The sequence below is a fragment of the Streptomyces sp. NPDC004539 genome (assembly GCF_040610055.1).
Lineage (GTDB): Bacteria > Actinomycetota > Actinomycetes > Streptomycetales > Streptomycetaceae > Streptomyces.
The window spans coordinates 1-55,673 of sequence record NZ_JBEXLS010000032.1 but is presented as its reverse complement, the minus strand read 5'-3'; the positions used below and the strand labels follow the sequence as shown (position 1 = coordinate 55,673).

Sequence of the window (55,673 nt, the reverse complement as noted above, 5' to 3'; positions counted from 1 at the left end):
CGGCTTGACCTCACCGAGGAAGTACGGCTTGAAGGGGACCATGCCGGCCGGGACGAGGAGCAGAGTCGGGTCGTCCGCGATGAGCGACGCCGAAGGGACGACGGTGTGTCCGCGCTCCTCGTAGAAGCTCAGCCAGCGGCGGCGAATCTCGGCCGACTCCATCAGTGGTCCTCATTCCGGTTGTACGTGTACGTCGTCGGGGGGTACGTCGTGTTCTCGATGGCGGCGATGCGCCGGGGTGCGGGGAGTTCGGGGGCCGACTCGATGCCGAGCGCGTCCTCCAGCTCGGCCTCCCGCCGGGCCATGTTGTCGCGGACGTCGACCGCGAAGTCGACCGCGCGGTCCTTGAGGCGGGCGCCCGTCTCCAGCGCCTTGTTCGCCGCGGTCGCGGCGAGGCTCTCCGGGGTGAGCTGCTTCAGCTTGCGGTTGACCTTGGTGGTGGCCCAGACGCCGGCGGCGACGCCGGTCGTGAACCAGAAAGTACGGCGGAACATCGCTGCTCTCAGTCCCTCTTCCCACGCCGCCGGGACACTGTCCGGCCCACGATCACGGTACGTCGGAGTGCCTTCGCGGGCGCGTCCTCTTTACGGCCGCCCAGCGCACGGCGGACGCCGTACCCGAACGCGGCGACCTTCACGAGAGGTCCGCCGAACGTCGAGGCCACGGTCGTCGACAGCGCGGAGGCGTTGGAGGTGACCTCCTGGACGTCCGTCGCGATCGCGTCGACCCGGTCGATCTGCGTCTGCGCGGAGCGGACGGCCGCGGAGGCGTCCGCGAGCAGCGGGACGGCCTGGTCGGTCACGTCCGCCACCAGCTTGGTGGTCGCCCTCAGCGTCTGGGCCAGCCTCACCAGCGCGACGGCGAGGAAGGAGACCAGGATCGCCCAGAAGACGGCCACGATGATCCCGGCTACCTCGCCTCCGGACACCGCACACCCGCTCTCTTTGACCCTTATGACTTGCAGGATGCGAGCCTATCGCGCCCGGCACCACACCTCGCACCGCATTACGGGCACGCGAAAGCCCGCCGCCCCCAAGGGGGCAGCGGGCTCCAAGTGGTACTACGACCGCCGGAAAATCAGCGGGCGTAGTACTCGACGACCAGCTGCTCGTCGCAGATGACCGGAACTTCCTTGCGGTTCGGCTCGCGGTCCAGGCGGAACGCCAGGGCCTTGAGGTTGACCTGAAGGTAGCGGGGGGTCTCGCCGTCGGCGGCGAAGCCACCCTCACGGGCCACGGTGAAGAGCGTCTTCTCGCGGCTGCGCTCGCGGACCATCACGACGTCGTCGGGACGGACACGGAACGAGGGCTTGTCGGTCTTCTGGCCGTTGACCTCGATGTGGCCGTGGACGACCATCTGACGGGCCTGGTAGATCGTGCGGGCGATGCCCGAACGCAGGACCAGGGCGTCGAGACGGCGCTCCAGCTCCACGATCAGGGCCTCACCGGTCTTGCCCTGGACCTTGGAGGCGCGCTCGTAGGCGCGGACGAGCTGACGCTCGGAGATGTCGTACTGCGCGCGCAGACGCTGCTTCTCCAGCAGACGGACCTTGTAGTCCGAGTTCTGCTTGCGGCCACGGCCGTGCTCGCCCGGCGGGTAGGGGCGGGCCTCGAAGTACTTGACGGCCTTCGGGGTGAGCGCGATGCCGAGGGCACGCGACTTCTTGACCTTGGGGCGGGACTGGTTCGCCACTGTGTTTCTCTCCGTATGTCTCTTCGGCTTGTCAGCATCACGAGAGGTCGCAATCCGCAGCCGGGGAAACCCTCGTCGCCTCGTCGGAACAAGGCGGTTCGGGCAGCCGCTCCCCTGATCTGGGCACATACGTGCAGCACGCGAGTGGCCCACCGACCGGTCTCGCCTCGCGGCGGATGGTGGTGGGCTGCCCGCGACACCGTTCGACGGTGCGCGACGCTCCTGGGACCCCCTCGCGGGGGTTCCGGCCGGTCGTCCCGCTCTGACAGCGCGGGACACGGCACTTCGGGCGAGTTTACAGGGTGCTCAGGACCGCTTGCGACCGAGGTGCTTCCTGGTCCACTCGACGGCGTCCGCGTACCGCGCCTCCGCGCCGTGTCTCGTCGGGGTGTAGTACTCGCGGTCCTTGATCTGGTCCGGGGCGTACTGCTGCTCGGCGATGCCCTCCGGGATGTCGTGCGGGTACACGTATCCCTGGGCGTGGCCCAGCTTGGCGGCGCCCTTGTAGTGGCCGTCGCGCAGGTGCGCCGGGACCGGTCCGGCCAGCCCCTTGCGGACGTCCTCCAGGGCGGCGCCGATCGCGGTCGTCGCCGCGTTGGACTTGGGGGCGAGGGCCAGCGCGATCGTCGCGTGGCTGAGGGTGAGGGCGGCCTCGGGGAAGCCGATCATCGCGACGGCCTGGGCGGCGGCGACGGCCGTGGGGAGGGCGGTCGGGTCCGCGAGGCCGATGTCCTCGCTGGCGGAGATCATCAGGCGGCGGGCGATGAAGCGGGGGTCCTCGCCGGCCTCGATCATGCGGGCGAGGTAGTGCAGGGCGGCGTCGACGTCGGAGCCGCGGATGGACTTGATGAGGGCGCTGGCGACGTCGTAGTGCTGGTCGCCGTCGCGGTCGTACTTGACGGCCGCGCGGTCGACGGTCTGTTCCAGCGTCGCGAGGGTGATCTCGGTCGCGCGCTGGTCGAGGGCGGCGCCGGCCGCCGCCTCCAGGGCGGTGAGGGCGCGGCGGGCGTCTCCGCCGGCGATGCGCAGGAGGTGGTCCTCGGTGTCCTCGGGGAGGGTGACGGCGGCTTTGAGGCCCCGGTCGTCGGTGACGGCTCTGCGCAGGAGGCCGCGGAGGTCGTCGTCCGTGAGGGGTTCGAGGGTGAGGAGGAGGGAGCGGGACAGGAGGGGGGAGATGACCGAGAAGTAGGGGTTCTCGGTGGTCGCCGCGATGAGGGTGACCCAGCGGTTCTCGACGGCGGGGAGGAGGGAGTCCTGCTGGGCCTTGCTGAAGCGGTGGATCTCGTCGAGGAAGAGGACGGTCTCCTTGCCGTAGCCGCCGCTGGCCCGGCGCGCGCCGTCGATGACCGCGCGGACCTCCTTGACGCCGGCGGTGATCGCCGACAGCTCCACGAACCGCTTGTCGGTGGCCTTGGAGACGACGTACGCCAGGGTCGTCTTGCCCGTGCCCGGCGGGCCCCAGAGGATCACGGAGGAGACGCCGGCCGGGCCGCCCGCGCCCTCGTCGACCAGGCGGCGCAGTGGGGAGCCGGGCTTCAGCAGATGCTGCTGGCCCGCGACCTCGTCGAGGGAGCGCGGGCGCATCCGGACCGCCAAGGGGCTTCCGGTCGGGTCCTTCTCCTGGCGGTCTTCGGCGGCTGCGGTGAACAGATCGGGCTCCACACGGAAACCCTAATTCACGGCACCGACAACGCGGACCGGGCCTCGGAAGGCCCAGGTCAGCTCGTCCAGAAGTCCCACCAGCGGGTCAGGATCAGCATCCCGATGATCCCGATGTGCACGGCGGGCAGGACCCACGTGAACTCGCCGAAGAAGCTCTTCAGCCAGCCCGGCCCCGGCAGGAAGCCGTTCCTGACGTTGAAGGACGTCACGTACCAGAACATGATGATCGTCGCGACCCAGGCCAGCGAGCACCACAGGCACAGCGCGTTGATCCGGTACAGCGACTGGAACTGGAGCCAGGTGCAGAACCCGACCCCGAAGAGCGTGCCGAAGTTGAAGGTCAGCCAGTACCAGCGCGGGAAGCGGGCGCGGCCCAGCAGGCTCATGCCGACGGCGATGACGATGCCGTAGCAGACCAGCCCGAGCATCGGGTTCGGGAAGCCGAAGGCGGCGGCCTGCTTGGACTCCATGACGCTGCCGCAGGAGACGACCGGGTTGAGGCTGCACCCGGGGACGAAGGTCTTGCCCTCGACCTTCGCTTCGAGGAGCTTGAACTTGTCGATCGTGATGACCCAGGCGGCGAGGAGCCCCGCGGCGCCCGTGATCACCAGCATCAGCGCGAACGCCTTGCTCCCGCCCACCGCACCGGGCGCGTCGGCGGTGGCGCGCTCCGGCTCGTGGCCCGTGGAGACCTCTTTGACTGTCGTCTTGCTCATCACGCCGATCCGTCAGATGGAGAGGGGACCTTCTTCTGGCAGCGCTCATTGTGCCGCACCCGCCCCCTCGTCCACCGTTCGATGGACATAAGAACCAGCTGTCGGAAGCCTGTTCAGGACAGGTGAGCGGCCCGGAAACAGCAAGGCCGGAACCGCCCGTGAGGACGATCCCGGCCTTGCCGCGTTGACGGTAGGAGGACGGTATGACTTACGGCTGGAGGCGGGCCTTCAGCTCCGTCACGATCGCGTCCACGGCGATCGCCGTCTGCTCCCCGGACTCCATGTCCTTGAGCTGGACGACGCCCTCCGCGAGGTCCCGCTCCCCCGCGACCAGCGTGTAGCGGGCGCCGGAGCGGTTGGCGTTCTTCATGGCGCCCTTGAGGCCCTTGTTGCCGTAGGCGAAGTCGGCGGCGACACCGGCCCTGCGCAACTCGCTGACCTTGGAGAAGAGCACGCGGCGGGCCTCCTCGCCGAGCGGGACCGCGTAGACCGAGGTCGGCGCCGGGAGGTCGAGGACGACGCCCTCCGCCTCCAGCGCGAGGACCGTGCGGTCGACGCCGAGGGCCCAGCCGACGGAGGGCAGCGCGGGGCCGCCGATCATCTCGGAGAGCCCGTCGTAGCGTCCGCCGCCGCCGACGGCGGACTGGGAGCCGAGGCCGTCGTGGACGAACTCGAAGGTCGTGCGGGTGTAGTAGTCGAGGCCGCGGACCAGCTTCGGGTCGTCCTCGAAGGCGACGCCCTCGGCGGTCAGCAGGGCGCGGACCTCCTCGTGGTACGCCTTGCAGGCGTCGCACAGGTAGTCCTGGAGGAGCGGGGCGTCCGTGAGCTGCTTCTGGACGTCGGGGCGCTTGTCGTCGAGGACCCGCAGGGGGTTGATCTCGGCGCGGCGCAGGGTCTCCTCGTCGAGGTCGAGGCCGCGCAGGAACGTCTGGAGGGCCTCCCGGTAGACGGGACGGCACTCCTTGTCGCCCAGGGAGTTCAGCAGGATGCGGAAGTCGCGCAGGCCGAGCGAGCGGTACGCCTGGTCGGCGAGGACGATCAGCTCGGCGTCGAGCGCCGGGTCCTCCGCGCCGATCGCCTCGGCGCCGACCTGGGAGAAGTGGCGGTAACGGCCCTTCTGGGGGCGCTCGTAGCGGTAGTACGAGCCGGAGTACCAGAGCTTGACGGGGAGGTTGCCCAGCTTGTGCAGGTTGGCTTCGAGCGCGGCGCGCAGCACGGAGGCGGTGCCCTCGGGGCGCAGGGCGAGCTTGGTGCCGCCCTTCGTCTCGAAGGCGTACATCTCCTTGGTGACGATGTCGGTGGACTCGCCGACGCCGCGTGCGAAGAGTTCGACGTTCTCGAAGCCGGGGGTCTCGGCGTAGCCGTACCCGGAGGCGCGCAGGGGCGCGGAGAGGGCGTCCCGGACGGCGAGGTAGGTCGCGGAGTCGGGCGGCAGGAGGTCGTACGTGCCCTTGGGGGCCTGGAAGGTACTCACGGGAGCAGTCGTCACATTCCTCGTCGGGGAGCGGCGTCGGGGCCGGTTCCCTGGCCGGCGGCCACCTGCCTGAGGTAGGCGTTGGTGGCGCGTTCGCGGCCGATGGTGGTCTGGGGGCCGTGGCCGGAGAGGACCACGGTGGAGTCGTCGAGCGGCAGGCACACCCGGGCCAGTGAGGCGAGCATGGCGTCCATGGAGCCGCCGGGCAGGTCGGTGCGTCCGATGGAGCCGGCGAAGAGCAGGTCCCCGGAGAAGAACACCGACGGGATGTCGGCGCTCTCGGGGAGCCTGAACGTCACCGACCCCTCGGTATGGCCCGGCGCGTGCGCGACGGTGAGTTCCAGACCCGCCAGCTCCAGCCGCGCTCCGTCGGTGAGTTCGCGGACGTCGTCCGGCTCCCCGATGGTCAGCTCGCCGAGCAGCGGCATCCCGATGGACCGGCCGAGGGCCTTCTCGGGGTCGCTCATCATGTAGCGGTCGTCGGGGTGAATCCAGGCGGGCACGTCGTGCGCGCCGCACACCGGGACGACCGAGGCCACGTGGTCGAGATGACCGTGGGTGAGGACGACGGCGACGGGCTTGAGCCGATGCTTCGCGAGTGCTTCCTCGACTCCGGGGGCCGCTTCGTGGCCCGGGTCGATGATCACGCACTCCTCGCCGGCGGCCGGGGCGACGAGATAACAGTTCGTCCCCCAGGCTCCGGCGGGAAACCCGGCAATGAGCACGATCGTCCTTCGTTCGTCTCGGTGTTTGTGTCGATAAGGGGGGCTTGCGCACGGCGCCGCCCACGTCAGAGCCTACCGGCGCTGCCGATTCCTCAGCGAACCCATATACGGTACGGGGCACACGCAGCGCGAACCGACGTACGAGACACGAAGCCCTCAAGGAGAAGACCGGTGGTCACCCAGGAACAGCGGAAGCGGCAGCTCGCGCGGGAGAAGTTCTTGCGGCAGCAGCAACGGCGCACCGCCGCCCGGCGCAAGGCCCGTGTGCGCAACTCGGTGATCGCGTCGGTGCTCGGCGTGGTCGTCGTCGGCAGCGTCGCGATCTACACGACGGGTGTCCTGAAGGACGACGACAAGAAGAAGTCGGACGACGTCGCCGCCTCCCCGACGCCCACCCCGAGCAAGGGCCCGGACCCGTGCGGGAAGCCGGCGGCGGGCTCGATCAAGACGGAGACGTGGAAGACCGAGCCGAAGCTCGCGATCGACAAGTCCGCGAAGTACACGATGACGCTCGACACCACCTGCGGTGAGATCGGCATCGCGCTGAAGGCGTCGGCCGCCCCGCAGACCGTCAACTCCTTCGACTTCCTGGCGGGCAAGGGCTACTTCGACCACACGAAGTGCCACCGGCTCACCACCGAGGGCATCTACGTCCTCCAGTGCGGCGACCCGACCGGTCAGGGCAGCGGCGGTCCGGGCTACACGATCCCGGACGAGAACCTGAAGGACGCCTCGCTGAAGAACAACATCTACCCGGCGGGCACGGTCGCGATGGCCAACACCGGCCAGGCGCACACCGGCGGCAGCCAGTTCTTCCTGGTCTACCAGGACAGCCAGCTCCCGCCGCAGTACACCCCGTTCGGAACGGTGTCGGCGGACGGCATGAAGGTGCTGAAGAAGATCGCCGCCGCGGGTGCGCAGGCCGCGGACCCGACGACCGGCAACACGGCGCCGAACGCGACGGTCGTGATCGACAAGGCGACGGTCGCGAAGTCCTGACGAATCCCGGGCGGCGGGCAGCGGAATTTCGGTCGCGCTGGATGCGGACAGGCACGCTGCCGGTCGCCTATGTTGGCCAAGACGAAATTGTGGACGATGCCCGGGGGCGCGTAAGCCTTGCGCAGGCATCATGTGGAGGAGGCGCTGTGAGCAGCGACCCGTGGGGCCGCGTCGACGAGACGGGGACCGTGTACGTGCGTACGGCCGACGGCGAGCAGGTCGTCGGTTCCTGGCAGGCCGGCTCTCCCGAGGAGGCGCTGGCCTACTTCGAGCGCAAGTACGAGGGCCTGGTGGTCGAGATCGGCCTCCTGGAGAAGCGCGTGCGCACCACCGACCTGTCGGCCAAGGACGCGCAGGTGGCGATCGACCACCTGCGCGAGCAGGTCGACGCGCATCACGCGGTCGGTGACCTGGCGTCGCTGAAGGAGCGGCTGGACGCGCTGGTGTCCTCGGTCGAGTCGCGGCGCGAGGAGCGCAAGCAGCAGCGCGCCAAGCAGTCCGAGGAGGCCCGCAAGTCCAAGGAGGACCTGGTCGCCGAGGCGGAGCAGCTGGCGCAGTCGGACCAGTGGCGGGCGGCCGGCGAGCGGCTGCGGGCCCTGGTGGACACGTGGAAGGGCCTCCCCCGGCTCGACCGCAAGTCGGACGACGAACTGTGGCACCGCTTCTCGCACGCCCGCTCGGCGTTCTCCAAGCGGCGCAAAGCGCACTTCGCGCAGCTCGACGCGCAGCGCGAGGACGCCCGCCGGCTCAAGGAGCGGCTGGTCGCGGAGGCCGAGTCGCTGTCGTCGTCCCAGGACTGGGGTCCGACGGCGGCCCGCTACCGCGAGCTGATGTCGGACTGGAAGGCCGCGGGCCGCGCCCAGCGCGAGCACGAGGACGATCTGTGGAACCGCTTCCGCGGCGCCCAGGACGTGTTCTTCGCGGCCCGCAGCGGGGTCTTCGCGGAGCGGGACGCGGAGCAGACGGAGAACCTGAAGCTGAAGGAGGAGCTGGCCGGTGAGGCCGAGAAGCTCCTGCCGATCGGCGAGCTGAAGGCGGCGCGTGCGGCGTTCCGCTCGATCAACGAGCGCTGGGAGGCCATCGGGCACGTCCCGCGCGACTCCCGGCCGAAGGTCGAGGGCCGGATGCACGCGGTGGAGCGCGCGCTCCAGGACGCCGAGGAGACCGAGTGGCGCCGGACGAACCCGGAGGCGCGTGCGCGTGCCGCGGGTCTCACCGGCCAGCTCCAGGCCGCCGTCGACAAGCTGCGCGGGCAGATCGACACGGCTCGCGCGCAGGGGAACGCGTCGCGCGCGGACAAGCTGGAGCGGGAGCTTGAGGGCCGTCAGGCGCTGCTGGACCAGGCGCTGAAGGGGCTGCACGAGTTCGGCGGCTGATACGCGGTGCACGAAAGAAGGGGCCGGGCTGACTGCCCGGCCCCTTCTCGTTGTCACGGTCTGCGCGCCGATGTCACCCGGTACACGTCGTACACGCCCTCCACGCCCCGTACGGCCTTCAGGACGTGCCCGAGGTGTTTCGGGTCGCCCATCTCGAAGGTGAAGCGGGAGGTGGCGACGCGGTCGCGGGAGGTCTGGACGGCCGCGGAGAGGATGTTGACGTGCTGGTCGGACAGGACGCGCGTGACGTCGGAGAGGAGCCGGGAGCGGTCGAGGGCCTCGACCTGGATGGCGACCAGGAAGACCGACGACTGCGTGGGCGCCCACTCGACGTCGAGGATGCGCTCGGGCTCACGGGACAGTGACTCCACGTTGACGCAGTCGCTGCGGTGAACCGATACGCCACTACCCCGGGTGACGAACCCGATGATCGGGTCGCCCGGCACGGGCGTGCAGCAGCGGGCCAGCTTGACCCACACGTCGTCGACGCCCTTGACGACCACACCGGGGTCGTTGTTGCTGCGCCGCTTACGGCCCCGGGTACGGGACGGCGGAACCGCCTCGTCGATCTCCTCGGTGGCCGCCTCCTCGCCGCCGAGCGCCTGGACGAGCTTCTGGACGACGCCCTGGGCCGCGACATGGCCCTCGCCGATCGCGGCGTACAGGGAGGAGATGTCGGGGTAGCGCATCTCGTGCGCCAGGGTGACCAGGGAGTCGCCGGTGAGGATGCGCTGGATCGGCAGGTTCTGCTTGCGCATCGCGCGGGCGATGGAGTCCTTGCCCTGTTCGATCGCCTCGTCGCGGCGCTCCTTGGAGAACCAGGCGCGGATCTTGTTGCGGGCGCGGGGCGACTTGACGAAGTTCAGCCAGTCCCGGGAGGGTCCGGCGCCGGCCGCCTTGGAGGTGAAGACCTCGACGAGGTCGCCGTTGTCGAGGGTCGACTCCAGCGGGACGAGCCGGCCGTTGACGCGGGCTCCTATCGTGCGGTGGCCGACCTCGGTGTGGACCGCGTAGGAGAAGTCGACGGGGGTGGCGCCGGCCGGGAGCGCGATGACGTCGCCCTTGGGCGTGAAGACGAAGACCTCGTTGCGGGACAGGTCGAAGCGCAGGGACTCCAGGAACTCGCTGGGGTCCTCGGTCTCCTTCTGCCAGTCGAGGAGCTGGCGCAGCCACGCCATGTCGTTGAGGTGGTCGTCCTTACCCTTGCCCGCCTTGGGGACGTCGGTGCGGACCTTGGAGGCGCCGGCGACGGCCTCCTGCTTGTACTTCCAGTGCGCGGCGATGCCGTACTCGGCGCGGCGGTGCATGTCGAACGTGCGGATCTGGAGTTCGACGGGCTTGCCGTTGGGGCCGATGACCGTCGTGTGGAGCGACTGGTACATGTTGAACTTGGGCATCGCGATGTAGTCCTTGAACCGGCCGGGGACCGGGTTCCATCGCGCGTGGACGGTGCCGAGGGCGGCGTAGCAGTCGCGGACGGTGTCGACGAGGACGCGGATGCCCACCAGGTCGTAGATCTCCGCGAAGTCGCGGCCTCGTACGATCATCTTCTGGTAGACGGAGTAGTAGTGCTTGGGGCGGCCGGTGACGGTCGCCTTGATGCGGGCGGCGCGCAGGTCGGACTGGACCTCGTCGGTCACTATGGCGAGGTACTCGTCGCGCTTGGGGGCGCGCTCGGCGACCAGGCGGACGATCTCGTCGTACATCTTGGGGTAGAGGATCGCGAAGGCGAGGTCCTCCAGCTCCCATTTGATGGTGTTCATGCCCAGGCGGTGGGCGAGCGGCGCGTAGATCTCCAGGGTCTCGCGCGCCTTCTTCTCCTGCTTCTCGCGCTTGAGGTAGCGCATGGTGCGCATGTTGTGCAGGCGGTCGGCGAGCTTGATGACCAGGACGCGCGGGTCCTTGGCCATGGCGACGACCATCTTGCGGACGGTCTCGGCCTGGGCCGCCTCGCCGAACTTGACCTTGTCGAGCTTGGTGACGCCGTCGACGAGGAGGGCGACGACGTCCCCGAAGTCGCGGCGCAGGTCGTCGAGGCCGTACTCGGTGTCCTCGACCGTGTCGTGCAGGAGGCCCGCCATCAGGGTCGCGGGGTCCATGCCGAGTTCGGCGAGGATCGTGGTGACCGCGAGGGGGTGGGTGATGTACGGGTCGCCGCTCTTGCGCTTCTGGCCTCTGTGCCAGCGTTCGGCGACCTGGTAGGCGTTCTCGATCTGGCGCAGCGTCGCCGTCTCGATCTTCGGGTCGTTGCTGCGGACTATCCGCAGGAGCGGTTCGAGGACCGGGTTGTAGGGGTTCGTGCGCTGGACGCCGAGGCGGGCCAGGCGGGCGCGGACCCGGTTCGAGGAGCCGGTGCGGGCGGGCTGCGGGGCGGGGGCCGGACGGGCCGCGCCGGACGACGCGGGCACGGGCGCGGGCTGCGCGGCGGGTGCGGACGCGGGGTGCTCGGGCGGGGCCGGCTTGGGGCGCGGCTGCTCGGTCTGGCGGTCGGCGGGAGCGGTGCGGTCGTGCTCCACCTTCCCGCCGTCGGTGCTGCGGCCACGCGACGCGGGCTGGGCCGCCGGTGCCGAGGCGGGCTCGGGCTTGGCGGCGGTCAGGTGCTGGGCCTCGTCTGGCAAGAGGACTCCTCGTGCGCGATCCGGGTCCCCGGTCAGGCTCCGGAGCCCCCATCGTAGCGATCCCACGCCGTCGCATCGCCTCCAGCCGTCTGGGGAACCCGTACACGGGAGGAACACGAGGGATGGACAGGGGATTCCCCGCGGGGGTACGCGGGAGAAACGCGGGCCCGGAGGGGGCGGGGCGGCTTTTCGGCCACCCGCCGGACCGGACGGCCGGAAAATCCCCGCCGGACGGCGAGAAGGCGGGCCCGGAGATCTCCGGGCCCGCCTTCTCGCGTACGAGGGTGCTCAGACCGTCAGCAGTGCCTCCACCGGAGCCCCGCGCAGGGCGGCCTCCAGGCGGGGACGGCCGGCGAGGAACGCCAGTTCCATCAGGACCGCGACGCCCGAGACCTCGGCGCCCGCCCGGTGGATGAGCTGGATCGCCGCCTCGGCGGTGCCGCCGGTCGCGAGGACGTCGTCGACGATGAGGACGCGGTCCTCGGACGACAGGTCCTCGGCGTGGATCTCGATCTCCGCCGAGCCGTACTCCAGGTCGTACGACTGGGCGAGGGTGGCGCCGGGGAGCTTGCCGGCCTTGCGGACCGGGATGAACCCGAGGCCCGCGCGGACGGAGACGGGGGCGCCGAGGATGAACCCGCGGGCCTCCAGGCCGACGATCTTCGTGGCGCCGGTGCGCTCGGCGATCGCGGCGAACGCGTCGGTGAGCGCCGTGAACGCCGCCGGGTCCGCGAGCAGCGGGGTGATGTCCTTGAACATCACCCCGGGCTCGGGGTAGTCCGCGACGTCACGGATACGGCTGAGCAGCAGCTCCTGAATGTCCGTCACCGGCGCTTCCCCGAGGGTCGGCCACGGCCCCGGCCACGGGACGCGGGCTGGTTGCGGGGACCGACGACGGCCGCGGCGGAGTCGTCGTCCTCGTACTCCTCGGTGACCGTCTCCGGGTGGAGCTCGGCCTCCGTGGCGGCCTGGGCGCGCTTGGCGAGGACCCGCTTGCGCAGCGCCTTGATCTGCGGCTCGCGCTCCTTGAGGTCGGCGACCAGCGGGGTGGCGATGAAGATCGACGAGTAGGCACCGGCCGCGAGGCCGACGAACAGCGACAGGGAGATGTCGTTGAGCGTGCCCGCGCCGAGGAAGCCGCCGCCGATGAACAGCAGACCGGCGACCGGCAGCAGCGCCACGACGGTCGTGTTGACCGAGCGGACCAGGGTCCCGTTGATGGAGTGGTTCGCGATGTCGCTGTACGTCGACTTCGTCTGCTTGGTGATGTCCTTCGTCTGCTCCTTGAGCGAGTCGAAGACGACGACCGTGTCGTACAGCGAGTACCCGAGGATCGTCAGCAGACCGATGACCGTACCGGGCGTGACCTCGAAGCCGACGAGGGCGTACACACCGACGGTGATCGTGATGTCGTGGATCAGGGCGATCAGGGCGGCGATGGCCATCCGCCACTCGAAGGCGATCGCCAGGTAGATCACGACGAGCACCATGAAGATCGCGAGACCCTGCCACGCCTTGTTGGCGATCTGGTCACCCCAGCTGGGGCCGACGAGGTCGGCGGCGATCTTCTCGGTGTCGACCTTGAAGTCCTCGGCGAGCTTCGACTTGATCTGGTCGGACTGCTGGGTGTCCATACCGGCGATCTGGATGCGCATCGAGCCGTTGCCGAGCTTCTGCACGACCGCTTCGTGGCCGGAGGCTTCCTTGGCGTACTCCTCCGCCTGGGAGACGGAGACGCTGGTCTTCGGGGTGGTGAAGACGGCGCCGCCCTGGAAGTCGATGCCCATGTTGAGCCCGCGCACCGCGAGGCCGACGATCGCCACGACGGTGATCAGGATCGAGACGCCGTACCAGATCTTGCGGTGGCCGATGAAGTCGTAGGAGATCTCACCGCGGTGCAGCCGGGCGCCGATGTTCCCGAGTTTCGACATCTCACGCCTCCTTCGGGTCTACGGGGCCGGCGAGCGGGCCGGCGGGACGGCGGGTGCGGCGCAGCGGCGGGTGGGCGCCCAGGCCCTTCGGGTCGAGGCCGGACCACTTGTGGCCGCCGCCGAAGAACTTGGTGCGGGCGACGAGCGTCATCAGCGGCTTGGTGAAGAAGAAGACCACGACGACGTCGAGGACGGTGGTCAGACCGAGCGTGAACGCGAAGCCCTGGACCTTGCCGACGGTGACGACGAACAGCACCGCGGCGGCGAGGAACGACACGAAGTCGGAGACCAGGATGGTGCGCCGGGCGCGCGGCCATGCCCGCTCGACGGCGGGGCGCAGCGAACGGCCCTCGCGGACCTCGTCCCGGATGCGCTCGAAGTACACGATGAACGAGTCGGCGGTGATACCGATCGCGACGATCGCGCCGCAGACCGCCGGCAGGTTCAGCGCGAAGCCGATGGCCGGGCCGAGCAGCGACATCAGCAGGTACGTCAGCGCGGCCGAGCACAGCAGCGAGGCGAGCGCGATGAGCGACAGCCCCCGGTAGAAGGCGACCAGGTACAGCACGACCAGCAGCAGGCCGATGGCGCCGGCCAGCAGACCGGCGTGCAGCTGCTCACCGCCGAGCGCGGCGGTCACGGTCGTGACGCTCTGCTCCTTGAAGGAGAGCGGGAGAGCGCCGTACGACAGCATGTTGGCGAGGCTCTGGGCCTCTTCCTGCGTGAAGGAGCCGGAGATCTGCGCCTGGCCGCCGGTGATCGCGGACTGGACGTAGGGGCTGGAGACGACCTCGCCGTCGAGGACGATGCCGAACTCGTTCTGCGGCTGCTGGTTCTGCGCGAGCTTGCCGGTGATGTCCGCGAACTTCTTGGCGCCGCCGTTGGTGAAGTTCATCGTGACCTGCCAGCCGGCGGCGGTCTGGGTGTCGAAGACCGCGTCGGCCTTCTTCACCTCGGTGCCGTCGACGGCGGCCGGGCCGAGCAGGTACTTGTACCAGACCTTGCTGATCTCGCCGCAGGCCACGATCGAGTCGGTGGGCTTGGCGCCCTCGCCGGCCTTGGCGCGCTGCTCGGGCTTCGAGCAGTCCAGGGCGGTGTACGCGGCCTGGAGCTTGGCGGTGTCACCGGCGGCGGTGTCCGTGCCGGTGGAGGCGCTGGCCGACGGGGCCGGGGACTCGCTCGCGGAGGCGGACGGCGACGGGGTGCCGTCGGCGCGCAGGGAGTCGGTGACCGCGCGGCCCTGGGTCGTCGAGGACGCCGAGGGGGAGGCCGAGGAGCCGGCCTTCTCGCCGGAGCCGGTGGACCCCGTGGACTCGGAGGGGGACGCCGACGGGCTCGGGCTGCCGCTGGAGGACGTCGAGGGGGACGGGGACGGGCTGGCCGCCGCGACCCCGGTGGCCTCCTGGGCGAGGACCGGACGGAAGTACAGCTTGGCGGTCGTACCGACCTGGGCTCGGGCTTCCTCGGAGTTCGTCCCCTTGGGGATGTTCACGATGATGTTGGAGTCGCCCTGGGTCTGCACCTCCGCCTCGGACACGCCCAGACCGTTGACACGGCGGTTCATGATCTCGACCGCGGTGTCCATGTTCGCCTTGTTGATCGCCGAGCCCTGGTCGGCCTTGGCCTGGAGCGTGATGCTCGTGCCGCCGGCCAGGTCGATGCCGAGGCGCGGCGTGGTGTCCCCGGTGGCGAACATGCCGCCCGTGAGCCCCACGATGGCGATCAGGATCAGGGCCAGCGAGCGCCCCGGCTTGCTCTGGGCGCTCGCGCTCCTGCCCTTTTTAGGTGCTGCCACCTTCTCGTACTCCCTCTCGGGCCGCCGCACGCCCTGGTCGGCGTGGCGCGGCTGGCCATGACTGGTGTCGGGAATCCCCCGCGAGATGCGCACACCCCGGGACGCGCGAGAGCTGGTCCGCGCGCCCCGGGGGCGTGACTACTTCTTCGCGTCGGACTCGCCGTCGGTCTTCTTCGGCTCCTCGTCGGTCGCGGTCTCGTCCTTCTTGCCGAGGTCGACGGGCTTGTCGTCGGAGGCGGCGGCAGCGTCGGAAGGCTCGTCGGCGTCGGCGGTCTCGGCGGTTTCGGTGAGGGAGGAGGCGTCGTCCGGAACGATGTCGGAGTCGGACTTCAGGTCGGCCTCGATGCCGTGGACGATGCGGTTGTACTCGTCGTCCGTCAGCACCGCGCCGATGGCGTTCTTCGCGAAGAGCAGTTCCACGCCCGGGCCCGCGTCCAGCAGGATCGTCTCGTCGTTGACTTCCTTGACCGTCGCGTACATCCCCCCGATCGTGCGGACGCCGCTGCCGGGCTGCATCTGGTTCCGCATGTCAGCCGCTTGCTGCTGCTTCTTCTTGGCCGACCGGGTCATCAGGAACATGGCCCCGATGAGCACGATGAACGGGAGGAGGGTCACGAGACTCACGGGTTCGGAACTTCCTTCACACGACCGCGGTTGGTGAGCGGCCTGATGGATGGGGATTTTGGATGCTGCCGACAAGGGCGGCATCGGCGGAGTCTAAGCGAGTCCGCGTACAGGGAACAACGTTCAGCATGGCACCTGGGTTCCTTACCCGGCCAATACCTCCGCCGGTGACCGAGCCGTGTCTTGGCTGTGATGTGGCGGTGAGGAGGGGCTGGGGCCGGGGGATCAGCTTGTCATGCCCCGAACAGGCCCGGCTGGGCGCCTCCCGCCGTCTGCCGGGGCGGGGTGAGGCCCAGGTGGGACCAGGCGGCCGGGGTGGCGACCCGGCCCCTCGGGGTACGGGCGAGCAGGCCCTCGCGGACGAGGAACGGCTCGGCGACCTCCTCGACCGTCTCCCGCTCCTCCCCCACCGCGACCGCCAGCGTCGACAAGCCGACCGGGCCGCCGCCGAACAGCTTCAGCAGCGCCTCCAGGACCGCGCGGTCGAGCCGGTCGAGGCCCCGGCCGTCCACCTCGTACACCTTCAGGGCCGCCCCCGCGATGTCCCGGGTGATCACGCCGTCGGCCTTGACCTGCGCGTAGTCACGGACGCGGCGCAGGAGGCGGTTGGCGATACGCGGGGTGCCCCGGGAGCGGCCGGCGATCTCGGCGGCGCCGGCCGGGTCGATCTCCACGTCCAGCAGGTCGGCCGAGCGGTGGACCACCCGCTGGAGTTCGGCCGGTTCGTAGAACTCCATGTGCGCGGTGAAGCCGAAACGGTCCCTCAGCGGGGGCGGGAGCAGGCCGGCCCGGGTCGTCGCGCCGACCAGGGTGAACGGGGGGAGTTCGAGGGGGATCGCGGTGGCGCCGGGGCCCTTGCCGACGATCACGTCGACCCGGAAGTCCTCCATCGCCATGTACAGCATCTCCTCCGCCGGCCTCGACATGCGGTGGATCTCGTCGAGGAAGAGGACTTCGCCCTCCTGGAGCGAGGAGAGGATCGCGGCGAGGTCGCCCGCGTGCTGGATCGCCGGGCCGCTGGTGATGCGGATCGGGGCGGCCATCTCGGCGGCGATGATCATCGAGAGGGTGGTCTTGCCGAGGCCGGGGGCGCCGGAGAGGAGGACGTGGTCGGCGGTCGCGCCGCGGGCGCGGGCCGCTCTGAGGACGAGGTCGAGCTGTTCCCTGACCTTCTCCTGGCCGATGAACTCGCCGAGGTCCTTGGGGCGGAGGGCGGCTTCGACCGCTTGGTCCTCGCGGTCCGCTGACGCGGCGACGAGGCGGTCTTCGTCGGTCGTGTCGTCCCAGTTCATTTGGTGCGCCTCAGGGGTTGGGGGGTTGGTGTGTGGTGGCGGGTGCGGGTTTCGTCGTGGTTGCTCGCGCAGTTCCCCGCGCCCCTGAAAGACCTCACCTGGCCCTGTTCAGGGATTGCAGCGCCAGCTTCAGCAGCTGTCCTACCTGCGGCGTTCCCTCCGTCGCCTCCGCCTGCGGGGTCACCGCCGCGACCGCTTCGTCCGCCTCCCGCGTCGCGTACCCCAACCCCAAGAGCGCCGCGTGGAGTTGGTCGCGCCACCCCAGCGAAATCGGCGCTCCGATCGCCGCAGTACCGACCGGCTCGCCCAGCCGGTCCTTCAGCTCGATCAGCAGCTTCTGGGCGCCCTTCTTGCCGATGCCGGGGACGGCGATGAGGGCCTTCTCGTCGGCTGTGGCGACCGCTCTGCGCAGTGCGTCGGGCGTGTGGACGGCCAGCATCGCCTGCGCGAGCCTCGGGCCGACGCCGCTCGCTGTCTGGAGGAGTTCGAAGACCTGGCGTTCGTCGTCGTCGGCGAAGCCGTAGAGGGTGAGGGAGTCCTCGCGGACCACGAGGGACGTCGCGAGTTTGGCCTGTTGTCCCATGCGGAGGCCGGCGAGGGTGTTCGGGGTGCACTGGACGGCCATGCCGACACCGCCGACCTCGACCACGGCCGCGTCGGGAGCGAGGGCGGCCACCGTGCCGCTGACGAAGGCGATCATGTCGTACGGCCTTTCGAGGCGTGCAGGGCGACGGCTTGCTGGAGACGGTTCTGGGCGACGGCCTGCTGGAGCCGGTTCTGCGCGGGGGCGCGCCAGATGTGGCAGATGGCGAGGGCGAGGGCGTCGGCCGCGTCGGCGGGTTTCGGGGGTGCGGCGAGCCGGAGGATTCGGGTCACCATCGCGCCGACCTGCGCCTTGTCCGCGCGCCCGCTGCCGGTGACGGCCGCCTTGACCTCGCTCGGCGTGTGCAGGGCGACGGGGATTCCCCGGCGGGCCGCGCACAGCATCGCGACGGCGCTGGCCTGGGCCGTGCCCATCACCGTACGGACGTTGTGCTGGCTGAACACGCGTTCCACGGCGACGAATTCGGGGCGGTGTTCGTCGAGCCACTGCTCGATGCCCTGCTCGACGGCGAGGAGACGCAGGCTCAGCTCGGCGTCGGCGGGGGTACGGACGACACCGACGCCGACCATGGTGAGCGGCCTCCCGGCAACGCCCTCGACGACTCCGACACCACACCGGGTCAGTCCGGGGTCGACCCCAAGTACCCTCACGTACCCCTCCCTTCGCTCACCTGTTTGTGCAGGCTATCCGCTGCCACTGACAACGGCCGACATGACGACGGGCCGACGGGGTGTGTCCCGTCGGCCCGTTCGTGTACCGAAGTCGGATCAGGCGTCCACCTTTTCCATGACCTCGTCGCTCACGTCGAAGTTCGCGAAGACGTTCTGCACGTCGTCGCTGTCCTCCAGCGCGTCGATCAGCTTGAAGATCTTGCGGGCGCCCTCTTCGTCGAGTTCGACCTGCATGGTCGGGACGAAGTTGGAGTCGGCGGAGTCGTAGTCGATGCCGGCGTCCTGGAGGGCGGTGCGGACGGCGACGAGGTCGGTGGCCTCGCTGAGGACCTCGAAGGACTCGCCGAGGTCGTTGACCTCTTCCGCGCCGGCGTCGAGGACCGCGTCGAGGACGTCGTCCTCGGACAGCTCGCCCTTGGGGACGATGATGACGCCCTTGCGGTTGAAGAGGTACGAGACGGAACCGGGGTCGGCCATGTTGCCGCCGTTGCGGGTCATCGCGACGCGGACGTCGGAGGCGGCGCGGTTGCGGTTGTCGGTGAGGCACTCGATGAGCACCGCGACGCCGTTGGGGCCGTAGCCCTCGTACATGATCGTCTCGTAGTCGGCGCCGCCGGCTTCGAGACCGGCGCCGCGCTTGACCGCGGAGTCGATGTTCTTGTTGGGGACCGAGCTCTTCTTGGCCTTCTGGATGGCGTCGAACAGCGTCGGGTTGCCGGACGGGTCAGCGCCGCCGGTACGGGCCGCGACCTCGATGTTCTTGATCATCTTCGCGAAGAGCTTGCCGCGCTTGGCGTCGATCACGGCCTTCTTGTGCTTCGTCGTAGCCCATTTAGAGTGGCCGGACATCTGCCTGTCTCCTTCGCGTAACCCATCTACCTACCAACGCAGAGATCCTACAAGGACTCCGCCGCCCGGTTCGCGCGCACCATGTCGACAAAGAGGGCGTGCACGCGGTGGTCGCCGGTCAGTTCCGGGTGGAAGGACGTGGCGAGGGCGTTGCCCTGGCGGACGGCGACGACATGGCCGTCGTACTCGGCGAGGACCTCCACGCTCGCGCCGACGGACTCGACCCAGGGGGCGCGGATGAAGACGCCGTCCACGGGGTCGCCGTCGACGCCCCGCACGGCGATCGCGGCCTCGAAGGACTCGTTCTGGCGGCCGAAGGCGTTGCGGCGGACGATCATGTCGATGCCGCCGACCGTCTCCTGGCCGGAGCGCGGGTCGAGGATCTTGTCGGCGAGGAGGATGAGGCCGGCGCAGGTGCCGTAGACCGGCATCCCCGCGCGTACGCGCGCGCGGAGGGGGTCCAGCACGCCGAACAGGACGGCCAGTTTCGAGATGGTGGTGGACTCGCCGCCGGGCAGGACGAGGCCGTCGACCTCGGCGAGCTCCTCGGGGCGGCGGACCGGGCGGGCGACGGCGTCGGCCGCGGCCAGGGCGACGAGGTGTTCCCGTACGTCGCCCTGGAGCGCGAGGACCCCGATCACGGGGGTGGTCATCGGTGGTTACCAGCCGCGGTTGGCGTAGCGCTCGGCCTCGGGGAGGGTGTCGCAGTTGATGCCGACCATGGCCTCGCCGAGGTTGCGGGACGCGTCCGCGATGATCTTCGGGTCGTCGTAGAAGGTGGTGGCCTTGACGATGGCGGCGGCGCGCTTGGCGGGGTCGCCGGACTTGAAGATGCCGGAGCCGACGAAGACGCCCTCGGCGCCGAGCTGGCGCATGAGCGCGGCGTCGGCGGGGGTGGCGACGCCGCCGGCGGAGAACAGGACGACCGGGAGCTTGCCGAGTTCGGCGACCTCCTTGACCAGCTCGTACGGGGCGCGGAGGTCCTTGGCGGCGGCGTACAGCTCGTTGTTGTCGTAGCCGCGCAGGCGGGCGATCTCGTTCTTGATCTGGCGCAGGTGGCGGACGGCCTCGACGACGTTGCCGGTGCCGGCCTCGCCCTTGGAGCGGATCATCGCGGCGCCCTCGGCGATGCGGCGCAGGGCCTCGCCGAGGTTGGTGGCGCCGCAGACGAAGGGGGTGGTGAAGGCGAACTTGTCGCTGTGGTTGACCTCGTCCGCCGGGGTCAGCACCTCGGACTCGTCGATGTAGTCGACGCCGAGGGACTGGAGGACCTGGGCCTCGACGAAGTGCCCGATCCTCGACTTGGCCATGACGGGGATGGAGACGGCCTCGATGATGCCCTCGATCATGTCCGGGTCGGACATCCGGGCCACACCGCCGTCCTTGCGGATGTCGGCGGGCACCCGCTCCAGCGCCATCACGGCGACCGCTCCCGCGTCCTCCGCGATCTTCGCCTGCTCCGGCGTCACGACATCCATGATCACGCCGCCCTTGAGCTGCTCCGCCATCCCACGCTTCACCCGCGCGGTGCCGGTCTCGGGGGCCTGGTTCTCACTGCTGGACACGGTCGACCTCACTGAAGGGGAGTTCCGAAGGGGGGTCCCCCGAGCAAACTCCCCCCACCCGGTCCACAGCAAGGGCCAATGCCCACGCCGTGGATCTTTTCGGGTCAGTCGGAGTTCGCCCAGGTGAGGAGGGCGGGGCCGTCGAGGGTGTGGGAATCACCGGTTCGGCGTGTGTCCGCGGGACCTCCGTACGGCGCTCTTCGCACCGCGCCGCTCATCGTTCCGTCAACGCCGCCGGTGGCTCGTCGTCCATTTCGAAGGCCATCGGGAAGGGGGCGTGGCCGGCGAGGTGGAACCAGCGGACCTTGCGGTGTTCGCGGAGGCGGCGGGCGGCGCCGACGGCGTCGTTGTGGAAGCGGCGGGCCATGGGGACGCGGCGGACGGCCTCGGTGAGTTCGTGGGCGGCGGCCTCGCCGCCGGGGGCGTTCTTGACCTCGTCCAGTTGGGGGTGGTCCGCGAAGACGGCGCGCAGGGCCTGGGTGAGTTCGCTCTCGGCGACCTCCCGCTGCTCCTCCTCCGCCTGCCTCGCCGCGTGCGCGGCCTCGTACAGGACGATCGACGCCGCCGGGTCCAGGACGCCCGAGGTGGCCAGCTCCTGGGTGACCGAGGCTCGGCGGAGCAACTGGGCGTCCAGGGCGGCTCGGGCCGCGTCGATACGGGAGTGGAGACGGTCCAGCCGGCCCGCCGTCCAGCTGAGGTACAGGCCGATCGCGACGAGGACTACGAGGGTCCAGATCAGGGTTGCGGTCACGGGCGGCAAGGGTAGCGGGCCATGGGGGCGGGGAGCCGGGCAAGGGTTGCCGGTACGACCGCACCGCGGCTCACGGCGCCGCCGGGAGGTGCCTCACGGCGGGGCTTTCCGGCAAGTGCGGCCGGTCGGGTACGGCCATGCGTACGGCCAAGCACACGCCCCCTCCCCCGCTCAGTCCCGCGCCAGCCCCAACCGCGCCCGAAGCCCCCCGCCCCCGGCCGTCTCGTCCGCCGCCACAGCCGCCGCCCCCGCTGTCACCGTCTCGTAGACGGAGAGGATGTCCGCCCCCACGGTCGACCAGTCGAACCGCCGGACATGGGCGCTCCCCCGCTCCCGCAGCTCGGCCCGTCTCGCAGGGTCGCCCAGCAGCCGGACCGCCCCTTCCGCGAGCGCGTCCGCGTCCTCGTTCGTGAACAGCTCTCCGGCGGCCCCCTGGTCGAGGACCTGGGCGAACGCGTCGAGGTCGGAGGCCAGGACAGGGGCCCCCGCCGACATCGCCTCGACCAGGATGATCCCGAAGCTCTCGCCCCCGGTGTTGGGCGCGACGTAGAGGTCGATGCTGCGCAGGAAGCGGGCCTTGTCCTCGTCGGAGACCATCCCGAGGAACTCGACACGGGAACGCAGCTCGGCGGGGAGGGCGGCGACGGCCTCCTCCTCGTCCCCCCGCCCGGCGATCAGCAGGCGCGCCCCGGGACGCTCGGCGAAGATCCGCGGAAGGGCCTTGATCAGGACCGGCAGCCCCTTGCGGGGTTCGTCGATACGGCCGATGAACCCGAGCGTCTCGCCCTGGACGCCCGCCGGACCACTCGCCCCGCCCCCCTGCCACTCGGCCCGGGGCTCCGCGCGGGCGAAGAAGTCGACGTCGACCCCGTTGGGAATGACGACCGCGTCCCCCCCGAGGTGCTCGACCAGCGTCCGGCGCGCGTACTCGCTCACCGCGATGCGCGCGCTGATCTTCTCCAGCGCGGCCTGGAGGATGGAGTACGCGGCGATCATCGCGCGGGAGCGCGGATTGGACGTGTGGAACGTGGCCACCATCGGCCCCTGCGCCGCCCAGCACGCCAGCAGCCCGAGCGACGGGGACGTCGGTTCATGGATGTGGACGACGTCGAACGCGCCGTCGTGCAGCCAGCGGCGCACCCGCGCGGCGCTCAGGAAGCCGAAGTTGAGACGCGCCACCGAGCCGTTGTACGGGACGGGCACCGCGCGGCCGGCGGAGACGACGTACGGCGGGAGCGGGGTGTCGTCGTCGGCCGGGGCGAGGACGGACACCTCGTGCCCCAGGCGGATGAAGTACTCGGCGAGATCCCGGATGTGGAACTGGACGCCCCCCGGCACGTCCCACGAGTAGGGGCAGACGATGCCGATCCTCACGCGGGCCCCCTCGCGGGGTCGAGGTCCGCGAGCCACAGCCGTTGCAGCATGTGCCAGTCCTCCGGATGGTCGGCGATTCCCGAGGCGAAGACGTCTGCCAGCGCCTGTGCCATGACAGACGTCTTCTCGGCCCGCGTACCTGACTCGGGTACCTCGATCGGGGGATGCACCTGTCCCCGCATGACGGGCGAGTCGTCGTACCAGAGCGTCACCGGCAGCAGCAGCGCCCCCGTCTGCTGGGCGAGCAGCGCGGGGCCGGCCGGGATGCGGGTCTTCTCGCCGAAGAACGTGACCTCGACGCCGGACGCCGACAGGTCCCGCTCGGCGACCAGGCAGACGAGGCCGCCGTCGCGCAGGCGCCGGGCGAGCGTGCCGAAGGCGGTGCCGCCGCTGTGCGGCAGGACCTCCATGCCGAGCCCCTCGCGGTAGGCGACGAAACGGTCGTACAGGGTCTCGGGCTTGAGGCGTTCGGCCACCGTGGTGAACGGGGTGTCGAGCTTGGTGGTGACCCAGGCGCCCGCGAGGTCCCAGTTCGCCATGTGCGGCAGGGCGAGGACGACGCCCTTGCCGGAGGCGAGGGCGTCGGTGAGGTGGTGGACGTCCTTGGGGTCGAAGCCGCCCCGGACGCGTTCTCTGCTCCACGCGGGCAGGCGGAAGGACTCCATCCAGTAGCGCAGGTAGGACCGCATGCCCGCGCGGGAGAGCTCTTTCAGCCGTTCGGGGCTCGCGCCCGGCACCACGCGCGCGTAGTTGCTCTCCAGCCGCAGCACCCCCTTGCCGCGCCGCTTCCAGGCCAGGTCGGCGATCGCGCGTCCCAGGCGGACGGCGACGGGTTCGGGGAGCTTCTTCACACCGGCCCAGCCGGCGCCGTACAGCGCGTCCGTCAGGGTGTCCCGGGCGGTCACTTCGCGGCCTCGGAGCCCCGTGTCTCCTGGCCCTGAGCCCCCTGCCGGGAAGCCTCCTGCCGGGCCGTCTCCTCCGCCGCCGCCTCTGCCTCGGCGGACTCGCGGCGGACGGTGACGACGCGCTGGATCAGCGTGACGAGGCTGCCGACGGCGACGAGCCACAGGGCGACCGGCAGGAGGTACTGGATGCCGGGCACGCCGAACTTGTGGAGCCCCGCGAGCCCCGCGGCGACCAGGGACACCACGAGCCGCTCCGCGCGCTCCACGAGCCCGTTGACGGCCACCGGGAGCCCGATCGACTCGCCCCGGGCCTTCGTGTACGACACGACCTGCCCGCTCGCCAGACAGAAGATCGACACGGCGCACAGCACGTTGTCGTCCCCGTTGCCCGCGTACCAGAGCGCGAAGCCGCCGAAGATGGCGCCGTCCGCGACCCGGTCCAGCGTCGAGTCCAGGAACGCGCCCCAGCGGCTGGAGCGGCCGAGCTGGCGGGCCATGTTCCCGTCGACCAGGTCGGAGAACACGAACAGCGTGATCACGATCGTGCCCCAGAACAGCTCGCCCCGGGGGTAGAAGACCAGAGCGCCCGCCATCACACCCGCCGTGCCGATCAGCGTGACCGTGTCGGGGCTGACGCCCCGCCTGATCAGAAAGGAGGCGAACGGGGTGAGGACACGCGTGAAGAACGCACGCGCGTACTTGTTCAGCATGGCTTTCCCGACAGTCGAAGGCGCCGGGGGCCCTTGCTGGCCACCGGCTGGCCCATCGTAGCCACGCGCGCGCTTGTACGACGGTCGGGCACCCGCACCCACCCTTTGACGCGAAGGGTTCGCGTCCGCCGTATGGACGCCCCGTGACGGGAGTGGAAAGCTCGAAGGACCGCGGGCGTCAACGCAGCCGCCGCTGGTCGCGGAGTTCTGTGTGCGCTCGCGTCCCAGGGACCTCACCGTTGCTCGGGAGGCAAGGACATGGGCGACAAGGCACACGCACACCTCGGAGCCGCCGGCAGGGCTACGGCGGCCGACCATCCCGCGTCCGTACGGAATGTGGTGCTGGTCGGCCACTGCGGAGCGGGCAAGACGACACTGGTGGAGGCTCTCGCGCTGACGGCGGGGGCGGTGAACAGGGCGGGCCGGGTCGAGGACGGCGGGACCGTCTCCGACTACGACGAGATAGAGCACCGGCAGCAGCGCTCCGTGCAGCTGTCCCTGGTGCCCGTCGAATGGGGAGGCATCAAGGTCAACCTCCTCGACACACCCGGGTACGCCGACTTCGTCGGCGAGCTGAGGGCCGGTCTGCGGGCTGCGGACGCGGCCCTCTTCGTCGTCTCGGCCGCGGACGGCGTGGACGGCGCGACACGCATGGTGTGGGACGAGTGCGCGGCCGTCGGGATGCCCCGCGCGATCGTCGTCACGCACCTGGAGGCGGCCCGCGCCGACTTCGACGAGATGGTACGGACCTGCGCGGACGCGTTCGGCGGCGACGACCCCGACGCCGTCCTCCCGCTCTACCTGCCGCTGCACGGCCCCGCGGGCCCCGACGGCCACGCGCCCGTCACCGGCCTCACCGGGCTCCTCTCCCGCACCCTCTTCGACTACGCCTCCGGCGAACGCAAGGAGTCCGACCCGGACGAGGCTCAGCTCCCGGCGATCGAGGAGGCCCGCAACCGGCTCATCGAGGGCATCATCGCGGAGAGCGAGGACGAGACCCTCATGGACCGCTACCTGGACGGCGAGCGGATCGACGTCCAGACCCTGATCGACGACCTCGAACGCGCCGTCGCGCGCGGGACGTTCTTCCCCGTGCTGGCCGGCGCCCCCGCGGCGGACGGCGCCCGGCAGGGCATCGGCACCGTCGAACTCCTCGAACTGATCACCCGCGGCTTCCCCACCCCCCTGGAGCGCGAGGCCCCGCACGTCACGACGATCGACGGCCACGCGCGCGTGCTGAAGACCTGCGACCCGGCCGGCCCCCTCGTCGCCGAGGTCGTGAAGACCTCCTCCGACCCGTACGTCGGCCGCGTCTCCCTCGTCCGCGTCTTCTCCGGCACCCTGCGCCCCGACGAGACCGTCCACGTCTCCGGGCACGGACTGGCCGACCGGGGCCACGAGGACCACGATGTCGACGAGCGGGTCGGCTCGCTGTCGGCGCCCTTCGGGAAGCAGCAGCGGACGCTGACCCACTGCATCGCCGGGGACCTCGCGTGCGTCGCGAAGCTCGGGCGGGCCGAGACCGGGGACACCCTCTCCGCGAAGGACGACCCCCTGCTGATGACCGCCTGGCGGATGCCCGACCCCCTGCTGCCGCTCGCCATCGAGGCGCACAGCAAGGCCGACGAGGACAAGCTCTCCCAGGGCCTGTCCCGGCTCGTCGCCGAGGACCCGACCATGCGGCTCGAACACAACCCGCACACCCACCAGGTCGTCCTGTGGGCGCTCGGCGAGGCCCACGCGGACGTCGCCCTGGAACGGCTGCGCAGCCGCTACGGCGTCCAGGTCGACGTCGTCGCGCACAAGGTGTCGCTGCGCGAGACGTTCGGCGAACGCTCCGGCGGGCGCGGGCGGCACGTCAAGCAGTCCGGGGGGCACGGGCAGTACGCCGTCTGCGAGATCGAGGTCGAGCCGCTGCCCGGGGGCTCCGGGATCGAGTTCGTCGACAAGGTCGTCGGCGGGGCCGTCCCCCGGCAGTTCATCCCGTCCGTCGAGAAGGGCGTCCGCGCCCAGGCCGCGCGCGGCGTCGCCGCCGGATACCCCCTGGTCGACGTCCGCGTCACCCTCCTCGACGGCAAGGCGCACTCCGTCGACTCCTCCGACGCCGCCTTCCAGACCGCCGGCGCCCTCGCCCTGCGCGAGGCCGCCGCCGACGCCACGATCCACCTCCTGGAACCCGTCGCCGAGGTCAGCGTCCTCGTCGGCGACGACTACGTCGGCACCGTCATGAGCGACCTCTCCGGCCGCCGCGGACGCGTCCTCGGCACCGAGCAGACCAATTCCGGTCGCACCCTGATCCGCGCCGAGGTCCCCGAGATCGAGATCGGCCGCTACGCCGTCGACCTCCGCTCCCTCTCCCACGGCACCGCCCGCTTCGACCGCGTGTACGCGCGGCACGAGGCGATGCCGGCGCACGTCGCGGAGAAGGTGCGCGAACAGGCACGCGACACCTAGGAGTTGGCGCGGGGCCCGGACAACCGCCGCGTGCGGGGCGGGAGTCCGGGCCCACCTCCACGCGCTCCCGTGCGCCCCCGGGGCGAGAACACGCGTGTCAGTGGGGACGGATACCCTGATGACCTGATCAACAGGTGTGCGGAGCACGGAAGTCGGGAAGGCCGCAGGAGCGGGTTCGGCGGCGATCGGGGGCGGTTACATGACCGTTGACAGTGTGTACGGCGACATCTTCGGCCCACAGGTGCCGCTGATGAGCGGCGGAGGACAGACGGCGACGTTCGCGCTGGCCTCGGCCGCCTACCGGGACAGCCCGGCCGAGGAGATAAAGAAGGCCGACAACGAATGGCACCAGTCCTCGGTCAGCACCGGCCGCAGCTGGGCCAAGATCTTCCGCCCCAACCTCGGCGAAGCCTTCTCCCAGGCCGTCATCGACCGCATGCTCGGCGTCGGCCGCAAACCCCTCATCCAGTCCTTCGGCGCCGAACCCGCGGTGATCGTCGAACACTGCCTCGCCGCGAACAACATCCGCCGCGAGCGCGACCGCAAACTCGCCGCCGTCATGTTCCTGTGCGGCGTCGTCTTCCTGCCCGGCCTCCTGATCTGGCTGCTCGTCTTCCAGCTCCGCGCCAGCATGGGCAGAAGCACCAACAAACGCGCCTCCGGCCTCGCCACCGCCCTCCTCGTCGCCGTCGGCATCTTCGCCGCGATCCTCCTGATCAAGCTGCCCTTCGGCGGCCCCCTCGGCTGGTACGTCCGCGGGGCGATCGTCGCCCCCGTCGCCGGCTGGTTCCTCGCCCGCCGGATCTGCGAGTCCACCGCGAAGGACCTCCGCGAGCGCTGGGACAGCCTCCTGTCCGGCGGCAGCGTCGGCGCCAAGATCCCCGAGGCCGTCCCCACCAGCCCCGACCAGGCCGCCGCCGAACAGCTCCGCCAGTCCCTGGCCCGCCTCTCCGCCGAACAGCAGTCCAACGGCGTCTTCTACGCGGGCCCCAAGGGCATACTCGGCATGGGCACCCGCTGGGGCTCCTGGCACCTCGCCGAGGAACTCGTCCCCCTCGACCCGGTCAAGGGCGTCCACGAGTTCCGCAGCTGGACGATCGCCCGCGCGATCAGCGACCAGCTCAACCTGCTCCAGCGCCAGAGCCTCAAGACCGGCGGCTTCCCCGCCCCCTCCGTACGGCACTGGATCGTCTCCCACGTCGGCGAGGGCGCCAAGGCCGTCTCCCGCCCCGAGGGCACCGACGTCGAGGCGTACCAGTTCAAGCCCAAGGCCATCGAGGACATCTGCAACAACCAGCAGTTCGGCAGCGGCAACCGGCACTACCTGGGCGTCCAGTGGACCACCTGGGACGGCCAGCTCATCATCACCATGATGATCACCGTCACGGTCCTGCACGAGACGCTCCGCATAGAGGTCACCGGCCACGCGCTGGGCCCCGTCAACGGCCTGTTCATGTCCAAGCCCGAGGCCCCCACCAAAGAGGTCGCCAAGACCGTCCGCTTCTGGGAGACCCGCAAGATAAAACTCCCCCTCGTCACCACCGACGAGGTCGTCCGCCTCGGCGCCCGCGCCACGATCAGCTGGTACCCCCCGCTCCTCCAGTGGCTCGGCGGCTCCATAGGGCTCCCCGAACCCTTCGGCCTCCGCCACGCCTGGGCCGACCAGCCCTGGAAACACCGCTTCATGGCGGACGACGCGCTGCGCGCCGCCACCCCCGTCCTGCGCGTCGTCCACGCCGCGACGATCAAGGTCCTGCGCGAACACGACGTGGACGTCGAGAAGTTCGTCAACCGCGCCGGGGTGCTCAGCGGCGGCGTACAGGACCCGAGCCCCGGGAAGACGGACACCTACAACGCGTGAACCCCCGCCGGCCGAGCCCTCACGACTCGGCCGGCCACGCCTCCGCGAGCATCTTCCGCGTGTCCGCCAGCAGTTGCGGCAGCACCCGCGTGTGCCCCACCACCGGCATGAAGTTCGTGTCCCCGCCCCACCTCGGCACGATGTGCTGGTGCAGATGCGCCGCGATCCCCGCGCCCGCCACCGCGCCCTGGTTCATCCCCAGGTTGAAGCCGTGCGCCCCCGACGCCCGCCGCAGCGCCGTCATCGCCTGCTTGGTCAGCTTCGCGACCTCCGCCGTCTCCGGGTCCGTGAGGTCCGTGTAGTCGGCGACGTGCCGGTACGGCACGGCCATCGCGTGACCGCCGGTGTACGGGTAGAGGTTCAGCACGACGTACGCCAGCTCACCCCGCTTGACGATCAGACCGTCCTCGTCCGATTTCGCCGGGATCGAGCAGAACGGGCAACCGTCGTCGGCCCCGGGGCCGGTCGGCTTGCTCTCGCCCTGGATGTAGGCCATCCGATGAGGCGTCCACAGGCGCTGGAACGCGTCCGGCACGCCCACTCCGATCTGCTGCTCCGGCTCACTCGTCATGGTGAGCAGCATATGGCGTACGGCCGGGGGCAGGGGAAAGGCCCCCGGAGCGAACTCCGGGGGCCGGAACCCCGCTGACGCGGGGACGACGGCGCCTTGTGCTTATGCGCCTTCCGAATCTTCGGACCACCCCCGCCTCAGCGGGGAACAACTACACCTGCACTCGACGCGCTACGACGTCAACGAGCTTAGCCAGCGCCTGGTCACGCGGAATCCCGTTCTCCTGCGAGCCGTCCCGGTAGCGGAAGGAGACCGTCCCGGCGTTCATGTCCTCGTCGCCGACGATGATCATGAACGGCGTTTTGGCTCGCTGAGCGTTCCTGATCTTCTTCTGCATCCGGTCCGACGAGGAGTCCACCTCGACCCGCAGACCCTTCTTCTTCGCCTCGGCCGCGAACTCCGTCAGGTAGTCGATGTGTGCGTCCCCGATCGGGATACCCACCGCCTGCACCGGCGCCAGCCACGCCGGGAACGCCCCCGCGTAGTGCTCTAGCAGCACGGCGAAGAACCGCTCGATCGACCCGAAGAGCGCGCGGTGGATCATGACCGGCCGCTGCTTCGTGCCGTCCGCCGAGGTGTACTCCAGGTCGAACCGCTCGGGCAGGTTGAAGTCGAGCTGGATGGTCGACATCTGCCAGGTCCGGCCGATGGCGTCCTTGGTCTGGACGGAGATCTTCGGCCCGTAGAACGCGGCCCCACCCGGGTCCGGCACCAGCGGCAGCCCCTGCTTCTCGGCCACCTGCCGCAGCGTCTCCGTGGCCTCTTCCCAGACCTCGTCGCTGCCGACGAACTTCTCCGGGTCCTTGGTCGACAGCTCCAGGTAGAAGTCGTCGAGCCCGTAGTCCCGCAGCAGCCCCAGCACGAACGTCAGCGTCCGGTCCAGCTCCTCGGACATCTGCTCACGCGTGCAGTAGATGTGGGCGTCGTCCTGCGTGAAGCCGCGCGCCCGGGTGAGCCCGTGCACGACACCCGACTTCTCGTACCGGTACACAGTCCCGAACTCGAACAACCTCAAAGGCAATTCGCGATACGACCGCCCCCGCGCGTCGAAGATCAGGTTGTGCATCGGGCAGTTCATCGGCTTGAGGTAGTAGTCCACGCCCTCGTCGAGCTGCATGGGCGGGTACATGCCGTCCGCGTACCAGTCGAGGTGACCGGACTGCTCGAAAAGCTTGCCCTTGGTCGCGTGGGGCGTGTAGACGAACTCGTACCCCTCCTCCTCGTGCCGCCGCCGCGAGTAGTCCTCCATGACCCGGCGGATGATCCCGCCCTTGGGGTGGAAGACGGCGAGCCCGGAGCCGATCTGCTCGGGGATGGAGAAGAGGTCCAGCTCGCTGCCGAGCTTGCGGTGGTCACGCTTCTCGGCCTCGGCGAGGAAGTCGAGGTACCCCTTCAGCTCGTCCTTGGACGGCCAGGCGGTGCCATAGATGCGCTGGAGCATGGGGTTGCGCTCGCTGCCCCGCCAGTACGCGGCGGCGTTCCGCATCAGCTTGAACGCCGGGATCAGCCGGGTCGACGGCAGGTGGGGACCCCGGCAGAGGTCCTTCCAGCACAGCTCGCCGGTCTTCGCGTCGAGGTTGTCGTAGATGGTCAGCTCACCGGCGCCGACCTCGACGTCCGCGCCGTCGTCGGCGGAGGCGGACCCCTTGAGCCCGATCAGCTCCAGCTTGTACGGCTCGTTCGCGAGCTCCTCGCGGGCGGCCTCGTCGGTGACGACGCGGCGCGCGAACTTCTGGCCGCGCTTCTGGATCTCCTGCATCTTCTTCTCGACGGCCTTGAGATCCTCGGGCGTGAACGGCTTCTCGACGTCGAAGTCGTAGTAGAACCCGTCCTTGACCGGCGGTCCGATGCCGAGCTTGGCCTCGGGGAACAGCTCCTGCACGGCCTGTGCCATGACGTGGGCGGTGGAGTGCCGCAGGATGTTCAGGCCGTCCTCGGAGGAGATCTCGACGCCTTCGACGGTCTCGCCGTCGGACACCACGTACGCGAGGTCCTTCAGTTCGCCGCCCACGCGCGCGGCGACGATCGTGCGCTCGCCGGCGAAGAGGTCGGCGGCCGTGGTCCCCGTCGTCACCACGCGCTCTTCCCGCTCGGAATCGCGTTGGATGGTCACACGGACGTCTGACACCGGTCTCTCCTGCCTGAAGGTGAAATGCGGCGCCATACGAGGAGCGCGCGCAAGAGGGGATCGTACCGACCCCGGACCACCCTCCGCGAAACAAGCCCCGAGGTCAGTCCTCGTCCAGCTCTCCCCCGCACGCCTCCTCGAAGAAGTCGAGGTTCTCCTGGAGCGACTTGAGCAGCCGGTCCCGTTCCTCGTCGTCGACCTCGACGGGTACGACGCCGTAGGCGCCCGCGAGCCGCCGGAACCCGCCCCGGCTCTCCAGGCGGCCCCGCACCCGGACCGGGAGTCCGAGCAGATGGGCCTGTCCGGCGATGCGGTAGTCCTCCTCGTCGAGCCTGATCCGCACCTGCGGCACCTCGGCCCCGCCGAGCACCCGCAGCCGCACGCTCCCCTCCCCCCGGGGCCCGGACCGCCGCAGCCGTACGACGGCCCCGGTGACCGTGACGGGTACGGCGGGCTCCTCCCGCAGGTAGCGGGCGCCGGCCTCGCGCAGCGCGGGCAGGTCCCCGGGCGAGAACTCGACGGGTTCCCCGGAGGCGGTGCACCCCTCGGGCACTCCGGCGCCGGGTGCCCAGGCGATGCCGATCCGGGCGCCTTCCGTCCCACGTACGAGCACGATCAGCGCCTCGGTGAGTTCGCGGCTGACGCCGGCTTCGACGGCGCCGTCGAAGGCGTCCGTGGCGCCGGTGGCGCGCTGGTAGTCGACGGCCTCGCGGGTGGCGTGGAGGGCGTGGTGGAGGCGGACGGCGAGGGGGCGGGCGGTGGCTACGGGGACGAACGCGGTGAGCCGGCGGCCTCCTTCGGCGGTGCCGACGAGGACGTCGTCGAGGAGGGCGCCGGCTCCTCGGCGGTGGCGGGCGCCGTGGTAGCCGGTGCGGGCGCGGGTGGCGAGGGCGCCGGCGAGGAGGGTCTGGCGGGCGGCGGCGCGCAGGGCGTCGTCGGTGCGCCAGGAGGCGGGTTCGTCGGGGACGTCGCGTGACCAGCGGATCTCGTCGCTGGGGACGGTGAGACCGAGGAGGACCTCGTGGGCGGCGGGGGTGGCGGCGCGGGTGAGGGCGGTGAGGGCTTCGGCGAGGAGGTCGTCGCTGTCGGGGAAGGCGCGGCTCTCGGGGACGAGGAGGCTGGTGCCGGCGCCGGGTCCGGGGGGTGTCCAGCGGCCGTAGCGGCCGGGGGCGCCGCCGCGTCGCTGCCAGCCGTGGCGGCGCAGGAGGGCGGCGAGGACGGCGGGGTCGACGTCGGCGGGGCGGGGGGTGCGGTCCCAGCCGGGTGCGGGGTGGGGTCGTACGGCGCGCAGGGTTTCGTCGAGCGGCCGGTGGCTCATGGTCGTCCTCCCGTCCCGACCCGCGTCATGATCTCGCACAGCGCTCGGTCGTCGAAGATGCGTGAGGTCGGTATGCGTACGGTGGTGCGGGTGCGGCCGGTGATCGGGTGGCCGGCGAGGTTGGTCCAGTAGCAGCAGTGGCGCAGGTCGAGGCGGTCGTGGCCGGCGTGCAGCCAGTCGTCCTGGGCGCGGGGGACGATCATGACGACGAGGATCTTGTGTACGGAGACGGGGGTGCGGGCGAGTTTGCGCAGGTGGTCGTTTTCGAGGGTGAAGGGGAAGGTGCGGCCCGGCGGGTGGGGTGGGAGCTGGTAGGTCGCCTTGAGCTGGACCTTGATGGTGACCTCGTCGTCGACGGTGTGGCCGGGTGAGCCGTGGCTGACGTGCCAGTCGATGCCGTTGTCGGGGAACGGCTGGGAGAGTGAGCAGCCGGCCGCGGCGGCGACCGCGTGCAGATAGCCGACCTGCAACGTCTCCATGCAGGCGGTGGTGGCGAGCGTGCCGCGATGGGGGCCCGTGCGTTCGGGCAGCAGCCCGCCCCGCTCGGGCTGCGCTATCGCCATGACCAACAGCCTTCCCCGTTTTGCGAGTTCTTGGTGCGGTCCGGCGAATGGCCTGGTCCCGCACTCCTGTTGTGTCCTTCCGGCGTACGGCGCAAACAGCCCGGGTATCACCAAACAGGCAGAAGACGGCATGTCATCGGCCGTGCGTGAACGAGGGGTTGTGAGGATATGGCGTGCTGGTACGAAGGTCCTCTCGCGGCCTTCGACACCGAGACGACAGGAGTGGACGTCGAGACCGACCGGATCGTGTCGGCCGCGCTCGTCGTGCAGGACGCCACGGGTACCCGGCCTCGGGTGACCCGCTGGCTGGTCAATCCGGGGGTGCCGGTGCCGAGTTCGGCGACGGCGGTGCACGGGCTGACGGAGGAGCACCTTCAGCGCAACGGGCGCTGGCCGGCGCCGGTGATGTACGAGATAGCCGAGCTGCTGGCCGAACAGGCGGCGGTGGCGCGGCCGTTGGTGGTGATGAACGCGCCGTTCGACCTGACGCTGCTGGACCGTGAGCTGCGCCGGCACCGGGCGTCGTCGCTGGACGAGTGGCTGGAGCAGACGCCGCTGCGGGTGCTGGACCCCCGGGTGCTGGACAAGCATCTGGACCGCTACCGCAAGGGCCGCCGTACGCTGACGGATCTGTGCGAGCACTACGAGGTGACGCTCGCGGAGGCGCACGACGCGGGTGCGGACGCGCTGGCCGCGCTGGAGGTCGTACGGGCTGTCGGGCGCCGCTTCTCGGCACGTCTGGAGCGTCTCTCCCCCGGTGAGCTGCACAGTCTCCAGACGGGGTGGCACGCGGCGCAGGCGCGTGGTCTCCAGGCGTGGTTCGCGCGCAGCGGTCAGGAGGAGACGGTGGACCCGGCGTGGCCGCTGCGTCCGCCGAGCCTTCCGGCGGCGGCGTGAGGGCAAGCAAAAAGCCGGTCAGCTCGCGGCTGACCGGCCTTTCCCGGTGGGCGATACTGGGTTCGAACCAGTGACCTCTTCGGTGTGAACGAAGCGCTCTCCCACTGAGCTAATCGCCCGGGAACGCACTGAACAATACAGGCCCGCCCGCCTTTCCTTCAAACCGTTCGCAGCACCCGGACGAGTCCGCGCCGCCCGGCGCGCATCATCAGCCGGTGATTGAGCCGGAACACGGGCCGCCCGGGCACGGCGAGCACCCGCAGCAACGCCTTGCGTACGACGACGGCTTGCTCGTACCGCGCGAGCGTCCCGCCCCCGTGCGCCTCCAGTGTCCACCGCGCCCACCCTTCGAGATCCCCGCTCATGGAGATCTCCAGCACCCCGGCGACGGGGTCGCGCCGGACTTCGCGCGCGGTGAAGGTCAGCGTGTAGGGGAGGGTGGCCCGAATCCGTACGACGCCGGTGGTGTCGTCGGCCCGGGTGACCGAGCGGACCTGGGGCCACCAGTGGGGGTAGTCCTCGGCCCGCTCCAGTGCCGTGTACACGGCGGCGACCGGAGCGGGGAGGCGCCACAGGCTGTGGAAGCGGTAGTGCGTCCAGTCCATGGGACCAGTGTGAGGTGTTACGGCATCTTGTTCCCCAGCAGCGCCAGGTTCTCGATCGCCGCGAGTCCGTACAGCGCGGTGTCGTTGGTCGACACCCAGGTGGCCTCGCTACCGGCGACGAGGGCGGTGGGGCCTTCGACCTTCTCCGTGCGCCACGGCGCCGACTCCTTGTACCCGTCGGAGTTGTAGAACTTGTCCCAGGCCCGCTTGGCGAGCTTGTCGTCGCCGGTCTTCACGGCGGCGTACGCGTCGAGGCGGGAGTGCCCCTGGAACAGCAGGAGTGTCCCGAAGTTGGACCCGTAGCGGGCCGCCTGTTCGGCCTTGGTGGCGTTGAAGAAGCGGCAGTAGTCGAAGTACGCCTCGTTGAAGCGGGGCATGTCGACGAGGTGGATCAGCTCCGCGCAGAGTTCGTTGAGTCCGAAGACCGCGGAGAGGTGCGAGACGCCGACGACCGGCGCTGCGGCGACCGCGAACTTCCCCGTGTCGAGGTCGTAGAGCCCGCTGCCCTGGACGAACCCGTTGGGCTGGGCGGCGATGGTCTCCATGGTGGACAGGACGCGCGCCTTGGCCTTCTCCCACTTGGGCCCGCGGCGTTCCCACTCGGTGAGCCAGGCGGAGACGAGGCCGCTCCAGTCGGTGCCGAAGCCGATGGAGAGGGCGTGCCGGTCGGGGGTGTAGGGCTCGGTGCGGATCTTGCGGATGGGGTCGAGGACGAGGAACGTCTCGTCGGAGTCGACGTTGGCGTGCATGAGGTCGCCGACGCGTTCGTCGGCGGTGAGGAAGTAGTAGTAGCGGCGGTACGTGGTGTTGGCGATCCGCTGCTGCTTCGCGCTGTCGGCGTAGTGCTGGACGCCGTGCCGGGTGCCGAGGCCGGCCCACTGGCCGAGGTGGTAGACGTCGACCTCACCGGTGTGCCGGGTCATGGCCTCGGCGAAGCGGAAGATGTCGGAGCGGCCGGAGCGCAGGTAGGCGAACCAGAGCCAGAGGTCGGGCGAGAGTTCGGAGTTGTCCCACGCGTATCCGCCGATGTCGTACCGCCACTGGTGGCGGACGGTGTCGTAGGTGTGCATGATGTCGCCGTGGTCCCAGAAGCCGTACCAACGGCGTTGCTCCACCTGGTCCTTGTAGTAGGTGAAGAGGAAGTCGAGGTGGTCCTCGATCTTCGCCTTGGCCGGGGTGGAGCGGTCGGGTTCGGAGTAGAGGCCGGGGCCGAAGACGCTCGCCTTGATCAACTGCTTGGGCGGGGCGGCGAGTTGCGGCAACACCCTTACGGCTTCGACCTGTTGGGCGAGGGTTTCCGGGGTCGGGGTGGACTCGTTGGCCCAGAAGAGGAGTTCGGAGGTGCGGGCGATGCCGTAGGGGGTGCCGAACTCGGGCTCGTAGTCCTCGTAGGTGATGTTGAGACCTTCGAGCTGTTCGGGGAAGGTGTCCTGGCCCATGCCGTCGTGGTAGAAGCGCAGGTCCATGGGCTGGGCCTCGGGGGACCAGAGCCAGAGGGTGACCTCGGCCTCGTCGGTCTGGGCGTCGCGGATGTCGAGCTGGGAGGGGTGGCGTTCCCAGAAGTCCCGCAGGCCGAAGGAGAATCCGCCGCTCGTGCCGCCGACGTACCCGAATCCGGAGGCCCGCTTGCCGCCGCCGGCGCCGATCCAGCCGTGGCCCTTCTTGGTGCGCTTGCGCAGGGTGAAGCCGTCGGCGGAGAGCTGGGAGAGGGTGTAGTCGCCCCATTCGGGGATGTACTGGAGCCGGGTGGTGACGCGCTGGTCCCAGGTCGACGGGTCGGGGAGCTTCTTTCCGGCGAACTGGGCTTCCTGGACGGCGATTCCGGGGTCGCGGCGCAGGCCGGTGATGCCCTTGACGGCTTCGCGCAGGAGGCCGGTGCCCTCGCCGCCGATGCGGACGTGGCGGTCGTAGGACTGGTCGCGCATCGGCACGGTGAAGCGGACGCCGAGGCCGCGGATGAAGTCGCCGCTGGCCTTGCCGGGTTCCTGGGTGCCGTCGTAGGTGATGGTGTGGACCATGCGGAAGGAGTCGGCGCCCGCGTAGAAGTAGAGGCGGATCGAGAAGGGGAGCCAACTGCGGCTGCCCTTGCGGTGCTTGCCGTCGATGCGGACGACCGCGCGGACGGGGCCCTCCTGTTCGACGGTCACCGAGGAGATGGCGCCCTCGAAGCGTTCGGTCTTGACGGTGCCCTGGTCCTCGTCCTCGATCTCGGGCTGGCGGATGAGGACGAGGCGGCCGTTCTTGGCGATCTCGGTGGAGCCGCGCCTGACGGACTTGATGAGCGTGGCGCCGGACTTGCCGATCTTCACGTCGACGACGCCGGTCGACACGTCGATCGTGCCGCCGCTCTTGTCGACGGTGACCTTCTTGCCGGGCGCGGCCGGTTGGCCGGGGGCCAGCGTCAGCTTGCCGTCACCCGAACTCACCGCGTGCGCGGTCCACTTGAGGGAGCCGTCGGGCCAGTAGGCGATGGGCCAGGACTGGACGGGGACGTCCTGGCCGGCGGCGTCGGTGACGGCGAAGGTCTGGTCGTCCTGGAAGGTGCCCATGGGCCAGGGCACGCCGAGGGTGGAGCCGGGGGCGGCGCCGAGGCCGCCGTCCTCCAGCCAGTCCAGGGTGACAGGGTCGGCGGCGCCGGTCCCGGCGGCCGGTGCGGCGGAGGCGTTGTTCGCGCCGAGCGCCCAGCTGAACTGTGCGGCGACTCCGGCGACGGCTGCCGCCTTGAGGAGGGATCTGCGGGGAAGGGGGGACATGGCCGTTCCTTTCCGTGCGGGGAAGCTTCGGGCTGGTCAGGGGCATGACAGAGGAAGGCGCGGGGTCACCGGCCTTGGGGTACGACGCCGGGGGCGCCGGCGTCGTACCGGGAGAAGCGTGTTCAGCGGCGGCGGTGGCGCTCCTCCACCGCGAGCGCCGCCGCGACGACGGCGCCGAGGACGGGAACGCCCAGCGGGGCGATGAACCACGCGGACATGACGACTACGGCGAGGCCGGTGACGACGAGGAAGGAGCCGGCCGGGTCCAGGACCGTACGGCGGCCGGCGTCGGCGAGCAGCTCGCGCCAGCGGTCGCCCGGGGTCCAGACGGCCGCCGCGCGCAGCAGGGCGACGGCCGCTCCGATCAGCGCGAACACGCCGATCGCGCCGACCAGCGGCCCGCCCGGCAGCCCGGCGCGCACGGCCCACACGTCGACCCAGACCGCGACGACGGCCGCCCACCCGGCGAGCCCGACGGCCCACCCGCCGCGCAGCGCCGTACGGAAGTCCTGGACGAACTCCCGCAGTCCGCCGTCCACATGGGCGGTCCGGCGGGCCAGATGGCGGCTGCCGGCGGCGAGCGCGGCGGGGTAGGTGACGACGCCGAGGCAGGCGACGGCGATCCAGACACCGGTGAGCAGGCACTCGGCGAAGACCGCGAACCGTTCGGCGAACACGGACTCCTTGCGGGGCTTCACGCGTGTCTCGGTGGCCACGGCGTCAGCCCTTGAGTCCGGAGGTCGCCATGCCGTCGATGAGGTAGCGCTGGAAGGCGAGGAAGAACGCGAGGACGGGCAGCAGCGCGACGAGGGACATGGCGATCATGCCGCCGTAGTCGGCCACGCCCTCCTGGTCGACGAACATCTTCAGGCCCAGGGAGACGGTGTACTTGTCGGGCTCGTTGAGGTAGATCAGCGGGCCCATGAAGTCGTTCCACGAGTTGATGAACGTGAAGATCGCGCTGGTGATGAGGGCGGGGCGGCACAGCGGGAGCACGATCGACCAGTAGATGCGCAGGTGCCCGCAGCCGTCGAGGCGCGCGGCCTCGTCCAGTTCCTTCGGCAGGTTGCGCATGAACTGGACCATGAGGAAGACGAAGAACGCTTCCGTGGCGAGGTACTTGCCCAGCAGCAGCGGGGTGTACGTGTTGATCATGTCCATGTTGCGGAAGAGCACGTACTGCGGGATGAGCAGGACGTGGTACGGCAGCAGGAGGGTGCCGATCATCAGCGTGAAGAGCAGGTTGCGGCCGGCGAACTTGATCCGCGCGAACGCGTACGCCGTGAGCGAGCAGGAGATCAGGATGCCGATCACGGAACCGACCGCGAGGGTCAGGGAGTTGACGAAGAACGTGGAGATCGAGATGTCCGCGATGCCGTCGGTGAGCCGCTGGTAGTTGGTGGTGATCGGGTCGGACGGGAAGAGGTCGAGGCTGCCGACGATGTCCTCGCTCTTCTTGAACGAGCCGCCGACGACCCAGATCACGGGGTAGAGGATCACGGCGAGGATCGCGAGGGAGCCGAGGTGCCAGGCGAGGGAGCCGGCGCGTTTGCGGCCGACACCTTTCGCCTCGTGGAGGGTCGTGGAACTCATCGAGCGTCCTCCTCGTAGTGCACCCACTTCTTCTGCGACCAGAAGAGGACGGCCGTGACCAGCGCGACGGCGACCAGCAGCAGCCACGCCATGGCGGAGGCGAGGCCCATGCGACTGTTCTCGAAGCCCTGGACGTACAGATAACAGGTGTAGACCATCGATCCGTCGGCCGGTCCGCAGGCGTTGCCGCCCGCGCCGCCGCCGACGATGTACGCCGAGCTGAAGATCTGGAAGGAGTGGATGGTCTCCAGCAGGACGTTGAAGAAGAGGACCGGGGAAATCATCGGCAGGGTGATGTTCCAGAACCTGCGCCAGGTCCCGGCGCCGTCCATCTCGGCGGCCTCGTACAGCTCGCGCGGGACCTGCTTGAGGCCGGCGAGGAAGATGACCATCGGGGCGCCGAACTGCCAGACGGTGAGGGCGACGAGGCTGTAGATGATCAGCTCCGGGTCACCGGTCCAGCCGCCCGCGTTGATGCCGAAGAACTGCTGCGTCTGGTCGACGACCGCGTCGTCCGAGAAGATCGCCTTCCAGACGATCGCGATGGAGACGCTGGCCCCGATCAGGGAGGGTGCGTAGAACGCGGCCCGGTAGAACGCCTGGCCGCGCCGCTTCTGGGCGAGCAGCAGGGCGACACCGAGGGCGGCGAGCAGCTTGAGGGGCGTACCGACGACGACGTACCAGAGGGTGACCTGCACCGAGTGGCGCCAGCGGGGGTCGCCGAACATCTCGGAGAAGTTGTCGAGGCCGATCCACTTGGGCGGGTCGAAGAGGTTGTAGTCGGTGAACGCGAAGTAGAGCGAGGCGACCATCGGGCCCGCCGTGAGCAGCAGGAACCCCGCGATCCACGGCGACATGAAGAGGTAGCCGGCCAGGTTCTCCCGGCGCATCCGGCGCTTGAGCTCGGGGGGTTTCGCCAACCGCTCCGGGCCGCTCGGCGGCCCGGAGTCCTCGGTCAGACCCTCCAGTGCGGGGGCGTGTGTCACGGTGGTTCCCATCAGGCCGTCAGGGCCGTCTTCGACTCGGTGAAGAACTGCTTGACGGCGTCGTCCACCGACCGGGTGCCCAGGGCGAGTTCCTCGGCGATCCGCAGGAACGCGGACTCGCAGATGTCGGCGCCGCTGGGGTGCGGGGTGATGGGCTCCAGGACGCCGGAGGAGACGAGGGACTCCTCGTAGGCGGCGATCGACTTGGCGACCTCGTCGGTCGGCTTGAACGCGTCGTACTGGGCCTGGGTGGCGGGGACGCCCCGGTCGTAGCCCATGATCTTGGCGACCTCGGGGTCGTGGACCATGAAGCTGATGAACTGGGCGACTTCCTTGGGGTGCTTGGTGCGCTTGGAGGCGCTCAGCATGAGGGAGCCGAGGTACTGGCCGGTCTTCTTGCCGTCCGTGGTGGGGATGGGGGCGAGGCGGTACTCGCTCTTTCCCTCGGAGGTGTAGCGGACGGTGAAGTTGTCCCAGGTGAACTCGCCGGCGGCGAGTTCGGCGGCGACCGCGGACTTCGGCTTGATCTGCGCGACCTTCTTGGCGTCGGCGAACTCGCCCTGTTCCAGGCCCTGTTCGGCCTTGGTCCACCAGTCCTTCAGGTCCGACTCGGCGAATCCGAGGCCGTCGGCGGTGAAGAACGCCTTGCCGTTCTGACGGAGGTACAGGTCGTAGAGGTACATGACGCCGTACATGCCGGAGTCGCCCGCGCGGCCGGTCTTCTGGTGGATCTTCAGCATCGCCGCGTGGAATTCGTCCCACGTCCAGCCGGGCTTCGGGGTGACACCGGAGCGGGTGTAGACGGGCTGGTCGATGACGAGGGCCATCGAGTTGGAGCCGACCGGGACGCCGAGGAGCTTGCCGTCGACCTCGCCGAACTTGTCGAGTCCGGCGCGGAATCCGTCCATGGAGAGGTTTCCGGCCTTGACCTGTGCGCTCAGATCGAGCAGAACGTTCTTCGCGTCGTATTTCCGCAGGAATCCGATGGCGTTCTGGAAGACGTCCGGCGGATTTCCGCCGGAAGCCTGGGTATTGAACTTCTTCCAGAAGTCGCCGTACGGCTGGAAGTCCGTTTTCACCTTGATCTTCGGGTACTTCTTCTCGAAGAGCGCGATGGTCTGGTTGATTCTCTTCGCCCGGTCGTCCGCACCCCACCAGGCGTAACGGATCGTCACCGTCCCGTCGGAGGACGATCCGCTGTCACCGCCGCACCCGGTCGTCGCCGCCAGCCCGAGCGTGGCAGCCGTCGCCCCGGCCGCCTTCAGGATCGTTCGCCTCTCAACATTCCTGGTGGTTCCCACAGTCGGGCCCTCCCCGCAGCGTCGTTGCCGCTTGCATGAATCGTTTCAAGAAAGCGCTTGCTGGCACAAGGTACGAGGGGGGTGAGAGAGCGTCAATGATTCGGACAGGATTTTCTTGTGGGACGGCTTGCGGGCGCCCCTGACCCTCAAGTCCCGTTCACGGCAATCGGGTTGACATATCCGCAGGTGGGCACGGGTGGTTCGGTGGCCCGAACGGCGGGAGCGGGGTCGGGGCCCGGCAGACATGGGCCGAAATTCTCCACTCGGGTTTGAACCGGGGGTTGGGGTGTTCTGGTACGGGTACGACGGCGAGGTGCTGTTTGTCCGTCGGCGGTCTGGTCGAACTGGGCGGCGAGTTGGTCGGCGTGGTCGCTGATCAGGTGCATGCGTAGGGCGCGTTCGACGGGTTCGGAGTGGGCGTCACCTGCGGAGAGCCGGCTGGGAAGCTTGCGGTGGAGCAGCGCCGGTTCACCGATGAGGTGGGCGGCGGCGAGGGTGCAGAGGGTGGTGGTCCAGCCGGTCGCCGGGTCCCTGAGGGTCTCGATGTCCCCGGCCAGGGCGAGGTTGCGGGTGATGGCCACGCCGTCGCGGCGGGAGTGGGCGAAGTGGATCTGGGGGTGGGTGCCGAGGCGGACTTGGCGCTGGGGGGCAGCGTGGTTCTCGGGGGCCGGGGTGGGTTCCGGGGGGCCGGGTGGTTCCGGGAGCGGGTCCTGAGGCGGGCGCGCCTGAAGGGGGCGGGGCGTGGGGCCGGCGCCAGCACCGCCAGCACCGCCAGCACCGCCAGCACCGCCAGCACCGCCAGCACCGCCAGCGGTCAGGATGTGTCCGCGGTGCCCGTTTCGCCGTCCTCCTGGATGAGGCTTTCCCAGGTCCAGCCGGGTGGGAGGTGTGGGCGGCGAGGAGGTGTTCGAGGTGGGGGGCGTGGACCGGCGTGATGATCGATGTCAGGCTGGGCGCGGCGGACCCTCGCATGCCTCAGGGGCCGCTCCGGCTACCGGAACGGCCCCTGAATCGGGTGGGCGATACTGGGTTCGAACCAGTGACCTCTTCGGTGTGAACGAAGCGCTCTCCCACTGAGCTAATCGCCCGGGCACGGGGAGAACGTTACCGCATGTCAGAGGGTGACTTCGACCGGCGGGGAGACGGTCTGCCGGGGCGCTGGGGAGGGGCGCCCGGGTCACCTGCGGAGGCTTCGGCTCACTGGTTCTTGATGTTCCAGGGCATCTCCAGCCCGTACTTCCAGAGGTAGACGCCGGCCAGAGTGCCGATGATCACGAGCGCGATCGACGTCAGGATGATGTTGCGGCGCCGCACCTTCGGATCGAGCGCGCGCTGGGCGGCCTCGGTGACCTTGCGTTTCGTCCAGCGCAGGACCAGCTGCGCCCAGACGAACTCGGTCGCCCAGATCGCCATGCCCGCGAAGATCACGACCCAGCCGGGGCCGGGCAGCGGCAGCATGATGATGCCGATCACCACGACCGCGAGGCCGATGACGAAGACGCCGACCTGCCAGCTCAGATGCAGGGTCCTGCTCTTCTTGATGAACGCCGGCGCCTTGGAGCCGAGACCCTGGTCCTGGGCCTCCTGACCCTGTTCGGGCCGCTCGCCGTCCGCCTTCGTACCGCCTGGTTTCGTACTGTCTGTCACCACGGCCCCCTCGCCGGGCTCGTCACTCCCCGTATTCATACTTGAACCTTACCGGAGGGAATCCGATCACCGGAATGGTGGTACCGGACGAAGAGGGCCTCGGCCGGAAGAGTTACGTAAAGACGCACAAAACACTCAGAGGGGTTTACAACGGCACCGTAGGTGGCATGTCGATTTCGCCGACGTGCGAATCCCCGAGCGCACACTGAGCGAAAGGCCCTGGCGCTTATGAACACCACGGTCAGCTGCGAGCTGCACCTGCGCCTCGTTGTGTCGAGCGAGTCCTCCCTGCCTGTTCCCGCAGGTCTGCGGTACGACACGGCCGATCCCTACGCCGTGCACGCCACCTTCCACACCGGAGCCGAGGAGACCGTCGAGTGGGTGTTCGCCCGCGACCTCCTCGCGGAGGGCCTGCACCGGCCCACCGGCACCGGTGACGTCCGCGTGTGGCCGTCGCGCAGCCACGGTCAGGGGGTCGTCTGCATCGCCCTCAGCTCCCCCGAGGGCGAGGCCCTCCTGGAGGCACCGGCGCGGGCACTGGAATCCTTCCTGAAGCGCACCGACGCGGCCGTGCCCCCGGGCACGGAGCATCGGCACTTCGACCTCGATCAGGAGCTGTCGCACATCCTGGCGGAGAGCTAGGGGGCGCGACACCTCCCCTCCGCCCGAAGCCGTCCACTCGGGGAGACGGCTCGGGCACGTACGACCGCGGGCCGGGCCTGGCCGCGACCGACGCCGCTCACCGGTTCTCCGGGGGCGGCATCGGTGTTTTCGGGGTGGGCCGGGTTTCGGGGCGCGGGGCGGGGGCAGAGGTTTTCCGTCGCCGGACCGGGTGGGCTCGGGGGCCGTGGTTTCTCGTGCCGGGCGGCTACCATCGGCCAGCATCGGCGGGCGTGGGGCCCGTCCTCAGGGCAGGGAGCGAAATGTGCTGATCCCCCACGACACCAAGTGCGCGCTGGACTCGGTGGTGGGTCTGGTCAACACCGCGCCGGAGGACGAGGCGACGCCGGACGGACTGCCGGACATCCCCGCCCTGGAGGATTTCGTACGTTCGTACGACATCAGCGGGGTGGAGAGGCTGACCGAGGCCGATCTGCTGGCCGTGCGGGGGTTGCGGGGGCGGTTCGACGAGATCTTCGGCGCTCGTGACGCGCGGACCGCGGCCGAGCTGATCAACAAGCTCGTCGCGGGGGCGGGGACGACTCCCCAGCTGACCGATCACGACGGGTACGACTGGCACGTCCACTACTTCGCTCCCGGCGCCTCCCTCGTCGACCATCTCGCCGCCGACTGCGGGATGGCGCTCGCGTTCTTCGTCGTCGCGGGTGAGCAGGAGCGGTTGCGGCGGTGCGAGGCTCCCGACTGCCGTCGCGCGTTCGTCGATCTGTCACGCAACCGGTCGCGGCGGTACTGCGACAGCCGGACCTGCGGGAACCGGTTGCACGTGGCGGCCTATCGGGCGCGGCGGAAGGAGGCCACGGGGTGAGGGGCGGAGCGAGGGGTCTTCGGTAGCGGCGGTCTGTCTTCTCCTCCCGGCGGTGATCCGTGTGCATGGGGGTGGGATTGCGCGGGCCCCGGCGGGTGGCGCCGGGGACCGCGGGACGGTCACAGCAGCAGCAGATCGTGCAGCGCTGCCATGAGCAGGAGGGTCCCGATCACCGCGAGGAAGATCATGAGCGGTGGCTGGGACAGGGCGAAGAGGCATCCGCGCGGCTCGTCCTGAGGGGGCGCGGCATCGCTCTGTGGTGTGGTGTCCAGCATCTCGCGGGCGATGATGGCGCAGGTCGGGCCCCTGTTGCGATCAATACGCGCGGATTGAGCGGGAGTTCGCCAAAACCGTCGAGGTCGGTTTCAGGGCGTGATCATTTTCGCGCGGCCGGGGCGCTACTTGTGTCGTTTCAGGCGGGATGGACGAGGCAGGCGGGATGCCTCATATGCCGTGTTTCTTGAGGATCGCCTCGATGTCGCTGAAGTCCTCGGTGGGGCGGGCCGGCTCGGGGCGGCGGGCGGTCGCGTTGCCGGGGCGGCGGGTGGCCGTCGGGCCGAGGGTGGGGGTCGAGGCGGCCGGGGCCACGGCCTCGCGGGACGCGGCGCGGGTGGCTTCCCTGCGCTCCTTGCGGGTGCCGCCCCTGCGGCGCTCCACCGAGCGGGTCAGGGTGAACAGGCCCCAGGCGCCGCCGAGTACGGCGAAGCCGGCCCAGGCCGTGGGGCTGAACGCCGTGTCCGCCGCCCATTTGACGACGCCCGTCATCACCAGGCCCAGCGGGACCAGGGCGTAGGCCGCGATCCGGGCCGCCGACAGGAAGCGTTTGCGGTAGGCCGTCACCGCCGCGATGCCGAGGCCGGCCGCGGCGACTGCGGAACAGACGGTCTCGGCGATCATGCTGTCCTCCAGGGTCGCTGTGCTGTGCCGTGCACTAGTGCTGTGTCATGCCGTGCGTGCCGTGCTCCTACGGGCCGACGCACCCCGTCCCTCCGGTCCGCCCGCCCCGTCCTTCCTCCATCGTGCACCTCTCCCCACGTCCGCGGCCATGCCTCGGGCCGGACATCAGGGACATCTCCGGGTCAGCCCTGACTCGGGGACCAGGGGTGGGGTCGGGGACGTCGTCGGCGCCGTAGAAGTGGATGGTCATGGGGGCCGCTCGGGGAGCTGGGAGACTGGGGGCATGAGTGAAACCGCTTCCGGCGTCTCCGGTCCCGTCGTTCTTGATGTGTGGTGTGAGTTGCAGTGCCCCGACTGCCGTTCGGCGCTGGGGGATCTGCGGGCGTTGAGGGAGCGGTACGGGGACCGGCTGGAGGTGCGGCTGCGGCATTTCCCGCTGGAGAAGCACAAGCACGCGTTCGCGGCGGCGCAGGCCGCCGAGGAGGCGTGGGAGCAGGGCCGGGGCTGGGAGTACGTCGAGGCGGTGCTCGGGCGGGTCGAGGAGCTGGACCGGCGCGGGGAGAAGTTCCTCGTCCAGACGGCGCGTGAACTCGGCCTGGACGCCGAGGAGTTCGACACGGCGCTGGTGGACGGCCGGCACATCCTGATCGTCGACGCGGACCAGGCGGAGGGCAAGGCGATCGGCGTCACGGGTACGCCGACGTACGTCATCGGCGGTGAGCGGCTCGACGGCGGCAAGAGTCAGGAAGGGCTCCGGGAGCGCGTCGAGGAGATCGCCGACCGGCTGCTGGCGACGCCGGACGCCTGATCCAGAAAGCCTGGTGCGGGCCCCTCACAGCAGGTTCTTGTACATCCCCTGCCCCGTCACCCCGTACCCCAGCGACTCGTACAGCCGCTCCGCCGGCGTGTTCCCGGTGAAGACGTTCAGGCCGAGCGTCCCGCTGCCGCAGGCGATCGCCTGCGTCTCCGCGAGGTGCATGAGCGTACGCCCGTGGCCCTGGCCCCGGAACTCGGCGGCGACCTCGACGTCGTAGACGAAGGAGTGGTCGTCGGCGGAGTGCAGCCAGAGCGTGCCGAGCGGGCGGCCGGTGTGTTCGAGGACGCTGAGGGTGGTGCTCGGGGCGGGCGGCCAGGCGGCGATGAGTTCGGCGGAGTCGCGGGCCACGCGGGCGTCGGCCTCGGCGCGGGTGATGCCGCGTGCGACGCAGGACTCGGCGAAGCTCCGGAAGCTGCGCTCCATGAACGGGCGGTACTCGGCCTCGGTGAAGGGGCGGACGGTGAGGCCGGGCGGGAGGGCCGGGGCGGTCGTACCCAGGGGTTTCTCCATGCCGCGGTTGCGGGGGACGTACCCGAGGGCCGTGGCGAGGCGGATGCCGGGGACGCTGTCGGGGGCGGTGCCGCGCTCGACAGGGACGTACACCTCGATCATCCGGCAGCCCCAGCCGCGCGCCGCCTCCTCCGCGGCGAGCGCGGCGACCGTGGCGCGGCCCCGGTGGCGGTCGGTCTCGTCGATGCGGAGTTCCTCGATGCGGGCGATCGTGGGGCCGAAGCCGGGGTGCGTGCCGAGGTGGAGCGAGCCGACGGGCCGGCTGTTCACGCACACCTGGTAGCGGCGCGACAGCCGCCCGACGGTCCCGGACTCCCGCTGGAGCGGCTCGGTCGGCCGCAAGGTCGTGGTCATGCCGGGATTTCTACCCGCTACGGCCCCGGTGGGCAGCCCAATAAAGACGCCGGCCGGCAGAAGGCTCACGGAGAGCGGACCGCGCCGCTCCCCCGCCCCTCACGGGTCCAGATCGTCCCCCGCCCGTTCCGCGAACACCCGCATCGCCTTCGCCGTCACCGGTCCGGGCGCGCCGGGCAGCTCGCGGTCGTCCACCCGGTGCACCGCCTGGACGTCCCGGAGGGTGGACGTCAGGAAGATCTCGTCGGCGCGGGACAGGACGTCCAGGGGGAGGTCCGTCTCCCGGGCGCCCGTCCACTCGACGGTCAGTTCGCGGGTGATGCCCGCCAGGCAGCCGGAGGCGAGCGGCGGGGTGTGGATCTCGCCGTCGAGGACGACGAAGACGTTGGAGCCGGTGCCTTCGCAGAGGGCGCCGACGGTGTTGGCGAACAGGGCCTCGCTGGCGCCCTGTCCGTGCGCGCGGGCGAGGGCGACGACGTTCTCGGCGTACGAGGTGGTCTTGAGGCCGGTGAGGGCGCCGCGTTCGTTGCGGGTCCAGGGAACCGTGACGACGGCGGTCGTGTCGGGGCGGCGGCTGGTCTCGCCGACGGCGACGACGAGGGTGGTGCCGTGGGCGCCCCGGTCGGAGCCGAGGGGGCCCTGGCCGCCGGTGTAGGTGATGCGGAGGCGGCCCAGCGGCAGGGGGTTGGCGGCGAGGACGGCCGTGCAGGCGGCGCGGATCTCGTCGTGGTCGGGGTCGGGCAGGCCGAGGCCCCGGGCGGAGCGGGTGAGGCGGTCGAGGTGCCGGGTGAGGGCGAAGGGCTGCCCGTCGGTCGTCTTCAGCGTCTCGAAGATGCCGTCACCCACGGTCAGTCCGTGGTCGAGGACGGAGACGCGCGCGTCCTCGACGTCCTTCAGCCCGCCGTCGAGCCATAGCTTCACTGGTGCCCACCTCGCTGGTCCGTCAGCCGTCGTACTCCCCCGACGCTACCGCGAGCAGCCGGGCCGCCTTCAGTTCGGTCTCCCGCCACTCCCCCTCGGGGTCGGAGCCCCAGGTGATCCCGGCGCCCGTGCCGAACTTCAGCAGGCCCCCCTCGATCCAGAACGTCCGGATGCCGACGGCGAGTTCACCGGTCCCCCGGTCCGCGTCGACCCAGCCGAGACCGCCGCAGTAGGGGCCGCGCGGGGAGGTCTCCAGGGCGTCGATGACGCGCAGGGCGCTGGACTTGGGGGCGCCGGTGACGGAGCCGGGCGGGAAGGCGGCGGCGAGGAGCTCGGGCCAGCCTGCGCCGGGGCGCAGCTCACCGGCGACCGTGGAGACGAGGTGCACGAGCCCGGGGTGCTTCTCGACCGCGCACAGGTCGGGGACGGTGACGCTGCCCGTCGTACAGACCTGGCCGATGTCGTTGCGGACGAGGTCGACGATCATGACGTTCTCGGCGTAGTCCTTCTCCAGGAGGTCCGCCTCGGTGCGGCCGGTGCCCTTGATGGGGCCGGAGAGGACGGTACGGCCGTCGCGGCGCAGGAAGAGTTCCGGGGAGGCGGTGGCGATCTCGACGCCGTGTTCCGGGAGGCGGATCGTGCCCGCGTACGGCGCCGGGTTGCCGCGGGCGAGGAGGGCGGTGAGGGCGTCGACGTCGGCGCCCTCGGCGAGCGGCGCGGACAGGACCCGGCAGAGGTTCGCCTGGTAGACGTCCCCGGCGGCTATGTGCTCACGGACACGCTCGACCCCGGCCGTGTACGCGGCGTGGTCGAGGGACGACGTCCAGTCGCCCTCGGTAGGGCCGTGCCAGGCGCCCGGCACCGGGGCGGGGACCGGCTCGCGGCGTACGTCGCCGAAGCGGGCGCAGGTCAGACGGCCCTCGAAGTCGGCGGCGACCGCCCAGAAACCGGTGGACTCCAGGGCGGCGGGGTCGTCCGTGACGTCCAGGAGGCCGGTGGCGACGCGGGTGCCGAAGCGGGCGAGGGGAGGCAGAGGAGGCACGGGTCGAGTCTAGGTGGGGTGTCCGCAAGGGGGCCTGAGCTGGGCGGTTCGGTGATGTACGGCAGCACGCTGCGCAAACGCGTTTTTGTCCTGGCCCGGGAATCCGCTAGAGTTCAACACGTCGCCGGGACGCGCAAGCGGGCCGGGAAAGACAAGCGGACGTAGCTCAGTTGGTAGAGCGCAACCTTGCCAAGGTTGAGGTCGCGAGTTCGAGCCTCGTCGTCCGCTCGAAGGAAAGCCAGGGGATCTTCCCGAACCCCTGACACTCCTGGTGGAGTGGCCGAGAGGCGAGGCAACGGCCTGCAAAGCCGTCTACACGGGTTCAAATCCCGTCTCCACCTCCAAGGACGATTAGCTCAGCGGGAGAGCGCTTCCCTGACACGGAAGAGGTCACTGGTTCAATCCCAGTATCGTCCACTGAAGCCGTGAGGCTTCCCCGCGCGATTAGCTCAGCGGGAGAGCGCTTCCCTGACACGGAAGAGGTCACTGGTTCAATCCCAGTATCGCGCACCAACCGTGACGCTCGCGTCACGGAGCGGACGATTAGCTCAGCGGGAGAGCGCTTCCCTGACACGGAAGAGGTCACTGGTTCAATCCCAGTATCGTCCACACCTCGCCGAGGCCCCTGGTTCTTCACCAGGGGCCTCGTGGCGTATCAGCTGGAATCAGCTGGAGAAGAGCATGTGGCCGAAGCTCTTGTGGCGGTGGTGCCCGCCGTGATGACCCCCGTGGTGCTGCGGGGCGCCCCAGGCCGGGCCCGGCGGGGGGACCGGCGGGGCCGCCGGGTACGCCTGCGGGCCGGGCTGGCCCCACTGGCCCTCCAGGCGGGTCAGGGCCTCCAGCTCGCCGTAGTCGAGGAAGATCCCCCGGCAGTTGCTGCACTGTTCGATCTGGACGCCGTTGCGGTTGTACGTGTGCATCGCCGCATGGCATTTCGGACACTGCATCATCGGCCCCAACTCCTCACTGTTCGTTCCTGTTTCGCGTTACCCCAGGACAGACTCCGTCCGGGCCCGGTCGGTTGCACCCTACGACGCGGACATTCGGCCACAGGCGTCGACCACCGCCTCCTCGACCTCGTCCAACGCCCGCCCCTCGGCCCGTGACTTGGCGATCGCCCGCGCGGCGGTCTGCACGGTCAGCGCCCGCGCGACGACGTCCAGCGCGGCCCAGGGGTCGGTGTGCCCGCCGAGCGCGGGTCCGTCCGCGTCCCGGTAGGCGGTGAGGAAACGGTGCCACTCCTCGGGCGGCAGCAGTCCGCAGGCGTACCAGGCGGCGGGCCGCGCGAGGTCCCACGCCTGGACGCCGGTCCCGAGGTCGTCGACGTCGATGAGCCGCCAGCCGTCCGCCGTGCGGACCAGCTGGCCGAGGTGGAGGTCGCCGTGGCACAGACCGCCGTCCGGCATCGGCGCCTCGCCGCGCGCCCACGCGGGCAGACGCTCCCAGGCGCGGCGCACCGGGGCGATCGCCGGGTGGGGGCGGCCTTCGAGGCGGACGACGGCCCGGGCGGCCTTGGCCGGGCCGCGCATCGGCGGGAGGGGGCCGGGCGGGGTGGCGCGGTGGAGGCGGGCCAGGAGGGCGCCCGCGGCCTCCCAGGGGGCCTCGTCGGGGGCGTCGGGGTCCACGGGGGTGCCGTAGGGCCAGAAGGTGACGAGGCGGTCGTGCAGCGGTACGGGGGTGGCGGTGAGGGGGGCGAGGAGGATCTCGGGGAGGTGCGCGGCCGTCCGCAGGCGGGGCACGAGGCCCTCCGGGGGTGTGCCGGGGGCGTGCGCCTTGGCGACCGCGCCCGCGTGGCGTACGACGGTGGCGTCGGGGCGGTCCGCGAGGGTGCGGGTGGGGCAGGCGCAGGGCGGGGCGTCGGGGTGGGCCCGCGCGCGGAGGCGGAACGTGAGGTCGGTGAGCAGGGTCACGGGGGTCCTTCTGTCGCGTGCGGACAAAAGTAATGCCGGCGCAGCTCCCCAGCTGCGCCGGCATTGTTGCCGTCCGCCGCACCCCCGTCCCCACGGGGTTTCATGGTCGGGATGTCCCCGCCCGGACCGCTCTTCCGGGCCTGGGGTCGCCGCTCAGCGCCCCAGCATCACGCCCACGGACGACGCCTGTGTGGCCACTGTCTCCCAGCCGCCGAAGACGACGAAGAGCAGGACCGCGAGAGGGAGGACCATCAGCGTCGCCGTCAGAGGGTGACGACGGCCGGGCTCGGGCTTGTCGCGGTAGGTGCTGCGCGGTGCCGTGTAGGCCATGGCTCCTCCTTCCCGAAATCAGGTTGTCGTTGGCAGCGGCGGGTGTCTGACCTCGGGGGACGAGTGCTGCACCCGCCGCTTGACCTCTAACTTAGGCGGGCGGCGGCGGCCGGGCGTCATGCCCTCGTACCGATTGCCGGGCCTCCCGGAGGATGAGCCTCGACCTGCGGTGTACTCCCCTGGGTGGAGACGCGCTCCCCGGTCTCAGGGTCTTCCCGGAAGGGGTGTCCGCTACGGGAGGGTTTTCCTGGTTCCGCTTCTCGGGGCACCGCCCGCCCGGCGAGGGCCGGAACCCGGTTCGCCGTGAGGCGGGCGGCATGGAGCAGGGCCCCTCGACGGGTGACTTCGCTCACTTCCACCACCTCTCCACGGGCCGCCGCCTCCATCCCGCACCCCTCCCCGCCGGCCACCGCCCCGTACGTCCGCGCCGCACCCCCCGCTCCCACGAGCCTCCCCACCTGGTCGCCGCCCGCGGCCCCAACCCCCCTTCCGCGGCGGCTGGTTGAGATCCGGACACGGCCGAAAACCGTTGCCGCGCCGCCCTTCTGACCACCCCTCAAGCGTCCCGCCCGGCACTGACAATCGATCGGAGCGAGAGGGCGCGGCTCCTGCACGCGGACGGTCGTGGAAACGTAAGCTGTGCCACGTCACACGGACCGGCAGCGGGGATGAACATGGCGATGATGCGCCTGAGGCGCGAGGACCCGCGCGTCGTCGGCTCGTTCAGGCTTCACAGACGGCTCGGCGCGGGCGGCATGGGCGTCGTCTATCTGGGCTCCGACAAGAAGGGCCAGCGCGTCGCCCTCAAGGTCATCCGGCCCGATCTGGCGGAGGATCAGGAGTTCCTCTCCCGCTTCGCCCGCGAGGTCTCGGCGGTCCGGCGCATCCGGGGCGGCTGTACGGCCCGGCTCGTCGCGGCCGACCTGGAGGCCGAGCGTCCGTGGTTCGCGACGCAGTACGTCCCCGGGCCCTCCCTGCACGACAAGGTGGCCGACGAGGGCGCGATAGGGGCCGCCGAGCTCGCCTCGATCGGCGCCGCGCTGTCGGAGGGGCTCGTCGCCGTCCACGAGGCCGGGGTCGTCCACCGGGACCTCAAGCCGTCCAACATTCTCCTGTCGCCCAAGGGCCCGAGGATCATCGACTTCGGGATCGCCTGGGCGACCGGCGCTTCCACGCTCACGCACGTCGGTACGGCCGTGGGGTCGCCGGGGTTCCTCGCGCCGGAGCAGGTGCGGGGGGTGGCGGTCACGCCGGCCACCGACGTGTTCTCGCTGGGGGCGACGCTGGCGTACGCGTCCACCGCGGACTCGCCCTTCGGGCACGGGAGTTCGGAGGTGATGCTGTATCGCGTCGTGCATGAGGAGCCGCAGCTCCAAGGGGTGCCGGACGCGCTGGCCCCGCTCGTGCGGGCCTGTCTCGCGAAGGACCCCGAGGAACGGCCCAGCACGCTGGAGCTGTCGTTGCGGCTGAAGGAGATCGCCGCTCGGGAGGCGCAGGGGGCGGTGCTGGAGGGGCGGGCGCCGACGCCGCGTTCCGCGTCCGCGGAGGGGGACCGTGGTGGGCGGGTCGCCGAGACCGCCAGTTATACCGAGCGGAGTGTTCGGCAGGCGGGGACGAATCCGCCGTCCCGGGGGTCTCGTGGGGGTGCGCCTTCGTCGTCGTCCCGGCCGGTGCCCTCCGGGCGGGGGCGGCCCAGTGGGAGTCGGCCTGCGCCGCGTAGTGGGACTGGCGGCGGGCGGCCGGCTACTCGGCCCCGGCCGACGGGGACGGGGCGTCGGCCGGCCAATCCTCGGTTGCTGCGGCAGCGGTTGTTCGTGTTCGTGGTGGTGACGTTGTTGGTGGCGTTGGGGATCGGGCTTGTGCAGGCTTGTCAGGGGCCGGCTCGGGGGTTGGGGGGCGGCGGGGAGAGGGTTGTGTGGCAGGAGCAGGGGCGGGAGTGATGTGGGGGGACTGAAGCGTTTGGGGCGGGTGCGGCATCGTCGTGGTTGTTCGCGCAGTTCCCCGCGCCCCTAAAAGCAAAAGCCCTTTACGCCTCCGGACGTCCAGTTGCCACCGCGTAGAACGCCACCGCCGCCGCTGCCCCCACGTTCAGCGAGTCCACCCCGTGTGACATCGGGATGCGGACCCATTCGTCCGCTGCCATCAGGGCCTGGGTCGAGAGGCCGTCGCCCTCGGCGCCCAGCATCAGGGCCACTCGGTCCATCTTGTGGGGGGCCGCTTCGTCGAGGGGCTTGGCCTTCTCGTCCGGGGTGAGGGCCAGGAGGGTGAAGCCGGCCTCGCGTACCGTGTCCAGGTCTCTGGGCCAGGTTTCCAGGCGGGCGTAGGGGACCGAGAAGACGGCGCCCATGGAGACCTTGACGCTGCGGCGGTAGAGGGGGTCGGCGCAGTCGGGGGACAGGAGGACCGCGTCCATGCCGAGGGCTGCCGCCGAGCGGAAGATGGCGCCGATGTTGGTGTGGTCGTTGACCGACTCCATGATGACGACGCGGCGGGCCGTGTGGAGGAGTTCCTCGGCGGTGGGGAGGGGCTTGCGCTGCATGGAGGCGAGGGCGCCGCGGTGGACGTGGTAGCCCGTGACGCGTTCGGCGAGGTCGGGGGTGACCGCGTAGACGGGGGCGGGGAGTTCGTCGATGACGTCGCGCATGACGTCGATCCACTTGGCGGACAGGAGCATGGAGCGCATCTCGTAGCCCGCCTCCTTGGCTCGCCGGATGACCTTCTCGCCCTCGGCGATGAAGAGGCCCTCGGCGGGCTCGCGTCTGCGGCGCAGTTCGACGTCGGTCAGGCCGGTGTAGTCGCGCAGGCGGGGGTCGTCGGGGTCGTCGACGGTGATGAGATCGGCCACAGAAGTGATACTGCCTTGTCCTGGGTGCGGTGCCAACGGCTCGGAACGGGTTGTGTTACCGGGGGTTACGCCATGGTGCCGGGGCCGACGGTGACGACCTCGCCGATGACGATGACCGCCGGGGACTTCACGTCCTGCGTACGGACCGTCTCGTCGACCGTCGCCAGCGTCGCGTCGACCCGGCGCTGGGCCGTCGTCGTCCCCTCCTGGACCAGCGCGACCGGGGTGTCCGGGGACTTGCCGTGGGCGATCAGCGTCTCGGCGATCCGGCCGATCTTGCCGACGCCCATGAGGACGACGAGGGTGCCGTTGAGCCTCGCGAGCGCGGCCCAGTCGACCGTGGAGCGTTCGTCGTCGGGGGCCACGTGGCCGCTGACGACCGTGAACTCCTGGGCCACTCCCCGGTGCGTGACCGGGATGCCCGCCGCGCCGGGGACGGAGATGGAGCTGGAGATGCCGGGGACGACCGTGCAGGGGATGCCGGCCGCCGCGAGGGCCTGCACCTCCTCCATGCCACGGCCGTACACGAAGGGGTCGCCGCCCTTGAGGCGGACCACCGACCTGCCCGCCCTCGCGTGTTCGATCAGGGCGTTGTTGATGGCCTCCTGGGCCATGTAGCGGCCGTACGGGAGCTTGGCCGCGTCGATCACCTCGACGTGCGGGGGGAGTTCGGCGAGGAGGTCGCGGGGGCCGAGGTGGTCCGTGATGACGACGTCCGCCTCGGCGAGGAGGCGGCGGCCTCGGACCGTGATCAGGTCGGGGTCGCCCGGGCCGCCGCCGACCAGGGAGACACCGGGGGTGCGGGTGCGGTGGTGGGGGGCGACGAGGGTGCCGTCGCGCAGGCCGGCGAGGACCGCGTCGCGGACGCGGGCGGTGTGGCGGGGGTCGCGGCTCTTCGCGTCCGTCGTCAGGACGGCGATGGTGACGCCCTCGCTGGTGCCGGTGGCGGGGGTCCAGGCGGTGGCCTGGTCGGCGTCGTCGGAGCGGACGCACCAGACGCGGTGGGATTCCGCTTCCGCGGAGGCTTGGGTGTTGGCGTCGGGGTCGTCCGTGGCGATCAGGGCGTACCAGGCGGTGGTGAGGTCGCCGGGTTCGTAGGGGCGCTTCTCCCAGGTGAGCTCGCCCGCCGTGGCCATCGCCTCCACCGAGGGGGTGACTTCCGGGGAGATCAGGGTGATGTCGGCGCCGGCCGCGATCAGGGACGGGAGGCGGCGTTGGGCTACCTGGCCGCCGCCCAGGACGACCACTCGGCGGCCGGTGAGGCGGAGGCCCACGGGGTAGGCGGGGTGTTCGGCCATGGGTGGGCTCCTGGGTGGGTGGTGGTGCTTTGACGTGCGGATTTTACGGGGTGGGTGGGATTTAGGGGGTGGGGGGTTCGGTGGGTGGGCTGGTGCGGGTCCGTTGTGGTTGATCGCGCCCACGCGGCGGAGCCGCATATTGATACAGCCCCGCGCCCCTAGGAGTTGTCTTCAAAGGTCACGCCCACATCAGGAGTGAGGCAAGGGTGACGGCGGCCTGGTAGGACTCGGCGGTCTTCTCGTAGCGGGTCGC

General features: G+C 70.5%; 54 protein-coding genes and 7 tRNA genes (1 of these 61 running past the window's edge). 14 read left to right on the top strand and 47 right to left on the bottom strand.

Translation table 11 applies throughout. The features are described 5' to 3' along the window. The 8 genes from alaS to ABZX85_RS42810 form a co-directional block, all read right to left on the bottom strand. Positions 1–162, bottom strand: partial view of an alanine--tRNA ligase gene (gene alaS, locus ABZX85_RS42845; protein ID WP_355882117.1) — the 5' end (the start) only. 2,511 nt of this gene lie to the left of the window's left edge; the window shows 162 of its 2,673 coding nt (coding positions 1–162); the start codon lies at positions 160–162; the stop codon falls past the left edge of the window. Next, a complete protein-coding gene (locus ABZX85_RS42840; RefSeq protein ID WP_355882114.1) occupies positions 162–494 on the bottom strand; it encodes a hypothetical protein in 333 nt (110 codons plus the stop codon). Before ABZX85_RS42840 ends, alaS begins: the two co-directional genes overlap by 1 nt. An 8-nt stretch (positions 495–502) precedes the next feature. Next, positions 503–928, bottom strand: coding sequence for a DUF948 domain-containing protein (locus ABZX85_RS42835; RefSeq protein WP_355882112.1), 426 nt, complete (start codon positions 926–928; stop codon positions 503–505). Positions 929–1,077: 149 nt separating this feature from the next. After that, on the bottom strand, positions 1,078–1,692 hold the full coding sequence (gene rpsD / locus ABZX85_RS42830; RefSeq protein WP_355882110.1) for a 30S ribosomal protein S4: 615 nt from the start codon (positions 1,690–1,692) through the stop codon (positions 1,078–1,080). Positions 1,693–1,998: 306 nt separating this feature from the next. Continuing rightward, complete coding sequence (locus ABZX85_RS42825) at positions 1,999–3,354, bottom strand: replication-associated recombination protein A (protein WP_355882107.1); 1,356 nt, start codon at positions 3,352–3,354, stop codon at positions 1,999–2,001. A gap of 56 nt (positions 3,355–3,410) precedes the next feature. Further along, positions 3,411–4,070: a vitamin K epoxide reductase family protein gene (locus ABZX85_RS42820; RefSeq protein ID WP_355882104.1), complete on the bottom strand. Its 660-nt coding sequence runs from the start codon at positions 4,068–4,070 to the stop codon at positions 3,411–3,413. A 208-nt stretch (positions 4,071–4,278) separates the two neighbouring features. After that, positions 4,279–5,544, bottom strand: a complete 1,266-nt coding sequence (gene hisS, locus ABZX85_RS42815) for a histidine--tRNA ligase (RefSeq protein WP_355882101.1) — start codon at positions 5,542–5,544, stop codon at positions 4,279–4,281. An 11-nt stretch (positions 5,545–5,555) separates the two neighbouring features. Beyond that, positions 5,556–6,269, bottom strand: coding sequence for an MBL fold metallo-hydrolase (locus tag ABZX85_RS42810; RefSeq protein WP_355882098.1), 714 nt, complete (start codon positions 6,267–6,269; stop codon positions 5,556–5,558). A gap of 171 nt (positions 6,270–6,440) precedes the next feature. Here ABZX85_RS42810 and ABZX85_RS42805 point away from each other — a divergent pair, with 171 nt between their 5' ends. Together ABZX85_RS42805 and ABZX85_RS42800 are read left to right on the top strand one after the other, a co-directional pair. Next, on the top strand, positions 6,441–7,268 hold the full coding sequence (locus ABZX85_RS42805; protein ID WP_355882095.1) for a peptidylprolyl isomerase: 828 nt from the start codon (positions 6,441–6,443) through the stop codon (positions 7,266–7,268). Positions 7,269–7,414: 146 nt separating this feature from the next. Further along, on the top strand, positions 7,415–8,644 hold the full coding sequence (locus ABZX85_RS42800) for a DUF349 domain-containing protein (protein WP_355882093.1): 1,230 nt from the start codon (positions 7,415–7,417) through the stop codon (positions 8,642–8,644). A gap of 53 nt (positions 8,645–8,697) precedes the next feature. Here the strand turns inward: ABZX85_RS42800 and ABZX85_RS42795 are convergent, their stop codons facing one another. The 15 genes from ABZX85_RS42795 to pgsA all read right to left on the bottom strand — a co-directional run bounded on the left by ABZX85_RS42795 (position 8,698) and on the right by pgsA (position 24,333). Then, entirely contained in the window at positions 8,698–11,262 is a 2,565-nt protein-coding gene (locus ABZX85_RS42795; RefSeq protein WP_355882090.1) for a bifunctional (p)ppGpp synthetase/guanosine-3',5'-bis(diphosphate) 3'-pyrophosphohydrolase, read from the bottom strand. A 288-nt stretch (positions 11,263–11,550) separates the two neighbouring features. Beyond that, positions 11,551–12,090: an adenine phosphoribosyltransferase gene (locus tag ABZX85_RS42790; RefSeq protein WP_355882087.1), complete on the bottom strand. Its 540-nt coding sequence runs from the start codon at positions 12,088–12,090 to the stop codon at positions 11,551–11,553. After that, positions 12,087–13,193, bottom strand: coding sequence for a protein translocase subunit SecF (gene secF, locus ABZX85_RS42785; protein ID WP_355882084.1), 1,107 nt, complete (start codon positions 13,191–13,193; stop codon positions 12,087–12,089). Before secF ends, ABZX85_RS42790 begins: the two co-directional genes overlap by 4 nt. A gap of 1 nt (position 13,194) precedes the next feature. Beyond that, positions 13,195–14,988: a protein translocase subunit SecD gene (secD, locus tag ABZX85_RS42780; protein WP_355882081.1), complete on the bottom strand. Its 1,794-nt coding sequence runs from the start codon at positions 14,986–14,988 to the stop codon at positions 13,195–13,197. Between the two features lie 138 nt (positions 14,989–15,126). Beyond that, entirely contained in the window at positions 15,127–15,612 is a 486-nt protein-coding gene (gene yajC / locus ABZX85_RS42775; protein ID WP_355882078.1) for a preprotein translocase subunit YajC, read from the bottom strand. Positions 15,613–15,845: 233 nt separating this feature from the next. Beyond that, complete coding sequence (gene ruvB / locus ABZX85_RS42770) at positions 15,846–16,904, bottom strand: Holliday junction branch migration DNA helicase RuvB (protein ID WP_355882075.1); 1,059 nt, start codon at positions 16,902–16,904, stop codon at positions 15,846–15,848. Positions 16,905–16,998: 94 nt separating this feature from the next. Further along, positions 16,999–17,604 carry a Holliday junction branch migration protein RuvA gene (gene ruvA, locus ABZX85_RS42765; RefSeq protein WP_355882072.1) on the bottom strand — a complete coding sequence of 202 codons (606 nt, stop codon included), beginning with the start codon at positions 17,602–17,604 and terminating at the stop codon, positions 16,999–17,001. Further along, positions 17,601–18,158 (bottom strand): crossover junction endodeoxyribonuclease RuvC, encoded by a 558-nt coding sequence (ruvC, locus tag ABZX85_RS42760; protein WP_355882070.1) that lies wholly within the window; start codon positions 18,156–18,158, stop codon positions 17,601–17,603. The genes ruvA and ruvC overlap by 4 nt, the downstream gene beginning before the upstream one ends. 117 nt (positions 18,159–18,275) lie before the next feature. Continuing rightward, on the bottom strand, positions 18,276–19,028 hold the full coding sequence (locus ABZX85_RS42755) for a YebC/PmpR family DNA-binding transcriptional regulator (RefSeq protein WP_355882067.1): 753 nt from the start codon (positions 19,026–19,028) through the stop codon (positions 18,276–18,278). Between the two features lie 47 nt (positions 19,029–19,075). After that, the gene (gene pdxT, locus ABZX85_RS42750) at positions 19,076–19,681 is read right to left on the bottom strand and encodes a pyridoxal 5'-phosphate synthase glutaminase subunit PdxT (RefSeq protein ID WP_355882064.1); all 606 of its coding nucleotides are present in this window, start codon (positions 19,679–19,681) and stop codon (positions 19,076–19,078) included. Positions 19,682–19,687: 6 nt separating this feature from the next. Beyond that, positions 19,688–20,593, bottom strand: a complete 906-nt coding sequence (pdxS, locus tag ABZX85_RS42745) for a pyridoxal 5'-phosphate synthase lyase subunit PdxS (protein ID WP_355882061.1) — start codon at positions 20,591–20,593, stop codon at positions 19,688–19,690. A 214-nt stretch (positions 20,594–20,807) separates the two neighbouring features. After that, positions 20,808–21,353, bottom strand: a complete 546-nt coding sequence (locus ABZX85_RS42740; protein WP_355882058.1) for a hypothetical protein — start codon at positions 21,351–21,353, stop codon at positions 20,808–20,810. Positions 21,354–21,515: 162 nt separating this feature from the next. Next, a complete protein-coding gene (locus ABZX85_RS42735) occupies positions 21,516–22,718 on the bottom strand; it encodes a glycosyltransferase family 4 protein (RefSeq protein ID WP_355882056.1) in 1,203 nt (400 codons plus the stop codon). Continuing rightward, a complete protein-coding gene (locus tag ABZX85_RS42730; protein WP_355882053.1) occupies positions 22,715–23,623 on the bottom strand; it encodes a phosphatidylinositol mannoside acyltransferase in 909 nt (302 codons plus the stop codon). The genes ABZX85_RS42735 and ABZX85_RS42730 overlap by 4 nt, the downstream gene beginning before the upstream one ends. Further along, complete coding sequence (pgsA, locus tag ABZX85_RS42725; protein ID WP_355882050.1) at positions 23,620–24,333, bottom strand: phosphatidylinositol phosphate synthase; 714 nt, start codon at positions 24,331–24,333, stop codon at positions 23,620–23,622. The genes ABZX85_RS42730 and pgsA overlap by 4 nt, the downstream gene beginning before the upstream one ends. A gap of 258 nt (positions 24,334–24,591) precedes the next feature. Between pgsA and ABZX85_RS42720 the strand changes: the two genes are divergently transcribed. Together ABZX85_RS42720 and ABZX85_RS42715 are read left to right on the top strand one after the other, a co-directional pair. After that, positions 24,592–26,787, top strand: a complete 2,196-nt coding sequence (locus ABZX85_RS42720; RefSeq protein WP_355882047.1) for an elongation factor G-like protein EF-G2 — start codon at positions 24,592–24,594, stop codon at positions 26,785–26,787. A gap of 199 nt (positions 26,788–26,986) precedes the next feature. Continuing rightward, positions 26,987–28,648, top strand: a complete 1,662-nt coding sequence (locus ABZX85_RS42715) for a hypothetical protein (RefSeq protein WP_355882044.1) — start codon at positions 26,987–26,989, stop codon at positions 28,646–28,648. Between the two features lie 19 nt (positions 28,649–28,667). On the opposite strand, the gene ABZX85_RS42710 is transcribed toward ABZX85_RS42715, so the two are convergent. The 4 genes from ABZX85_RS42710 to ABZX85_RS42695 all read right to left on the bottom strand — a co-directional run bounded on the left by ABZX85_RS42710 (position 28,668) and on the right by ABZX85_RS42695 (position 33,228). Continuing rightward, positions 28,668–29,219: an HIT domain-containing protein gene (locus ABZX85_RS42710; protein WP_355882042.1), complete on the bottom strand. Its 552-nt coding sequence runs from the start codon at positions 29,217–29,219 to the stop codon at positions 28,668–28,670. 151 nt (positions 29,220–29,370) lie between these two features. Then, the gene (gene thrS, locus ABZX85_RS42705) at positions 29,371–31,347 is read right to left on the bottom strand and encodes a threonine--tRNA ligase (protein ID WP_355882039.1); all 1,977 of its coding nucleotides are present in this window, start codon (positions 31,345–31,347) and stop codon (positions 29,371–29,373) included. Between the two features lie 103 nt (positions 31,348–31,450). Further along, positions 31,451–32,665, bottom strand: a complete 1,215-nt coding sequence (locus ABZX85_RS42700) for a hypothetical protein (RefSeq protein ID WP_355882037.1) — start codon at positions 32,663–32,665, stop codon at positions 31,451–31,453. Continuing rightward, positions 32,662–33,228: a DUF4365 domain-containing protein gene (locus ABZX85_RS42695; protein WP_355882035.1), complete on the bottom strand. Its 567-nt coding sequence runs from the start codon at positions 33,226–33,228 to the stop codon at positions 32,662–32,664. The genes ABZX85_RS42700 and ABZX85_RS42695 overlap by 4 nt, the downstream gene beginning before the upstream one ends. Before the next feature lie 168 nt (positions 33,229–33,396). Here ABZX85_RS42695 and ABZX85_RS42690 point away from each other — a divergent pair, with 168 nt between their 5' ends. Continuing rightward, complete coding sequence (locus tag ABZX85_RS42690) at positions 33,397–34,125, top strand: 3'-5' exonuclease (protein ID WP_355882032.1); 729 nt, start codon at positions 33,397–33,399, stop codon at positions 34,123–34,125. Positions 34,126–34,172: 47 nt separating this feature from the next. Here the strand turns inward: ABZX85_RS42690 and ABZX85_RS42685 are convergent. The 10 genes from ABZX85_RS42685 to ABZX85_RS42640 all read right to left on the bottom strand — a co-directional run bounded on the left by ABZX85_RS42685 (position 34,173) and on the right by ABZX85_RS42640 (position 43,049). Then, positions 34,173–34,244: transfer RNA gene (locus ABZX85_RS42685), tRNA-Val, on the bottom strand. Positions 34,245–34,283: 39 nt separating this feature from the next. Further along, a complete protein-coding gene (locus ABZX85_RS42680; RefSeq protein WP_355882030.1) occupies positions 34,284–34,730 on the bottom strand; it encodes an SRPBCC family protein in 447 nt (148 codons plus the stop codon). Positions 34,731–34,747: 17 nt separating this feature from the next. After that, positions 34,748–37,483, bottom strand: coding sequence for a Tat pathway signal sequence domain protein (locus tag ABZX85_RS42675; RefSeq protein WP_355882027.1), 2,736 nt, complete (start codon positions 37,481–37,483; stop codon positions 34,748–34,750). Between the two features lie 122 nt (positions 37,484–37,605). Continuing rightward, positions 37,606–38,199 carry a hypothetical protein gene (locus ABZX85_RS42670; RefSeq protein WP_355882025.1) on the bottom strand — a complete coding sequence of 198 codons (594 nt, stop codon included), beginning with the start codon at positions 38,197–38,199 and terminating at the stop codon, positions 37,606–37,608. 4 nt (positions 38,200–38,203) lie between these two features. After that, positions 38,204–39,076, bottom strand: coding sequence for a carbohydrate ABC transporter permease (locus tag ABZX85_RS42665; protein WP_355882023.1), 873 nt, complete (start codon positions 39,074–39,076; stop codon positions 38,204–38,206). Next, positions 39,073–40,074: a sugar ABC transporter permease gene (locus tag ABZX85_RS42660; protein WP_355882021.1), complete on the bottom strand. Its 1,002-nt coding sequence runs from the start codon at positions 40,072–40,074 to the stop codon at positions 39,073–39,075. Before ABZX85_RS42660 ends, ABZX85_RS42665 begins: the two co-directional genes overlap by 4 nt. Further along, entirely contained in the window at positions 40,074–41,363 is a 1,290-nt protein-coding gene (locus ABZX85_RS42655) for an extracellular solute-binding protein (protein ID WP_355882019.1), read from the bottom strand. The genes ABZX85_RS42660 and ABZX85_RS42655 overlap by 1 nt, the downstream gene beginning before the upstream one ends. A 146-nt stretch (positions 41,364–41,509) precedes the next feature. Then, entirely contained in the window at positions 41,510–41,944 is a 435-nt protein-coding gene (locus ABZX85_RS42650) for a hypothetical protein (RefSeq protein WP_355882016.1), read from the bottom strand. 435 nt (positions 41,945–42,379) lie between these two features. Next, positions 42,380–42,451: transfer RNA gene (locus ABZX85_RS42645), tRNA-Val, on the bottom strand. Positions 42,452–42,560: 109 nt separating this feature from the next. Then, the gene (locus tag ABZX85_RS42640; protein ID WP_355882013.1) at positions 42,561–43,049 is read right to left on the bottom strand and encodes a TIGR02611 family protein; all 489 of its coding nucleotides are present in this window, start codon (positions 43,047–43,049) and stop codon (positions 42,561–42,563) included. Between the two features lie 189 nt (positions 43,050–43,238). On the opposite strand from ABZX85_RS42640, the gene ABZX85_RS42635 reads away from it, so the two are divergent. Next, positions 43,239–43,652 carry an SsgA family sporulation/cell division regulator gene (locus ABZX85_RS42635; RefSeq protein ID WP_004002642.1) on the top strand — a complete coding sequence of 138 codons (414 nt, stop codon included), beginning with the start codon at positions 43,239–43,241 and terminating at the stop codon, positions 43,650–43,652. Positions 43,653–43,935: 283 nt separating this feature from the next. Continuing rightward, positions 43,936–44,496: a CGNR zinc finger domain-containing protein gene (locus ABZX85_RS42630; protein ID WP_355882011.1), complete on the top strand. Its 561-nt coding sequence runs from the start codon at positions 43,936–43,938 to the stop codon at positions 44,494–44,496. A 119-nt stretch (positions 44,497–44,615) separates the two neighbouring features. On the opposite strand, the gene ABZX85_RS42625 is transcribed toward ABZX85_RS42630, so the two are convergent. Together ABZX85_RS42625 and ABZX85_RS42620 are read right to left on the bottom strand one after the other, a co-directional pair. Beyond that, complete coding sequence (locus ABZX85_RS42625) at positions 44,616–44,771, bottom strand: hypothetical protein (RefSeq protein WP_355882009.1); 156 nt, start codon at positions 44,769–44,771, stop codon at positions 44,616–44,618. A 169-nt stretch (positions 44,772–44,940) separates the two neighbouring features. Next, positions 44,941–45,393, bottom strand: a complete 453-nt coding sequence (locus tag ABZX85_RS42620) for a hypothetical protein (RefSeq protein ID WP_355882006.1) — start codon at positions 45,391–45,393, stop codon at positions 44,941–44,943. Positions 45,394–45,676: 283 nt separating this feature from the next. On the opposite strand from ABZX85_RS42620, the gene ABZX85_RS42615 reads away from it, so the two are divergent. Continuing rightward, entirely contained in the window at positions 45,677–46,201 is a 525-nt protein-coding gene (locus ABZX85_RS42615; protein ID WP_355882003.1) for a DsbA family protein, read from the top strand. Between the two features lie 24 nt (positions 46,202–46,225). On the opposite strand, the gene ABZX85_RS42610 is transcribed toward ABZX85_RS42615, so the two are convergent. From ABZX85_RS42610 to ABZX85_RS42600, 3 genes are all read right to left on the bottom strand, one after another. Then, positions 46,226–47,074: a GNAT family N-acetyltransferase gene (locus tag ABZX85_RS42610; RefSeq protein WP_355882000.1), complete on the bottom strand. Its 849-nt coding sequence runs from the start codon at positions 47,072–47,074 to the stop codon at positions 46,226–46,228. 99 nt (positions 47,075–47,173) lie between these two features. Then, positions 47,174–47,995 (bottom strand): aminodeoxychorismate lyase, encoded by an 822-nt coding sequence (locus ABZX85_RS42605; protein WP_355881998.1) that lies wholly within the window; start codon positions 47,993–47,995, stop codon positions 47,174–47,176. A gap of 22 nt (positions 47,996–48,017) precedes the next feature. Next, positions 48,018–49,037, bottom strand: coding sequence for a chorismate-binding protein (locus ABZX85_RS42600; protein WP_355881996.1), 1,020 nt, complete (start codon positions 49,035–49,037; stop codon positions 48,018–48,020). Positions 49,038–49,192: 155 nt separating this feature from the next. On the opposite strand from ABZX85_RS42600, the gene ABZX85_RS42595 reads away from it, so the two are divergent. From ABZX85_RS42595 to ABZX85_RS42575, 5 genes are all read left to right on the top strand, one after another. Further along, a tRNA-Gly gene (locus ABZX85_RS42595) sits at positions 49,193–49,265 on the top strand. A gap of 42 nt (positions 49,266–49,307) precedes the next feature. Continuing rightward, positions 49,308–49,381, top strand: a tRNA-Cys gene (locus ABZX85_RS42590). Position 49,382: 1 nt separating this feature from the next. Next, a tRNA-Val gene (locus ABZX85_RS42585) sits at positions 49,383–49,454 on the top strand. A 21-nt stretch (positions 49,455–49,475) separates the two neighbouring features. After that, positions 49,476–49,550, top strand: a tRNA-Val gene (locus ABZX85_RS42580). A 24-nt stretch (positions 49,551–49,574) separates the two neighbouring features. Beyond that, positions 49,575–49,646, top strand: a tRNA-Val gene (locus ABZX85_RS42575). A 56-nt stretch (positions 49,647–49,702) separates the two neighbouring features. Here ABZX85_RS42575 and ABZX85_RS42570 read toward each other — a convergent pair. From ABZX85_RS42570 to ABZX85_RS42560, 3 genes are all read right to left on the bottom strand, one after another. After that, positions 49,703–49,987 (bottom strand): zf-TFIIB domain-containing protein, encoded by a 285-nt coding sequence (locus ABZX85_RS42570; protein ID WP_355881993.1) that lies wholly within the window; start codon positions 49,985–49,987, stop codon positions 49,703–49,705. 78 nt (positions 49,988–50,065) lie between these two features. Next, a complete protein-coding gene (locus tag ABZX85_RS42565; protein ID WP_355881990.1) occupies positions 50,066–50,947 on the bottom strand; it encodes an aminoglycoside phosphotransferase family protein in 882 nt (293 codons plus the stop codon). A gap of 153 nt (positions 50,948–51,100) precedes the next feature. Continuing rightward, positions 51,101–51,277, bottom strand: a complete 177-nt coding sequence (locus ABZX85_RS42560; RefSeq protein ID WP_355881987.1) for a hypothetical protein — start codon at positions 51,275–51,277, stop codon at positions 51,101–51,103. 668 nt (positions 51,278–51,945) lie between these two features. Here ABZX85_RS42560 and ABZX85_RS42555 point away from each other — a divergent pair. Further along, on the top strand, positions 51,946–53,217 hold the full coding sequence (locus ABZX85_RS42555) for a serine/threonine-protein kinase (RefSeq protein ID WP_355881984.1): 1,272 nt from the start codon (positions 51,946–51,948) through the stop codon (positions 53,215–53,217). 86 nt (positions 53,218–53,303) lie between these two features. Here ABZX85_RS42555 and ABZX85_RS42550 read toward each other — a convergent pair whose 3' ends face one another. Both ABZX85_RS42550 and cobA read right to left on the bottom strand, forming a co-directional pair. Then, positions 53,304–54,122 (bottom strand): RNA methyltransferase, encoded by an 819-nt coding sequence (locus tag ABZX85_RS42550; protein ID WP_355881981.1) that lies wholly within the window; start codon positions 54,120–54,122, stop codon positions 53,304–53,306. Positions 54,123–54,187: 65 nt separating this feature from the next. Further along, positions 54,188–55,420, bottom strand: a complete 1,233-nt coding sequence (gene cobA / locus ABZX85_RS42545) for a uroporphyrinogen-III C-methyltransferase (protein ID WP_355881978.1) — start codon at positions 55,418–55,420, stop codon at positions 54,188–54,190. Between the last annotated feature and the right edge of the window lie 253 nt (positions 55,421–55,673).

Excerpts from the sequence above, each read along its gene's own strand:
- pgsA (WP_355882050.1), bottom strand. The coding sequence starts at position 24,333 with ATGCTGAACAAGTACGCGCGTGCGTTCTTCACGCGTGTCCTCACCCCG.
- ABZX85_RS42660 (WP_355882021.1), bottom strand. The coding sequence starts at position 40,074 with ATGGGAACCACCGTGACACACGCCCCCGCACTGGAGGGTCTGACCGAG.
- pdxT (WP_355882064.1), bottom strand. The coding sequence starts at position 19,681 with ATGACCACCCCCGTGATCGGGGTCCTCGCGCTCCAGGGCGACGTACGG.
- ABZX85_RS42560 (WP_355881987.1), bottom strand. The coding sequence starts at position 51,277 with ATGGCCTACACGGCACCGCGCAGCACCTACCGCGACAAGCCCGAGCCC.
- ABZX85_RS42840 (WP_355882114.1), bottom strand. The coding sequence starts at position 494 with ATGTTCCGCCGTACTTTCTGGTTCACGACCGGCGTCGCCGCCGGCGTC.
- ABZX85_RS42615 (WP_355882003.1), top strand. The coding sequence starts at position 45,677 with ATGAGTGAAACCGCTTCCGGCGTCTCCGGTCCCGTCGTTCTTGATGTG.
- ABZX85_RS42710 (WP_355882042.1), bottom strand. The coding sequence starts at position 29,219 with ATGACGAGTGAGCCGGAGCAGCAGATCGGAGTGGGCGTGCCGGACGCG.
- ABZX85_RS42700 (WP_355882037.1), bottom strand. The coding sequence starts at position 32,665 with ATGAGCCACCGGCCGCTCGACGAAACCCTGCGCGCCGTACGACCCCAC.
- ABZX85_RS42820 (WP_355882104.1), bottom strand. The coding sequence starts at position 4,070 with ATGAGCAAGACGACAGTCAAAGAGGTCTCCACGGGCCACGAGCCGGAG.
- ABZX85_RS42640 (WP_355882013.1), bottom strand. The coding sequence starts at position 43,049 with ATGAATACGGGGAGTGACGAGCCCGGCGAGGGGGCCGTGGTGACAGAC.
- ABZX85_RS42610 (WP_355882000.1), bottom strand. The coding sequence starts at position 47,074 with ATGACCACGACCTTGCGGCCGACCGAGCCGCTCCAGCGGGAGTCCGGG.
- ABZX85_RS42625 (WP_355882009.1), bottom strand. The coding sequence starts at position 44,771 with ATGCTGGACACCACACCACAGAGCGATGCCGCGCCCCCTCAGGACGAG.
- cobA (WP_355881978.1), bottom strand. The coding sequence starts at position 55,420 with ATGGCCGAACACCCCGCCTACCCCGTGGGCCTCCGCCTCACCGGCCGC.
- ABZX85_RS42680 (WP_355882030.1), bottom strand. The coding sequence starts at position 34,730 with ATGGACTGGACGCACTACCGCTTCCACAGCCTGTGGCGCCTCCCCGCT.
- ABZX85_RS42755 (WP_355882067.1), bottom strand. The coding sequence starts at position 19,028 with ATGTCCGGCCACTCTAAATGGGCTACGACGAAGCACAAGAAGGCCGTG.
- ABZX85_RS42675 (WP_355882027.1), bottom strand. The coding sequence starts at position 37,483 with ATGTCCCCCCTTCCCCGCAGATCCCTCCTCAAGGCGGCAGCCGTCGCC.
- ABZX85_RS42690 (WP_355882032.1), top strand. The coding sequence starts at position 33,397 with ATGGCGTGCTGGTACGAAGGTCCTCTCGCGGCCTTCGACACCGAGACG.
- ABZX85_RS42555 (WP_355881984.1), top strand. The coding sequence starts at position 51,946 with ATGAACATGGCGATGATGCGCCTGAGGCGCGAGGACCCGCGCGTCGTC.
- ruvB (WP_355882075.1), bottom strand. The coding sequence starts at position 16,904 with ATGAACTGGGACGACACGACCGACGAAGACCGCCTCGTCGCCGCGTCA.
- ABZX85_RS42620 (WP_355882006.1), bottom strand. The coding sequence starts at position 45,393 with ATGATCGCCGAGACCGTCTGTTCCGCAGTCGCCGCGGCCGGCCTCGGC.
- ABZX85_RS42665 (WP_355882023.1), bottom strand. The coding sequence starts at position 39,076 with ATGAGTTCCACGACCCTCCACGAGGCGAAAGGTGTCGGCCGCAAACGC.
- ABZX85_RS42720 (WP_355882047.1), top strand. The coding sequence starts at position 24,592 with ATGGGCGACAAGGCACACGCACACCTCGGAGCCGCCGGCAGGGCTACG.
- ABZX85_RS42635 (WP_004002642.1), top strand. The coding sequence starts at position 43,239 with ATGAACACCACGGTCAGCTGCGAGCTGCACCTGCGCCTCGTTGTGTCG.
- ABZX85_RS42695 (WP_355882035.1), bottom strand. The coding sequence starts at position 33,228 with ATGGCGATAGCGCAGCCCGAGCGGGGCGGGCTGCTGCCCGAACGCACG.
- ABZX85_RS42570 (WP_355881993.1), bottom strand. The coding sequence starts at position 49,987 with ATGATGCAGTGTCCGAAATGCCATGCGGCGATGCACACGTACAACCGC.
- ABZX85_RS42715 (WP_355882044.1), top strand. The coding sequence starts at position 26,987 with ATGACCGTTGACAGTGTGTACGGCGACATCTTCGGCCCACAGGTGCCG.
- ruvA (WP_355882072.1), bottom strand. The coding sequence starts at position 17,604 with ATGATCGCCTTCGTCAGCGGCACGGTGGCCGCCCTCGCTCCCGACGCG.
- secF (WP_355882084.1), bottom strand. The coding sequence starts at position 13,193 with ATGTCGAAACTCGGGAACATCGGCGCCCGGCTGCACCGCGGTGAGATC.